The organism is Salipiger mucosus DSM 16094, assembly GCF_000442255.1.
Lineage (GTDB): Bacteria > Pseudomonadota > Alphaproteobacteria > Rhodobacterales > Rhodobacteraceae > Salipiger > Salipiger mucosus.
The window spans coordinates 908611-960208 of the sequence record NZ_KE557273.1; the positions used below are offsets into that span (position 1 = coordinate 908611).

Here is a 51598-nt window from a genome sequence, read left to right on the forward strand (position 1 = left end):
CCATGGCAGTGGCGCGCTGCGCGGCCGACGAGGGTGGCATGGTGACCGCTGCCGACTGGTTCACCGAAGACATGTGGACGGCATAGGAGGCCACGCGATGGATGAAGAACGGCTGATCGTGGCGCTTGAAGCGCGCATCCGCGACTTTGAAAAGAACATGCAGAAGGCAGAGCGGCGCGGGACGCAGTCCTATCAGCGGCTCCGCAGTGGCTCGCGCATGGCCACCAGCGCCATGGAACGCGACATGCTGCGCTCCACGAGCAGGATCAACCAGGCGCTCGCGACCACCTCCACGCGCATCGGGGCGGTCGGCAAGGCATTCGCAGTCGGCGCCATTACGGCGGGGTTCGCGGCCATCGCACGCGGGGCCACGGCTGCCGTTCGCAGCATGGCGGAGATCGACAGCCAGGCACGGCAGGCCGGGCTCAGCGTGACCGCCTTCCAGGAGCTGACCTTCGTCTCCGAGCAGAACCGCATCGGCGTGGATGCCATGGTGGACGGGCTCAAGGAACTGCAGCTGCGCGCCGACGAGTTCATCGTGACCGGCAAGGGCGCGGGGGCCGAAGCCTTCCAGCGGCTCGGGTACGGCGCGGAAGACCTCGCCCGCCGACTGGAAGAGCCCGAGCAACTGTTCCTCGATATCATCGGACGCATGGAGGACCTCGACCGCGCCGCGCAAATCCGCGTGGCCGACGAGGTGTTCGGCGGCACGGGCGGCGAGCGCTTCGTTGAACTGCTGCGGCAGGGGAAGTCGGGCATCCGCGAGATGATGGATCGCGCCCACGACCTCGGCGCCGTGATCGAGGAGGACACCGTCAGCAAGGCGGCCGAGCTCGACCGGAAGTTCGCCGAGATCACGCGGCGCGTTTCGACACTGGCCAAGACCGTCGTGGTCGATCTGGCCGGGGCCATCGAAGACGTGGTGACGATGGACGTTGACGAGATCTTCGGATCGGCCGAGCGCGCCATCGCCATGATGGGCGAGGAAAACTACCGCGCCATGAAAGACGGCGCGCAGGCCACCGAGGAGCAGCGCGAGACCGTCGAAGACCTGGCGAACACCTACGACGAGCTGTTCCGCGCGATCAACGCGGCGACCGGCCCGGACGGCATCCGCCTCATGGACGTGGCCGACCTTCCCGCAGCGCACGAGCTGGCAGGCATCCTGCAGGACATCGAACGCGAGATGCAGGCCTTCAAGACGGGCAGCAGCAACGCGGGCGAGTTCGAGGAGGCCGTCACTGACCTGGTGGGCGAGGCACAGGACCTGATCGCGGAACTGAGCGCGGTGGACGCGCAGCGCTTTGGCAACGTGGTCTCGGCAATCGGCGGCATCGCCGACGCCCTGGTGACCGCTGCAAACAACGCGGCCACGCTTCGACAGAACCTGCCCGCCGGGGATGATGGCGCGATCTCCTACGGGCCGCAGAACGGCCGGCGGCCGAGCGTGGATCTCCGCCCCGGCGAGAACGCCCCGGAGACCTCGGTACGCCCGAGGCTGCCCAGCGTGAACTTCGGCTTTGGAGGCTCCTCGGGATCGAGCGGTGGCAGCTCCGGCGGTGGCGGAGGCGGCGGAGGCCGCAGCGTTGACGACTACCGGCGCGAGGTGGAGCGCACCCGCGAGGCGGTGGCGCGGCTGGAAGCCGAGGCCGTTGCCCTGGCGGCCGTGGCCGAGACGGGCTTCGAATACGGCGATGCGGTGGACTACGCGCGGAAGAAGGCCGAGCTGCTCTACGAGGCGCAGGCGGCCGGGAAAGAGGTGACGCCCGAGCTACGGGCCGAAATCGATGAGCTGGCACAGGCCTACGCGCGGGCGGGGCAGGCGGCCGACGATGCCTCCGACAAGCTCGACAGGATCGAGGAGAACACCGAGCGCGGCGCGGATGCGATGACCGATCTCTTCACATCCATTCTCGACGGCTCCAAGACGGCGGGCGAGGCGCTCCGCGACCTCCTGATGCAGATCATCGAGATCCAGCTCCAGCAGCGCATGATGGGCCTCGCAACCAGCGGTGGGGGCGGCTTCTTCCAGGCTATTGGCGGCCTTCTCGGAGGTGCGCGCGCTGGCGGTGGGCCGGTTCGGGCAGGCGTGCCCTACCTGATCAACGAGCGGACGCCGCAGAGCGAGATGTTCGTGCCGTCCGAGTCGGGCGGGGTGCTCAACGTCCCCCAGGCGCAGGCGGCGCTATCTCAGCGCGCGACGAAGAGTGAAGGCTCGCTCGACCTCAACCTGAAAGGCGCCATTGACGTGGGCGTTGACGGCGAGGGCAACGTGAAGGCCATGGTGCGCGACATGGGTGTCACGGCGACACGGCAGGGCGCAACGCTGGCGGTCAATCAGATGAAGACGGAACTGCCCGGCTGGATGCAGAGACTGAAAACGCACGGAGCGCTGTGATGACCCGGAACGGTAGACTGTCCAACCGCCTGTGTGGGGCTCTGGAAGCGCACCTGCAGGGGGACCGACTCCGGGCGCCCGAGGGATCGGCGCCGGTCTGGAACGCCTTCCAGGCGCTTTCACGGGCGCGCTCCTGCGGGCCTGCGGGACCGAACCCGATCAGTTTCCCGGAAATCGAGGCGTGGTGCCGCCTGATGCGCGTGCCGCTTGAGCCGCACCACGTCGAAGCGATTACCGCCATGGATCGTGTCTGGATGGAGCAGGCCTACGCGAAAGGGGCGGGCGGCAAGCCGACCTCGCCGCTCACCGCCGCCGCCTTCGATGCGTTCATGAGGTAATGACGCTAGAATACACGTCAGAAGGGGCCGTCTGTCACGAACCGGAATTCCTTCGTAGACTCTGTCTGGCCACTGAAGGACATCACCGAACTACCTTTCGCGATATCGCTCATTGAGCGGTTTAGGTCCAGTTGGGCCTGGTCCGTCACATATTCTCCGGCGATCCGAATGACCTCGTCTTTGGTGTCCCAATTGTCGCAGTCAGCGCAGCCATATAAGGTTTCTCCGTCCGCACCTTCCTTCGATCCAACGGGAGCCTTGCAAAGACCACAAAGAATTGGGTGGCTCGTGGTGTTGTCTTGATCGTCGTCACTCATGAGATCTCCAGCGTACGTCTTCACTCAGGTTGTGTAACAGAAATGTTGAGTTTTGTATCGCGGATGGTCACTCAACATTTTTGTTACGTCTCTCAACATCCGCGATACTCTTTCGCGGTAGTAATGGGGAGAGGGCGGGAGAGGGTCGGTTTCGGCCCCCTGGGGGTGGCTACCCGGGAACTCAGTCGTTTTCTGCAGGAGGTAGCTCCCAGCTTGGAGGGCCTTGGCGCCGAAATTCCGAGGCGTTGATACCGCCGCCTTTGCCGTGCGTCATGAAGATCTCGCGATTGCCGTACTCGTCGCGAGCGGTTGAAAATCTCAGCATTATCTCGGCGCCCTCCATGTGAAGGATGACGTTCGCTTCCTTCAGCCTGGTGTCCTGCTCGCCATCACTTTCGGCACTCTGGATCCAATCCATCAGCCGATAGAGACGCTGAAAGGCAACCTTCATTGGCGTGGGGTCCGGAGGTGCGGGATATTTCTCTTCCAGCGTGGCCGTCAGCTCGCTGTTCACGGATCGATTGTTGTCCGATGCAGCATTCTTGATGCGGTCTCGCAGTTCCGGTGCGATCCGGAGAGCGATCTGTACGGTCGGGGCAGGTGTGCGGTCGGCGGGCATGTCGTTTCCTCTCTCTGCAATCATTCTGATTTCAGCGCTTGACAGTCAATGCAATCATAATGATTGTAAGCACATTAATTGCAAAACTGGAGGATCGCAGAGATGAACGCCATTCAACCCAGAGGCGGCGAGGGGGTCGCGCAGGTCTCAGTCCGCCTGCCCGTAGGGCTCCATGCGGCAGTCAAGGCCGAAGCTCAGGCTCGTGGACAGTCGGTGAATACGCTGATCGTCATGAACTTGCGCAAGGAGGTCGAAGCCACCGCACAAAAGTAAAGGCCGGCGGAGTTGCAGCTCCAGCCGACCTTCATTGAAACCCCACAAGGAAGGGGACTACCCATGACAGTACCCGAACGCGCGAACGAAATCCAGTCCCGCGACCACCTTCACGACAGCATCGCCTTGGCGCTCGACGCCATCAGCGTGCCCGGCTGCTCCCACAGGAACCTCGCAGAGGCCCGCACCTACCTGCGCGATGCCCTCCGGCAGATCGGGGGTGCGGCATGATGCGACGTGATTTCCTGAGTAGCGCTGCAGTCGCCGTTACCCCGGCAGCGGTCCTTCCTCACATTGAGGACGAAGCCGCGACATCTGACCCCCATCGGCAGTGGTTCGAGGAGTGGCGCTCGCTGCGCCGCCGCTGGGAGCACGAAAGCCTTGATGAGGACGGCGAGGAGACTGCCCACGGCGAAGCGCTCTGGGATGCCGCCGACGCGCTGGAAGGCAGGATCGTCTCGACGCCGCCTCGGACCATCGATGGCGCGGCCGCCCAGATCGAATGGATGCTCGCCGACAGCACGGACACAGACTTCCAGGTCGGCCATCGCGAGGCGCTCGAGCTGGCGGTTTCGACGCTGAAAGGAGGTGTCGCATGAGCGTTGAGAGCAAATGGATCGACAAGGTCAACGACCTCGACAACCAGGTCGCGGACCTCGGCAACCTCGTCGAGGCTCTGCAGTTGGTGTGCGAGCAGTGGTGCGGCACTCCGTTGGAGCGCGGTTCCGAGCAGGACCGGGTTCGTAGCGCCGTAGTCGGCCTGGCGAAGGCGATGGAGGAGCGCGCGTCACAATTGTAGCGAAATGCGGATCGAACCGGAGAGGATGTGAGCAGAATAGCTCACATCCATACCGACGCCCGAGCTTTAAACCTCAGCGAAATCGGCGGCGCATAAGTAACTTGGTGAACGGAACGGAAACAGGAAAATGCCAAGCCCCCAGACCATCGCCAAGCAAACAGTCGCCGCCCTCATTCGGGAGGCCCGCCAAGCCGGGTGGGTCCGCGCCAAGTTCGAGATCAGGCCGGACGGCAGCGTCACTGTCGACGCAGGTATGACCGAAACCGAAGGTGGAGACGACTTCCTCGAGGACGACCTGAGGATGGGTAAATGACCAAGAAGGATTTGCCCAAGTACGTCTACGAGGATCGGGGGTACGTCAGGTTCATACGCCGGTCCCGCGGTCAATCCGTGATGATGAAAGAGGAGCCGGGCTCCCCCGAGTTCTGGGACCACTACCGACGCCTGCTGAGGGGGCGGGAACCGATCCCGGCCAAGCGAACGTTCGAGGCGCTGATCCTCAGCTACTACGAGAGCGATGCGTTCAAGTCCCGGAAGCCGCGCACCAAGGCGGACTACCGGAAGTACATGGAGCACATCCGGAAGATCTGGGGGAACAAAGACCCCGCCAAGATCGAGACCCATCACATCTACGAGCTGCACCGGGCGAATGCGGACAGCTGGCGGAGGGCGAATTACCTCGTCCAGGTGATGGTGGTGCTCATGAACCATGCGCGCCTGATCGGCTTCCTGAAGAAGGAAGACGGCAACCCGGCCAGAGGTATTCCGCTGTTCAAGCAGCCCGGCGCCGGATGGGAGCCATGGCCCGAGGAAGTGCGCGAAGAGTTCGAGCGAGTCGCTCCAGCGCGAGCGCGGCTAGTCTATGAACTCTGCGTCGGCACCGGCCAGCGGATCGGCGACGTGCTCACCATGCGGTGGGACCACTTCGATGGCGGGTCTTGGGACATGACCCAGGGCAAGGGCGACAAGCCCATGTGGATCCCCCTGACGGATCGGCTGAAGGCCTACCTCCAGACGGTCCCGAAGAAGGGGCTCACCGTCATCACTGATTCTGCCGGCCGTCCGGTTCGCTACCGGACCGTCTCCGAGGAGATGCGGAAGGTGAAGGCCGAGATGCAGCACCCGGAAGCGCGCTCATACGTGACGCACGGGCTGCGCAAGAACGCCACCATCGAACTCTACCTGGCAGGCTGTGACGACGAGATGGTGAAGGCCGTGACCGGTCACTCGGGCGTCGAGATGCTCAAGAAGTACGGCGGACGGGTGAGGCAGAAGGTTCTCGCCACCCGCGCACAGGAGGCGCGCAACAGGATGGAACAGAACAAGCCCGGAACGTGAATGTTTCAAAGGATGTTTCAAAAAGCCGAAGGAAGGACGAGCAGTATGGCGCAAGTGCTTGAAAATAATGGAGGCGAGTACCGGAATCGAACCGGTGTACACGGATTTGCAATCCGCTGCGTAACCACTCCGCCAACTCGCCAGAGTGCGGCATCTCTTAGGTTTCCTGTGAAGGATCGTCAAGCGGCTATCGTCACCGCGTGTGCGCAAGAAAGGGATGCAGCCTTCGGCCTGCTTGCGTTCTCCGGCAGGGCTGCCGTGACGGCATTTTCTTCTCATGGGAACGCGGCACAAGGGAACCGGGGCGATGCGGTTGCGTTATTATGCTGAACGCGCCGATTCTCACGGAGGACATGTCATGGCCGAGACCGCTACCAAACCCCAATCGATCAACCCGGGCCCCGAAAATCCGGCGCCTGCTTCGTCGTCGGCGTCCCAGCATGACGTGGATGCGCTCAACGAGCAGATCGCGACCCTGCGCAAGGACATTTCCTCGCTGACCGAGCTTGTCGGCGACATCGGCATGCGTCGCGGTCGCGACGCCCGTGACCGCGTCGAGGCCAAGGCCCGCGAGGCGCGCGATATGGGCGAGGAAAGGCTGCGCGAGGCCGGAGAGCGCATCTCGGAGCTCGAAGGTGAGGCGCGTGGCAGCATCCGCGACAACCCGTTCCAGGCCATCGCCATCGCCGCCGCCGTCGGCTTTTTCGCCGGCTACATCGGCAGCCGGAGGTAATCACGGGTGCTTGCTGGACTTGAAGCGCGGCTGCGCGCGGGCCTGTCACGGGCCGCGCGCAACCTGCTGGGCGGCCTCTGCCTGATCGTGGCGGCCGTCTTTCTCAGTATGGCCGCATGGATGGCGATCGAGCCCGTCCACGGCACGATGGCTGCGGCCCTGTCCCTGGGCGGTGGGTACCTCGTCATGGGGCTTCTGTTCATTTTCATTCCGGTGCGCGCACGGCTTCCGGCCGTTCCCGTGTCCAACGGGTCCAGCGCCGCGAGCCTGATCGACGCCTTCCTCGCCGGACGCGCGGCGGGGCGAGCGATGCACCGCGAGGATTGACGGCGCTGGACGCGCGCTGATGAGGCGCCCCGTGGCATCCGGCCCCGGGGCGTTCCGATTATACGTTTGCGGACGTTGCCCCCCCGGAACAACTGTGGCACAACCTGTTCAGGATTATCTGAACGGACGAGTTTAGCGGATGACCGACTTCGCGCAGCGCCGCCGCATGATGGTCGACACTCAGGTGCGACCCTCGGATGTGACAAAATTCCCCATCATCGAAGCCATGCTGCGCATTCCGCGCGAGGTCTTCGTGCCCTCGGAAAAGGCCGAGGCCGCCTATGCCGGGCGCAACATCGATCTCGGCGACAACCGCGTGGTGCTCGACCCGCGGACCTTCGCCAAGATGCTCGATGCGCTCGGTGTCGACCATGACGATCTCGTGCTAGATGTCGGAACGGGCTACGGCTATTCCTCCGCCGTGATCGCCCGCATCGCACAGGCCGTCGTCGCCGTGGAAGAGGACGAGTCCTGGGCCTCCGACGCCGAGGCCTTGCTCTCGGAACATGCGGACAACGTCATCGTGCACCGCGGCCCGATCGCCGAGGGCGCGGCCGAGCACGGCCCCTACGACGCGATCATCGTCGAGGGCGGCGTCGAGGAGCTGCCCGACACCATCGGCGCGCAGGTGAAAGAGGGCGGGCGCATTGCCTGCCTCTTCGTCGAGGGCAACCTGGGCACGGTCCGCATCGGCTGGAAGAACGACGGACACATCACCTGGCGGTTCGCGTTCAACGCGTCTGCGCCGGTGCTGCCGGGATTCGAGACAACAGAAGAATTCGCGCTCTGAACCGGCCCGACAAGGGGCGCGGACAGGGGCACGAGGGGCACAAGGGGCAGAACAGGATGCGCAAGGCGATTGTCGGAATGGTGGCGGGCGTCGGCCTCGCCCTCGGAGCGGTGGCCCCGGCCAGCGCCGAAACACTGGCGAGCGCGCTCGAGGGCGCCTACCGGACCAGCGGGCTTCTGGACCAGAACCGCGCGGTGTTGCGCGCCGCGGACGAGGACCTCGCACAGGCCGTCGCGGCGCTGCGGCCGGTGCTGTCATGGTCGGGAAGCGTGACCCGCTCCTTCGGCAAGACCCGGAACCCGATCACCGAGGAATTCGTCGGCTCGGCGACCAACAGCGCCAACATTGGTTTGTCGGCGTCGATCCTTCTCTACTCCGGTGGCCGCCGCATCCTTCGCTTCAACGCCGCCAAGGAATCCATCCTCGCTGCGCGGGCATCGCTCGTGGCCGTCGAACAGCAGGTCCTGCTGCGCGCGGTCGAAGCCTTCATGGACGTCCGCGAGGCGGTCGAGACCGTCGCGCTTCGCCGCAACAACGTGCGTGTCATCCAGGAAGAACTGCGGGCCGCCCGCGACCGCTTCGAGGTCGGCGAAGTCACGCGTACCGACGTCGCCGCCGCCGAGGCCCGGCTCGCCGAAGCGCGCAGCCTGCTTGCCACCGCCGAAGGCACGCTCGAGGTGGCGCGCGCCGAGTACGAGGCCGCGATCGGCCGGGCGCCAGGCGACCTCGTGCCGCCGGCCTCGGATCCGCGTTTGCCGGGCACCGTGCAGGAGGCGCAGGTCATCGCACGTCGCAATCACCCCTCGCTGGAGCAGCTCCAGCACCAGGTGACCGTGGCCGAACTGGCGATCGAGATTGCCGAGGCGGCGATGAAGCCGTCGCTTTCGCTGAGCACCGGCTATTCCTTCAACGAGACCTTCGACAGCGCCGCCGGCGAGCGCGGCGGTTCGATCTCGCTCAATGCCGAGGGTCCGATCTACCAGGGCGGCGAGCTGAGCTCGCTCGTGCGGCAGGCAATGGCCAACCGGGACCAGGTCCGCGCGCAGCTCTACGAGGCAGTCCGCTCGATCGAGCAGAACGTGGCCAATGCCTACGCGCAGCTGCGCGTGTCGCGGGCCTCGCTCGCGGCGACCGACGAACAGGTCCGAGCGGCGACCGTCGCCTTCCGCGGCGTGCGCGAAGAGGCCACGCTGGGCGCGCGCACGACCCTCGATGTGCTCGACGCCGAGCAGGAGCTGCTCGACGCGCGTGCCACGCGCATCACCGCCCAGGTGAACGAGACCGTGGCGGCCTATGCCGTGCTCTCCTCGGTCGGCCGGCTGACGGCGGATGCGCTGCAGCTGAACGTGCCGCGCTACGACCCCGAGGAATATTACGACCTGGTCAAGACCGCGCCGACGCTGTCGCAGCAGGGCGAAGACCTCGACCGTGTCCTTCGTGCGCTTGGAAAAGAGTAGGGTTGTCGGCATCTGTTGTTTGACACGCCGCGTCGGGCTACACTTTTACCGAGGCAAGAGCGGTAGATAGATGTCCGACCCCGTCACCAATGTGGAAATTGAGGACGTCCTGTCGTCGATCAGGCGGCTGGTCTCCGATGATGCTCGTCCCCGGTCCGAGGACCCGGCGCCGAAGCCCGCTGCGCGGCCGGACCGCCCGGATCGCCCGGACCGCTTGGTGCTGACCCCGGCGCAGCGGGTCCCCGAGCCCGAAGTCGCGCCCTCGGAAGAGCCGGCAGATGATGGTCAAGGGCGCGCGTCGAAAGCATCCGATGCCGAGCCCCTCGTGCTAGGCGGCGCCGAAGCGGTTAATGAGACCGCCGAAGATGCTTCTCCCAAGCCCGACGCGGACCCCGACGGAGGTTCGGGTGCGGCTGCGCTCGAGTCCTCTTCGCTGAAGCGTCTGGTGGGCGATGAAGTAACCCGCGTGCTTGCTGAGGAGGTCGCCGAACGCGCCAACGAGGCATTGTCCGAGGATCCCGAGGCGCTGGACGTATCCGATGCGCATGACTGGTTCGACTTCGAGCCTGATAGTCAGACCGCTGCCCCGCAGACTCCGGAGAGAGCCGACAGCGCTTCCGAATCGTCCGGCGAGCCGAAGCAGGTTGGCCAGGACAGCGCAGAAGATCAGGAGATCACGTTCACCGATCCGGACCGCGACGCCCTCAATCGCAAGATCGCCGTGCTTGAGGCGCTCATTGCGCGCAAGGGCGACGACGTCGGGGATGACATCGAAGAGGTTGAGAAGGGGGCTCGTGCGGCTTTCGTGCACCGGGCGCCAGAGCCGCTCGGCGGTGACGCCTCTTCGGATGTTGCTGCCGATGGGGACGAGGAGACAGAGGCTTCAGGCATTGCCAAGGCGGCCGTGCCGCTCCGCCGCTCCCGCGACATCCAGCATCAGGATATGCCCGCCATCCACGAGGCCAAACTTCCGGCCGCCATGGACGAGGACATGCTGCGCGACCTGGTATCCGAGACCGTGCGCCAGGAACTGCACGGGGCGCTCGGAGAGCGCATCACGCGCAACGTGCGCAAGCTGGTGCGCCGAGAGATCCATCGCATCCTGATGAGCCAGGAATTCGACTGAACCCCGCTTCGGAAGATACGACCTGCAAAAACCTAAGGCGCGCCCCCGGAGGGGCGCGCCTTAGATGTCCGGATCGTACTGAAACAGATAGGCCGCTGCCGGGCCGAGATCAGGCTGCTTCGGCGTGACCTGCAGCAACGGCGGCGTTGCGACGCTCGCTCTCTTCGCGCGACAGCGCGACCGAGGTGCGCACGCCCTTCGACACGAATTCCATGAGGCCGGTCACCACACGTTCGTTCGGGTCGATTCCCGCGCAGGACAGGACCTCGCGCCCATCGCGCGAGCGGGCCCACCGGGCGATCTGTTCGGGGCCATTGCCGTATTTCTTGTCGTCGGCAATCGCGTCGTCGAGCGCAGCCAGCACCACGGCGGCAAACAGCTTGCGCGCGCGGTTCCCCTGTTCGGAGTTGAAGGCTGTGCTGTCCACGGTGTCTCTCATGTTTCGACCTTTGATTTTTGCTCTTGTCTTTCCCGTCGTGAGGCGCGTTATGGACTATTCAGTTCGATTCGGATACAGCCCAATCGCATGGCTAACTTGCGCCTGATGCATGGCTCGCGGTGCTGGCAACACGATATCCGCCGCCTTGCACCGGGAAGACCGACCAGATATAGGGTGCGCCGAACAAGCGTCAACCTGCCGTCAAGGTAACTCCTCATGCCCAAGATCAACGGGAACGAAATTCGCCCCGGCAACGTCCTCGAGCACAACGGCGGCCTCTGGGCCGCGGTGAAGGTCGAACACGTCAAGCCCGGCAAGGGCGGCGCCTTTGCCCAGGTCGAGCTGCGCAACCTGCGCAACGGCTCCAAGCTGAACGAGCGCTTCCGCTCCGCCGACAAGGTGGAACGCGTGCGGCTCGAGCAGCGCGACATGCAGTTCCTCTTCGAAAGCGATGGCCTGCTGACCTTCATGGACACCGAGACCTACGATCAGGTCACGCTGCCGGCCGAGATCCTCGGCGACCGGCGCCCGTTCCTCCAGGATGGCATGACCATCCAGGTCGAGTTCTACGAATCCGAGGCGCTGAACGCCACGCTGCCGCAGAAGGTGACCTGCCGCATCGCCGAGACCGAGCCGGTGGTGAAGGGGCAGACCGCCGCCAACAGCTTCAAGCCCGCCGTTCTGGATAACGGCGTGCGGATTTCGGTGCCGCCCTTCGTCGGGCAGGACGAGGACATCGTCGTGAACACCGAGACCATGGAGTATGCCGAGCGCGCCTGACACGGGGCTCGCGCGCATATCCCCCGCAATCGGCCGGGGGCGCGCCATGAACAGATCGAAAGGGCCTCCGGCAAACGCCTGGAGGCCTTTTCATGATCGTGACCTGTACCGAAGATGATCTTCCCGACCTTGCCCGGATGTTGCGGCCGGCCGCCGACAGGCTGCCGGGGCAGGTTTGCGGCATGACCGAGCCGGGCGCGCTGTGCGACGTGCTGTCGTGCGAGATGCGTGGTGGCGCCCGTGTGCTGGGCTACCGCGCCGGCGGGGCGCTGCGCGGCTGCCTCATCGCCTGGCCCCGGGAGGCGGTCGATGTCCTCGCGGGGCGCCACTACGTCTGGGTGGCACCGACCTGGCGCCATCGCGGCATCGCGCGCCGCCTGGTCGCGGCCTGCGAGCCTGTCCCGCGCGCCGGGCTCCCGAAAGAGCGGGCGCGCGGGTGAGGGCGCAAATTCTCTTCGAAGGAACCTGCGCCTAGACGCCGGCCGCGTCCAGCATCCGGGTGACCATGCCGCGATAGCCATCGCCGAAGAGCCGCAGGTGCACGAGTGCCGGGAACAGCTGGTACACCGGTCGCCTGTCTTCGCGCTGCGGGTCCGTTTCCCCGTAGCTCTGCCAGAAGGCGGCCGGCGGATTGCCGAAGAGCTCGAGCATCGCCAGGTCCACCTCGGCATGACCGTGGTAGCAGGCCGGGTCGATCATCCAGGCCTTGGCCCGTCCGAAGAGCGCGTTGCCGGTCCAGAGATCGCCGTGCAGCAGCGCGGCCTCGGGTTGTGCGGGCAGACGCTCGGTCAGCGTGTCGGCCAGCCTTTCGACGCGCGACGCGAGGTCTGCGGGCAGGTCCGGGAGGAAGGGGCGCAGCCGCGCCTCGGCCCAGAACTCGCACCAGTCGTCGCGCGGGGAATTGCGCAGGGGCAGGGGGCCGAAGGCATAGTCCTCGGGCCAGCCATAGTCTGCGCCGCCCGTGCCGTGCAGTCCCCGCAGACCCTCGCCCAGCTTGCGCCAGCCCTCCTCCGAGGGGCCGATGTCCTCGAGCCACTCGAGGCAGAGCAGGTCGTCGACCTGGTGCAGCACCTCGGGGACGGGCGCCCCGGCCAGCGCCATGGCCTTGAGCATGCGCGCCTCGACGTCAACCACCGGGCCGCGCTTCACGGCCATGATCCGGCCGTTCTCGAGCTCGACGCGGGCGACCTCGGACAGATCGCCGCCGTGAACCGGCTGAACCGAGGCCACCTTGACGCCGAACTGGTCTCCGACGCGCTCCAGCCTCATGGCACATACCGCACGGTGGCGTCCCCTGCGGTCATGTCGCCCTTGGCGCGGTCGAAGCGGAGGTAGGCGATGCCCTGGCCGCCCGCCTGCGTGTAGAGCCTGCCCGCGACCTTCTCGCCGGCCATGATCTCGGTGCCGACGGGCGCCTCGCCTGCGACCTCGACCCGGGCGAGCCCCTTGCGCAGTTCGGTCTTGTGTTTCATCCGCGCCGTCACCTCCTGGCCGACGTAGCAGCCCTTGCGGAAATCGACGCCGTTCAGCCGCTCGAAGCCGGCCTCGAGGATGAAGGTGTCGGGCGTCAGCTCTACGCCGGTCTGGGGCACGCAGGCCTCGACCCGCAGCGCGTCCCAGTCGGCGGGTTCGGACGGCCGTCCGTCGTAGGCGCGCCAGCCCATGCGCGGGTCGCGCGGATCGTCCCAGGCGCCCTCGGGCGCGGCGCCGGGGCCGCGTGCCACGACGATGTCCGTCTCCTCGATCTCGACCTGCGAGCGCAGCTTGTACATGGTCAGTGCGCGCAGCAGGTCGTCGGCGACGGGCTCTGCCACGTCGACCAGCACGGCCTCGCCCTCGGGCACCAGGAAGAAATCCGCGCGGTACTTGCCCTGCGCCGTGAGCAGCGCCGTGTAGACCGGCCCCTCGGGGAGGCGGGTCACGTCGTTGGTCACCAGTCCTTGCAGGAAGTGAATCGTTTCGGGCCCGCTCACGCGGAACACCCTGCGATCGTCTGTCATTCTGCCCTCCGTTCGCTTACCGGCGATATAGTCGTCACGGTCGCGGCATGACAGGGGGAATGCGCGGCGCGGCGAGGGATCGCCGCCCGCATCGCCGTCAGTCCCGCGCGCCGGGCGCCGCCGCGCCAGCGCTTTCGAACTGCATCGCGTGCAGCTCGGCATAGGCTCCGCCACGCGCCAGCAACTCGTCGTGCGTGCCGTCCTCGACGACGCGCCCGGCGTCCATCACCACGATCTTGTCGGCGTGCCGCACGGTCGAGAGCCGGTGCGCGATGACCAGCGTGGTGCGGCCCTCCGCGAGGCGGTCCAGTGCTTCCTGCACCACGGCTTCCGAGGCCACGTCGAGCGCCGAGGTTGCCTCGTCGAGCAGCAGGATCGGGGTGTCGCGCAGGATCGCGCGGGCGATGGCCACCCGCTGCCGCTGCCCGCCCGAAAGGTTCGAGCCGCGCGGTCCAACGGGGCTTTCGAGCCCGGCCTCGAGCCGGGGCAGGAAGTCGGCCACATGCGCGGCCTTAAGCACCTCCTGAAGGCGGTCCTCGCCGACGTCGGTGCGCCCTAGCAGGATATTTTCGCGCAGCGTCTCGTCGAAGAGCAACGCCTCCTGGCTCACCACCGAGAAGAGCGCGCGCAGCTCGGCGAGCCGCATCCGTTCCACGCGCTGCCCGCCGATCGTCACCGCGCCTGACTCGGCGTCGACGAGGCGTGTCAGCACATTGAAGACCGTCGACTTGCCCGCGCCCGAGGCGCCCACCAGGGCCGTGGTCTTGCCCGCCTCGGCGACAAAGGAGGCGCCGCGTAGCACCGGTGCGTCGCCGTAGGCCAGCTGCACGTCGCTCAGCACGATCTCCGGCACGCCTTCGGGCGCCGCGACCGGCGCCTCGGGGTCGCGCAGTCCGGGAACGCGGTCGAGCAGCTCCTTGATGCGCTCCAGCGAGGCCGCGGCGATCTGCCAGTTGCCGCTCACCGCGCCCAGCCGGCGCAGCGGCTCGAAGGCCAGGCCGATGGCGGTGAAGAAGGCCATGAAATCGCCGACGGTCTTTTCGCCGGACAGGATCTCGCCGCCGCCGTAGAGCAGCACGCCCATGAAGCCGACGCCCGACATGATGTCGATGAGACCGGGGATCGAGGCCTGTCCCATGGCCGCGCGCACCTCGGTATGGATGCGATCATCCGTCAGCCGGCGGTAGCGCTTCGACTGGTAGTCCTCGAGCCGGTTCAGCTTGACCGGCACGATGCCGTGAAAGACCTCGTTGAGCCGGGTCGAGAGCTGCGCCGCGATATCGCGCGCCGCCCGCGCGTTGCCGCGCACGAAACGCTGCAGCACGATGGCCGGGGCCACCAGCAGCGGGGCGCCCACAAGCGCCACCAGCGTCCAGCGCCAGTCGATCCCCATCGCGACCGCGAAGAGCGAGATCAGCGCGATCACGTCGCGCCCCGCGCCCGTGATGATGATGCGCCAGACCTTGTTGACGCTGTCCACGTCGCCCTCGACCCGCTGCATCAGGTAGCCCGGGCCGTGCGACTGGTGAAAGGCACCCTCGAGCGTCATCAGGTGCGACAGCAGGTCGTTGCGGATGTCGCCCACACTCATCTGCGACACGCGCGTGAGCAGCACCTTCTGCGCGATGCTGGCCAGTGCCCGGATCAGGAAGATGCTGAAGAAGGCCAGCCCGACCCAGACCAGGGCGTCGCCGCTGCCGCCCACGAAAACCTCGTCGAACATCGGCTTCATCATGTAGCTGAGAAAGCCGAACATCGCGCCCTCGATGGACATGAAGATCAGCGCGAGCGTCAGCAGCCCCCGGTAGGGCCAGAGGTAGGTCCACCAGAGCCAGGCAAAGAGCCCGCGGGCGTTATCGGGCGCGTCGCTCACGCGATCTCTTCCGGCGGGCGGCGTGCGTCGAACCCGGCCTGCACCGCCTTGGCGTCGTATTCCGTGCGGATCCAGTCCTCGAAGGAGATCGGCGAGCGCGCGTTGCGCGCCGCGTAGGTGTCGAGGATGTAGCCCTGCACGCCGGTCTTGGTGAATTCGAGATGGATGTACTTCAGGCCCATCTGCTTGCGCGCCTCGGCGACGGGCACGCCCTCGAAGACCATCAGGTAGACGGCCGAGGCGAAACCCGCCCGGTCGGCGCCCGACTTGCAGTGGAACATCATCGGTTTCTCGGCCTGCCGCATCGTGTCGATGAGATGCTCGATCCGCGAGCGCTTGGGCGCCATGCGGGCCCAGAGCTTGGCGTGCAGCAGCGTGAGGCCCAGCTTCTCGCAGCTTTCCTTCTCGAAGAGGTAGTGGGAGTACTTTTCCTCGCCGCGCAGCGTGATGACCGTGCGGATGCCCATGGCCGCGTATTTCTCGAACCGGCGGTGCGTCGGGTGGTTCGACCGCCAGACCCCCGGCGCGATCTGCCAGAAGTTGGTCCAGACCGTGCGCAGCCAGGCGTGGTCGAACAGGTTGTAGTGCAGCTGCGACAGCGCCCGCGTGCGCGGAGTCGAGATATCCTTGCCGAAGGAACGGCGAAAGCGCCGTTCGGCCTGCTCGATCCTCTGCCAGAGTGCGGCCAGCATGTGCCCTGTCCTTTCGCGTCGCGCGGTGTTTACGGGGCGGGCGGGCGCGTGGCAACCCGCCCGCCGGATTGACGCCGGCGCAGGGACGGATACTTTGGCCCCTGCCGCCCGGCTTTCAAGGGGCGGATCTTCCCGGAGGTTTTCATGTCGCTCGCCCACGGTCGCCAATACCTGGCCATTCCCGGTCCTTCCGTGATTCCGGACTCGGTGTTGCAGGCGATGCACCGCCCGTCGCCGAACATCTACGAGGGCGATCTCGTCGACATGGTCGCGGGGATGATCCCCGACCTGCGCTACGTCGCCCAGACGACGGCCAACGCGGCGATCTACATCGCGAACGGTCACGGCGCCTGGGAGGCCGCGCTGTCGAACGTCGCGGCCGAGGGCGATGCGGTGCTCGTGCCCGCCACCGGCCGGTTCGGCCACGGCTGGGCCGACATGGCGCAGGGTCTCGGGATCGAGACGCAGGTCATCGACTTCGGCCGTCAGTCGCCCATCGATCCCGCCCGCGTCTCCGAGGCGCTCGCGGCCGATCGCGACCACCGTATCAAGGCGGTGCTGGCGACGCATGTCGACACCGCAACCTCGGTGCGCAACGACATCGCGGCGGTGCGCCGCGCCATCGACGCCACCGGCCACCCGGCGCTGCTCATGGTCGACTGCATCGCCTCGCTCGCCTGCGACGAGTTCCGCATGGACGACTGGGGCGCCGACGTCATGGTCGCGGGCTCGCAGAAGGGGCTGATGGTGCCGCCGGGGCTGAGCTTCGTCTTCTTCAACGAACGCGCCGCGGCCCGGCGCGCCGAGATGCCCCGCGTCAGCCGCTACTGGGATTGGATCCCGCGGGCGAACCCGGAATTCTTCTACCAGAACTTCGGCGGCACGGCGCCCACGCATCACCTCTTCGGTCTGCGCCAGGCGCTGGACATGATCCGCGCCGAGGGCCTCGAGGCGATCTGGGAGCGGCACGCGCGCCTTGCGCAATCGATCTGGGCGGCGGCCGATGTCTGGGGGGCCGAGGGGCCGCTGACGCTCAACATCTCCGATCCCGCGCTGCGCAGCCACGCGGTGACTGCACTGCGGCTGGGCGCCCCGCTGGGCAAACAGCTGCGCGAGTGGACCGCGCGCGAGGCGGGCGTGACGCTGGGCCTGGGCCTTGGCATGTCGGAGCCCGACGATCCCGCCGGCACCGGCTTTTTCCGTTTCGGGCACATGGGCCACGTCAACGCCCACATGATCCTTGGCCTTCTGGGCGTGGTCGAGGCCGGGCTTCACGCGCTGGACATCCCGCACGGCCGCGGCGGCGTCGCGGCGGCGGCCGAGGTCATCGGCGCTGCACGCGCCGTCACCCCTGCTGTCGCAGACGGTATTCCAGCCGCGTGATGAGATGATTGAGCAGGGCGCCGAGGATCACCACGGCGCCCAGTCCGAACTGGACCCAGATGACGCCGAAGATCCACAGCATGTTCACGAAAATCAGCACGAGGTTCGCGGTCGTGTAGTCGGGCGCGGGCATGCGGCTGCGCGGCTCCATCCGCACCTCCATCGGCAGGAATGTCTCTGGCAAAAAGCCTAGCGCCCTTTGCCGGAAAGTCACGGCGGAGCCTGCCTGCGAAAGGTTGAGAAGCCGTTTCCGGCCGAGAGGTGCCTGCGTCGCGTTCAGTCGCCGCCTCGGGCGGCAGCCAGCGCCCGGGGCAGTTCCTCGGCCAGCACGTCGAGCTCCTCGGGCCGGCCCGCGCTGATGCGGATGCAGCGGTCCAGCGGGGCGACGCCGGGCATTCGGACGAAAACGCCGCGCTCGATCAGGCCCTTCAGGACCGCGCGGGCGAAATCGCCGTCGCGACCGCAATCCACGGTGACGAAGTTCGTGGCCGAGGGCAGGGCGGTCAGCCCGCTCGCGGCCGCGATCTCGGCGATGTGCGCCTTGGCGTCGTCCACCTGTGCGAGGACATGGGCCAGCCAGTCCTCGTCCTGCACGGCGGCCTGCGCGGCGGCCTGCGCGGGCCCGTTCATGGCGAAGTGGTTGCGGATCTTGTCGAAGGCCCGGATCAGCGGCTGCGCGCCGATGGCATAGCCCAGCCGGATGCCTGCCATGCCGTAGGCCTTGGAAAAGGTGCGGAAGCGGATCACGCGCGGATCCTCGACGCCGATGCGGGGCGCGGTGCCCTCGGGGGCGAACTCGACATAGGCCTCGTCCAGTGCCAGCACGCAGCCCTCGGGCAGGTCGGCCAGCGCGGCCTCGATCACCTCGCCCGCGTGCCAGCTGCCCATCGGGTTGTCGGGATTCGACAGGTAGACGACCTTGGCGTCGACTTCGGCCGCCTTGGCGAACAGCGCGGCGATGTCCTCGTGGTCGTCGCGGAAGGGTACCTTGTGCAGCACACCGCCCAGCCCGTCGACGTGGTAGTTGAACGTCGGGTAGGCCCCGGCCGAGGTCACCACCGCGTCGCCCGGCTCGACCAGCAGGCGCAGGAAGTCGCCCAGTGCGCCGTCGATGCCGACGCCGAAGACGATGTTTTCCGGCGCGCAGTCCAGCTTGTCGCAGAGCGCCGCCTTCAGGTCGCGGTGGCTGGGGTCGGCGTATTTCCAGACGTGCTCGCCCGAGGCGCAGATAGCCTCGACAGCCCGCGGTGAGGCGCCGAAGACGTTCTCGTTGGCGCCAAGACGCGCGCGGAAGGGGCGACCCATCTCGCGCTCCTGCAACTCCGGGCCCACGAAGGGCACGGTTTCTGGCAACTCGCGGATCAGGGCGGGGAATCTGGGACCGGTCATTCCGGCGCTTTACGGCCTGTCCGCGAGTCGCGTCAAGCCGCGTTGCAGCGCCCGCGCGACGCGGCGTTGCTGCCTGCCGCAGCGCGGTGCCTCAGCGCACCAGGACCGGCGCCGTGCCGATGCTGGTCTCGTCCTCAAGGGTCTGCATGACCGCGTCCGCGACGGCCCGGCGGCTGATGAGGCCCATGCGCCATTCGCCGGGCTCGCGCAGCACCTTGTAGCGCCCGACCGCGCCATTGGTCAGAATGCCGGGCCGGAGGAGCGTCCAGTCGAGGCCCGATGCACGGATCATCTCTTCCTGCCGGTCCTTGTCGGCATAGGGCCGGCCCAGCAGGGCCTTCTGCGTCATCCTCTCGGCCGTCGACAGCGCCGAGGCCGAGTCGCCCGCGCCGATGCCTGTCACCGCCACCAGTCGGCGCACGCCGGCCTGCTGCATCGCCGGCAGCAGCGCGCCGGTCGCCTCGGAGAAGAGCGTCACCTCGGTCCAGAGCATCGACAGCCCCTCGGGCACCCCAAGCGCCATCACCACGGCGTCCACGCCCTGCACCGCCTCGGCGACCGCCTCGGGGTCGGTGGCATCGCCGGGCAGGGGCTCGAGCCCGTCGCGCAGCGGCATGTCGGCGGCGCTCCGGGACAAGGCGCGCACCTCATGGCCGCGCGCAAGCGCTGCCTCGACGACACAGGCGCCGATCCCGCGGCTCGCTCCGATCACGAGAAGTTTCATGCACGTCCCCTTACCCTGCTTACCACCGGAACGCGGGCGCGCTTGACCCCGTTCCGGCAAAAGGCCAGTTTCGCGCCCGAGCAGCCCCGGGACAAGACCGAAACACATGGCCAGAACCCCACCCCCCTTTGCCGGCTTCGAATGGACGATCGCCTGGCGCTACCTGCGCGCCCGTCGCGCCGAGGGCGGCGTCAGCGTGATGACCTGGATCAGCCTCGTGGGCATCACGCTCGCGGTCTTCGCGCTGATCGCGACGCTTTCCGTGCGCTCGGGCTTCCGGGCCGAGTTCGTGGACACGATCCTGGGCTCCAACGCTCACGTCACGGTCTATGCGTCGCAGCGCGAGGACGAGTTCGGCCGCATGGTGCGGACCTTCCCCGACTTCGACGAGCGTGCCGCGCGGGTGGCCGAGGTGCCGGGCGTCACGCGGGTCGCGCCGCTGGTCAAGGGCCAGGTCATGGGCACGGCCAACGGTCGCAACGCGGGCGTCGAGGTCTTCGGCATCGCGCAGGATGACCTCGAGACCATCCCGCGCATCGCCGACCCCGACACTGCGCAGGGCGACATCGCGCGCTTTTCCGAGGGTGTCGCCATCGGCTCGGGCGTCGCGCGCGAGCTGGGGCTCGGCGTCGGCGACCAGATCAAGCTGATCTCGCCCGACGGGGCCAAGACGCCCTTCGGCACCAGCCCGCGGGTCAAGGCCTACGAGGTCACCTACATCTTCACCGCGGGGCGCTACGACATCGACCGCACACGCGCCTACATGCCCTTCGGCGAGGCGCAGCTCTATTTCAACCGCGAGGGCGTGGCCGACGAGCTCGAGGTCATGGTGGACGATCCCGAGAGTGTCGAGAACGTCGCCCTGCCGATCCAGAGGGCCGCAGGCGAGGGCGCGCTGATCTGGACCTGGCAGGACAGTTCCGGCGCCTTCCTGCGCGCGCTCGAGGTCGAGGACAACGTGATGTTCGTGATCCTCTCGGTGCTGGTGCTGATCGCCACGATGAACATCGTCTCGGGGCTCATCATGCTGGTCAAGAACAAGGGCCGCGACATCGGCATCCTGCGCACCATGGGCCTGACCGAGGGCTCGGTGCTGCGCGTCTTCTTCATCTGCGGTGCCTTCACCGGGGTGATCGGCACGGTGATGGGCGTGGTCCTCGGCTGCCTCTTCGCGATCTACATCGACCCGATCTTCTCCTTCGTGAACTACGTCGCCGGCGGCGGGGTCTGGGACCCGGCGGTGCGCGGGATCTACTCGCTGCCCGCCAAGCTGCAGTGGGCCGACGTCGCGAGCGCCATGGCGCTGTCGCTGGGGCTGTCCTTCGTGGTCACGATCCTGCCGGCCCGCCGTGCGGCCCGCATGAACCCGGTGGAGGCGCTGCGCTATGAGTGAGAGTGACGAGGTGCTGCGCCTTTCGGGCATCGAGAAGGGCTACAACCACGGCGAGCCGAACGAGATCCTCGTGCTGCGCGGCGCGGACCTCACGGTCGGGCGGGGCGAGGTCGTCGCACTGGTCGCACCCTCGGGGGCCGGCAAATCGACGCTGCTGCACATCGCCGGGCTGCTCGACACGCCCGACGCGGGCGAGGTCGCCATCGGCGGCGAGGTCATGGACCTGCGGTCGGACCGGCGCCGGACGGTGATCCGCCGCCGCGAGGTGGGATTCATCTACCAGTTCCACCACCTGCTGCCCGAGTTCACGGCGCTCGAGAACATCGTGCTGCCGCAGCTGGCCGACGGCGTGGCGAAGGATGCGGCCGAGGCGCGCGGGCGCGAGCTGCTGGACAGCGTGGGCATCGCGCCGCGCGCGGAACACCGCCCGGCGGCGCTCTCGGGGGGCGAGCAGCAGCGCGTGGCCTTCTGCCGCGCCATGGCCAACACGCCGCGGCTTCTGCTGGCGGACGAGCCCACGGGCAACCTCGATCCCACGACCTCGGACCGGGTCTTCGACGCGCTGATGCGGCTGGTGCGCGAGACCGGCCTCTCGGCGGTTATCGCCACGCACAACCACGAGCTGGCCGCGCGCATGGATCGGCGGGTGGAGCTGGACGAGGGGCGTCTCAGGCCCGTTGCGTGACCCAGACGCCGAGCGCCATGAGCGCGAGGCCGGTGCCGCGCTTCAGCGTGAAGGGTTCCATCCGCGCGCCGAACAGGCCGAAATGGTCGATCAGCGCGGCGCTCAGAAGCTGGCCGATCAGCACGAAGAAGATCGCGTTGCCCACCCCGAAGGTGGGGGCCACGTAGGTCACCGAGAGCACGTAGAAGGCCACGCAGAGCCCGCCCAGGAACAGGTGCTTCGGCGCCGTGGCCGCGCGCATGACCGGGCGCGGGTCCAGCACCAGCAGCACCGCGAGGGTCGCGGCGAGGGCGACACAGAACAGGATCGTCGCCGCGGCGGCCGGCGAGCCCAGGTGCGCGCCAAGCCGCGCGTTGAGTGCGGCCAGCAGGGGAACGCCGATACCGGCGGCCAGCATGACGAGGGCTTGAACGGGCATGGGATCTCCGGGCCTGGGGGACGTCGCGCGCAACATGGCCGGGCACGGCGGGAATGTCACCCCGCCGCGCAGAGGGCTTGCGTGCCCGCGTCGTGCGGGCGACAGATGGGGCAAGACCAAGGGGGTACGGGAGCACAGCATGAAATACCTTTTGACCGCAGGATGGGCGACGGCGGCACTTGCGCTGGCGGGGTGCCAGACCGACGAGATGCCGGAAGCCGGCGATGGCCGGGCGCTCTACATGCAGTATTGCGCGGCCTGCCACGGGGCCGACGCGACCGGAAACGGAGAGCTGGCAAGGGCGATGGACAAGCCGCCGGCGAATCTCACGCTGATCTCGGTGCGCAATGGCGACAGCTTCCCGCGGGCGCGGGTGCTCTCGACCATCGATGGTTACGCGCGGTCCGATCTCGACGGACCAGCGATGCCCGAGTTCGGCGAGTTGCTGGAAGGCGATCTCGTGCCGCTGGATACAGGCGACGGCACGCTCACGCCGACGCCGCGCAAGCTGGTGGCGCTGCTGGAATACCTCGAATCGATCCAGGTGTCCCGCTGACACCCACCCCCGGCCCTCCCCCTGGCAGGGGGAGGGAGCGCACCGCGCGTCACTTGCGGCGCGGGCGCGCCCGGAGCGTGGGATCGGCCTCGCGCGGGTCCTCGGGCCAGGGATGCTTGGGGTATTGCGCCTTCATGTCCTTGCGCACGTCGGCATAGGAGCCGTCCCAGAACCCCGGCAGGTCCATCGTGGTCTGCACCGGGCGCTGCGCCGGCGACAGCAGCGTGACCCGCACCGGCGTGCCGCCCACGGTCGGATGCGTGCGCTGGCCGAACATCTCCTGCAGGCGGAGCGAAATCTCGGGGTGCTCGCCCGAGTAGTCGATGGGGATCTCGCGGCCGAGGGGCGTGGTGAACTTGCCCGGAACCGCGGCATCAAGCGCCTGCATCTGGCCCCAGTCGAGCCTTGCACGCAGGGCGGGCAGCGGATCGAAGCCCTTCCAGTCGCCTGCGCTGCGGACGCCGTCGAGGAAGGGCAGGAGCCAGTCATCCAGCGTCTCCATCAACGCGGCCTCGGACATGTCGGGCAGATCGAGCCCGTCGTTGCGCGCCAGCGCCACGCGCGCGCAGAACCGCCGCGCCGGCGCCGGGAGGGCGAGGCCCAGCTCGCGCACGCCGCCGAGCATCGCTCGGGCGACCTGCGCGTCGGGAACGTCCTTCCAGATCCGGTCGTCGAGCACCAGGGCGCCGAAGCGCTCCTGCTGGCGCGCGACGACGCGGCGCTCGCGCCGGGACCATTCACAGACATCGTGCCAGGCGATCTGGTCGGAAAAGAGCGTGCGCAGTTCGGACTCCGAGATCGGCGCGGCCTGCCGGATGCGCGCCTCGCGCGGGTTGCCGTCGGTGTCGGTGACCACGATCAGCCGGCTGCCCGCCAGCGGGTCGGCCTGGTCCATGATGGCACCCTTGCCGCCCGAGAGCACGAAGCGCGGCGCCTCGCCCTTGCGGCGCAGGCCGACCCGGTCGGGATAGGCCAGCGCGGCCATGGCGGCGGGGGAGAGCGGCTCGTCGGGCGCGGGCCCGGCCTGGCGCGAAAGTCGCCGCGTCTCGGCGCGGATACGCTCGAGCGCGCCGCGGTTGATGCCGTGCGGGCGCGTCTCGGCAAAGCGGCGCGGATCGGCCAGCGCCTCGAGACGCAGCGCGAGGTCGCAGGGCGCGCCGGTCAGCGGGTCGCGATCCGACAGCAGGGCGGCGAGCGGCGCCGCATCGGGGCCCGCATGGCGCAGCATGTGGGCCAGACGGGGGTGCAGTGGCAGCCGGGACAGCGCGCGGCCATGCGTGGTGATGCGGTCCTCGGCGTCGAGCGCGCCCAGCATCCGCAGGAGCGCGTTGGCCTCGGCCAGCGCGCCCGGGTTGGGCGGCGTCAGGAAGGGCATGTCGGCAGCCTGCGCGCCCCAGAGCGCGAGCTCCAGCGCGAGCCCCGCGAGGTCCGCGACCTCGATCTCGGGCGGCGGATAGGCGGCGAGCGCACCGTCCTCGCCACTGGTCCAGAGCTTCCAGGCGGTGCCGGGGGCGACGCGGCCCGCGCGCCCGGCGCGCTGGGTCGCCTCGGCGCGGGTCACGCGCTCGGTCACCAGCCGCGACATGCCGCTGCCGGGATCGAAGCGCGCGCGCCGGGCGCGGCCGCCGTCGACCACGACGCGGATGTCCTCGATGGTGAGCGAGGTCTCGGCGATGGCGGTGGCGAGCACGACCTTGCGGCCCTCGGTCTCGGGGCGGATCGCGGCGCGCTGGGCGGCGAAGTCCATGGCGCCGAAGAGCGGGCGGATGCGGCAGTCGGCGGGCAGGCGCGATTTCAGCAGCGCCTCGGTGCGGCGGATCTCGCCCTCGCCGGGGAGGAAAGCGAGGATGCCGCCTTCGGTTTCGGCGGCGGCGCGGACGATGAGGTCTGCCATGCCCTCCTCGAACCGCTGGCGTTTCGGGCGCGGGGCGTCGAGCCAGCGCGGCTCGACCGGGAAGGCGCGGCCCTCGGAGGTCACCATGGGGGCCTGCATGAGCTCGGCCACGGGGCCGCCGTCGAGCGTGGCGGACATGGCGACGAGCTGCAGGTCCTCGCGCAGGGCGCCGGCGATCTCGAGGCAGAGCGCGAGGCCGAGATCGGCGTTGAGCGAGCGTTCGTGGAACTCGTCGAAGATCACCGCGCCGATGTCCGAGAGCTCGGGGTCGGACTGGATCATTCGGGTGAGGATGCCCTCGGTCACAACCTCGATGCGGGTCGCCTTGCCGCTTTTCGCCTCGCCCCGGATGCGGTAGCCGACGGTCTCGCCCGGGCTCTCGCCCAGCGTCTCGGCCATGCGCGCGGCGGCGGCGCGGGCGGCGAGGCGGCGCGGTTCGAGCATGACGATCTTCTGGCGGGTGAGACCGGCGTCGAGCATGGCGAGCGGGACGCGCGTGGTCTTGCCGGCCCCGGGCGGGGCCTGAAGAACGGCACGGCCGTGGGTGCGCAGGGCGCGGGTGAGGTCGGGCAGGGCGTCGTCGATGGGCAGGCGGTCCATGGCGCGGGTTATGACGCAAGGAGACGCGGGGGTCCATCTTCCGGGCGCGGTGCCGGGCCGCTGGCCGCTTGGCGTATTTGGAACAAGAAGAAGCCGGGGAGGGGTGGACATCCCCCGGCGGGGGCGGTCAGTTCGGGGCGCATCAGGAAGGGACGAGGGCATGGAGAACGTGGAGCTGGCGAAGCGCATCCTGGCGGGCGAGCGGCGCGCCCTGGCGCGGGCGATCACGCTGGTGGAGAGCAACCGGGCGGATCACCGCGCGCAGGCGGCGGAGCTGCTGGAAGAGCTGCGCGGGCACGGGCGGCAGGCGCTGCGCGTGGGGCTTTCCGGCACGCCCGGCGTGGGCAAGTCGACCTTCATCGAGGCCTTCGGCACGATGCTGACCGGGCAGGGGCTCAAGGTCGCGGTGCTGGCGGTGGATCCCTCGTCGGCGCGCTCGGGCGGCTCGATCCTTGGAGACAAGACCCGCATGGAGCGGCTGAGCCGCGATCCCAGGGCCTTCATCCGGCCCTCGCCCTCGCAGAGCCACCTGGGCGGCGTGGCGCGGCGCACGCGCGAGGCGATCGACCTTTGCCAGGCAGCCGATTTCGACGTGATTCTCATCGAGACCGTTGGCGTCGGCCAGTCCGAGACGGTGGTGGCCGAGATGTCGGATCTTTTCCTGCTGCTGCTGGCGCCGGCAGGGGGCGACGAGCTGCAGGGGGTGAAGCGCGGGATCATGGAGACTGCCGACATCATCCTGATCAACAAGGCCGACGGCGACCTGAAATCGACCGCGGTGCGCACCTGCGCCGACTACGCCGGGGCGCTGCGCCTGCTGCGCAAGCGGCCGCAGGACCCGGAGGGCTTCCCGAAGGCGCTGACCGTCTCGGCGGTCGAGGAGAACGGGCTGCAGGAGGCCTGGTCCGAGATGACGGCGCTGGCGGACTGGCGTCGCGAGACCGGGCATTTCGACGCCCGCCGTGCGCAGCAGGCGCGCTACTGGTTCGAGGCCGAGGTGCGCGAGGGCCTGCTGGCCCGGCTGCGCCGCGAGCCGGTGAAAGGCGCCATGGAGGCGCTCGCACGGCAGGTCGAGGCGGGCGATGTCACCGCCGCGGCGGCAGCCGAGGAGCTGCTGCGCGACTATCTCGGGATGTAGCCGCGAGCGGGCTTGACGCGCCGTGTGCTTGCGGCTAGGGAAACGCGACCAGATTCCGGGCGCCGCATGAAGGCGCCCTTTGATATTGGCGAAAGGCCCGTGCTTTCGCCCCGACACGATGAGGATGGACCCATGTCGCGCGTATGCGAACTGACCGGCAAAGGCCCGATGGTGGGCAACAACGTGAGCCACGCCAACAACAAGACCAAGCGTCGCTTCCTGCCGAACCTGAATGATGTGACCCTGCAGTCCGAGGTCCTGGGCCGCGGCGTCAAGCTGCGCATCTCGGCCTCGGCGCTGCGCTCGGTCGATCACCGCGGCGGCCTGGACAAGTTCCTGGCCAAGGCGAAGGACTCCGATCTCAGCGAGACCGCGCTGAAGATCAAGAAGGAGATCCTCAAGGCCCAGTCCGCGCAGGCGGCCACGATCGAAGCCTGAGGCTTCTGACCAAGGCAGGAATTTGCAGCCCCGCGCCAGTGGCGACGGGGCTGTTTCCTTTTGTCGCGAGACGTTTGTGCGGAAATGTTCTAGCAAGTCGGCCATGACGCGGCGTTTCCTTGCACCCTTGGCGGTTCTGCTGGCGCTCGTGCTGGCTCTGACCGGCTACGAGGCTGCCGTGGCGCGTGCCGCGCCGGCGCCGGCCGGCCAGATGGTCATCTGCACGGGCCAGGGGCTGGCCGTCATCGCGGTGGATGCCGAGGGCAATCCCGTCGGCCCCGCGCATATCTGCCCGGACGCCGCGTCCGGCTTTTTCGCCGCACTCGCGGAGTCGCCGGTCATCACGCCGCGCGTCTTTGCATGGCAGCCGGTGGCCGCCCGCTCGGGACAGCGGCATCGCGCAGGTCGCGTTCCGCCCGCCGGCACCGCGAGGGGACCTCCGCTCGACGTCTGAAATCATCGTAATTCCAGACTGTTGAGAAAGGACTTTCACAATGAAGATCAAGAGCGCAATCGCCGGCGCGCTGGGGCTGGCCCTGGCCACGCCCGCCGCGGCCGACATCGTCATCAGCGACGCCTATGCCCGCAGCGCCATGCCGGGCGCCAAGACCGGGGCGGCCTTCATGCAGATCGAGAACACAGGGGCGGAAGACGACCGCCTGGTCGCGGTCGACTCGGAGGCCGCGATGAAGGTCGAGCTCCACACGCATGTCGACATGGGCGACGGCGTGGTGAAGATGACCGAGGTGGAAGAGGGCTTTGCAATCCCCGCGGGCGGTCACCACATGCTGGCGCGCGGCGGCGACCATGTCATGTTCATGGGCGTCACGCAGCCCTTCGAGCACGGCGGAACGGTAACCGTGACGCTTACCTTCGAGAAGGCCGGGGAGCGCGTCGTCGACATCCCCGTGGATCTCGAGCGCCAGCCCGATCACGGGGCCATGTCGCACTGACGGCACGCCGTCAGGCCGAGGCCAGAAGCGTCTCGACCCAGGCGGGCACGGTCTCGGTGGCCGGGCCCGCCCGGCGCTCGTGGAAGATGCGGCTGACCTCGCTCGACTCGAGGTTCAGCTCGATGGTTGCGGCGCCAGCCAGCGTCGCCTCCTGCACGAACCCTGCGGCCGGGTGGACCTGGCCCGAGGTCCCGATGGCAGCGAATCGGTCGCACCGCTCGAGGTGCTCGAGGATCAGGTCCATGTGGTAGGGCATTTCGCCGAACCAGACGACGTCGGGCCGGGCGGCGGGCTTGCCGCAGGCGGGGCAGGGCTCTTGCGGCGCCATCTCGGGCGGCGCGTCCCAGCGGTGCTCGCAGGCGACGCAGAGGGCGCGGGACAACTCGCCATGCATGTGGATGACCTCGGCGCCGGCGCGTTCGTGCAGCGCATCGACGTTCTGCGTGACGATCGTCACCTCGCCGGGCCAGTCGCGCTGCAACCGCGCGAGCGCGACATGCGCGGGGTTCGGCGCGGCCCCGGCGGCCTGCAGGCGACGCGCGTTGTAGAAGCCCTGCACCAGCGCCGGGTCGCGCGCGAAACCCTCGGGCGTGGCCACGTCGCGGATGTCGTGCTGCGCCCAGAGGCCGCCCTCGTCGCGAAAGGTGCCCAGGCCGCTCTCGGCCGAGATGCCCGCACCTGTGAGCACCAGGATTCGCTCCGCTCTCGCCATGCTTTCCCCCTTGGTCGTCGCGCGTTAGAGAGAGGCCAAAGGAGGCCCCGCATGGCGCATCGTATCCTCTTCGTCTGTCTCGGCAACATCTGCCGCTCGCCTTCGGCCGAGGGCGTGCTGCGCGCCATGGCCGAGGCGCGCGGGATCGCTCTCGAAATCGACAGCGCCGGAACGGGCGACTGGCACCTCGGAGATCCGCCCTACAGGCCGATGCAGGCCGCGGCGCGGGCGCGCGGCTACGACCTGGCGGGGCTGCGGGCGCGGCAGGTCTCGGTGGCGGACTTCCATGACTTCGACCTCGTGCTGGCGATGGATTCGGCGAACCTCGACTCGCTCGAGCGTCTGCGGCCGGCCGATGCGCGGGCCCGCCTGCGCCGGTTCACCGACTACGCGCCGCAGCTCGGCACCGACGAGGTGCCCGATCCCTATTACACGCGCGACTTCGACGGCACGCTCGACATGGTCGAGGCGGCGGCGCAGGGGCTGCTGGACGATCTCGATTCCGCCAACCGGCCGGGCTGACGTCGGGGCCTCTGCCGCCGGGGTGGGCAGGTGGTGCGGCCATGCACCCGGGGACTTTCGGATCGCTTGATCGCATGGCGCCGCGACCGATAGGGTCTGTGCGAAATCTATTTCAGAAAACGGGATTCCCATCATGCATAGAGCCGTCATGGCCTGCGTTGCGCTCGTATCGCTCGCGGCCTGCACCCCCACTGCGCAGGACGCGCGCGATGTCGATGCGCTGTCCGAGATCACCTGCACCACGCGGCCCGGAGCCTGCGCCTATTTCACGCCGCCCGTGAGGGTGCGCAACGCGCCCGTGGACCTGCCGCGCCGGCCCTACCGCTTCTTTCCGCTGGCCGAGACGCTCACCTTTTCCGATGCGCGCCAGCGGCGGTGGGTGGCGCCGAGCGGCACGCTGACGGACGGCGCCTCGATCCCGCCCATCTTCGTGTCCATCGTGGGCTCGCCGGCGGCGCCGGAATACGTCAGCGCGGGCGCAATCCACGACGCCTATTGCGGCGTCGGCAACGAGGCAGGGGCGAACTACCATGCCGCCCGCTGGCAGGACGTGCACCGCATGTTCTATGATGCGCTGGTGGCGGGCGGCACGCCGGATGCGCGGGCCCAGCTGATGTTCTCGGCGGTCTGGTTGGGCGGGCCGCGCTGGAACACGCACCTGGATATCGACCAGATCCCGGATGGCGCCAAGCGGGCCGCGCTGGGCAAGGTCAGGGACTACATCGACGGGCAGGCGCCGTCGTTCAGCCAGCTGATGCGCAAGCTGCAGCAGGTCGAACGGACCATGTTGCGGCAGTACCCTGATCGGCACGCCCGGCCGGTGCCGGGCGATGACAACGACGATATCGTGACGGAAGAGGGCTACTACGAGGGCGAGGAAGAGAGCTACGAAGGCGTGGAATACGACGACACCGAAGCGCCTGACGTCACCCCCGAGGAAGAGGACACGCCGGTGCGGGAGCAGGCCCGCGTCGCGCGGGAGGACACCGCCCTCTGAGCGGTGTCTCCCGAAATTCAGTCGCCGGGGCCCGCGTCAGGTGGTGCGGGGCTCGGCCGAGCCGACGCCGGTCCGGGGCGCGGCACCGTTCCGCGCCAGCGGACGGTCGTGCAGCGCGCTGGCGTCCTTTTCCAGCACGAGCAGGGTCATCATGCCCAGCGGGGGCAGGCGCCGCCGCTCGATCTCGCGCAGGCCGGGGGTGTCGGTGACCACGCGGATGTCGAAATCGGAATGCCAGCCCAGCTGGTCGGCAAAGCGCGCGGTCCGGCGCGAGAGATAGCCCAGCACGCCGCGTTCGCGGGCAAAGTGATTGGTCATCACAAGCCGTCCGCCGGGCTTCAGCACGCGCACCATCTCGGCCATGACGCGATCCGGATCAGGCACGACCGAGATCACGTGCATCGCGACCACCGTGTCGAAGCGGTCGTCGTCAAAGTCTAGCTTGCGGGCGTCCATCTGCCGCAGGTCCTCGACGTTCGGCAGGCCCATGCGGCCGACGCGAGTTTCCGCCTTGGCCAGCATGTCGTGGGAATAGTCCACGCCGGTGATCTTGTGACCGCGGTCGAAGCGAGGAAGCGAGAGGCCGGTTCCGACACCGACCTCGAGAAGCTCGCCGGGCTCCTGCCGGTTGACGTATTCGGCGGCCTTGCGGCGCCCGACCTCGGTGATGGCCCCGAAGGTGCGGTCGTAGACGGGCGCCCAGCGGGCGTAAGATGATGTGACGGCGTCGATGTCCAAGCGGGGCCTCGCGATGTGGCGTCTGTCGGTTAACAAGATTGGTGCTACGCTGCGGAAGGCAAGGGTTCAAGGTGCAGGGGTGGCGGGAGCTTGCCGGTTGGCACTCAACCATCCCATTTCACGCATGAAGGCCCGCCGGCGTCCGCCGTTGAAACAACACAGACTGTGAAACGCCGACATCCGGCCCGCGGTTCCCACGAGTGGCAGGCGGTGTCAGCCGTCCATCTTGAGCGCGGAGATGAAGGCCTCCTGCGGAATCTCGACCTTGCCGAACTGGCGCATCTTCTTCTTGCCGGCCTTCTGCTTCTCGAGCAGCTTCTTCTTGCGCGAGGCGTCGCCGCCGTAGCACTTGGCCGTCACGTCCTTGCGCATGGCCGACAGCGTCTCGCGCGCGATGACCTTGCCGCCGATGGCCGCCTGGATCGGGATCTTGAACATGTGGCGCGGGATCAGCTCTTTCAGCTTCTCGCACATCGCACGCCCGCGCATCTCGGCCCGGTCGCGGTGCACCATCATGGCCAGCGCGTCCACGGGCTCGTCGTTCACGAGGATCTGCATCTTCACGAGGTTGTCCTCGCGGTAGCCGACCATCTCGTAGTCGAAGGAGGCATAGCCCTTGGTCACCGATTTAAGCCGGTCGTAGAAATCGAAGACCACCTCGTTGAGGGGCAGGTCGTAGACCGTCATCGCGCGCCCGCCCACGTAGGTCAGGTCGAGCTGCAGACCGCGCCGCTCCTGGCAGAGCTTGAGCACGTCGCCGAGGTATTCGTCCGGCACCATGATGGTGGCCTTGATCCGCGGCTCCTCGACATGGGCCACGAGGCTGGGATCGGGCATGTCGGCGGGATTGTGCAGGTCGCGCCGCTCGCCGTCCTTGGTGTAGAGATGGTAGATCACCGACGGCGCGGTGGTGATGAGCTCGATGTCGTACTCGCGCTCCAGCCGGTCGCGGATCACCTCGAGGTGCAGCAGGCCGAGGAACCCGCAGCGGAAGCCGAAGCCGAGCGCCGCCGAGGTCTCCATCTCGTAGGTGAAGGAGGCGTCGTTGAGGGCCAGCTTCTCGATGGCGTCGCGCATGTCCTCGAAATCGTTGGCGTCGACCGGGAAGAGGCCACAGAAGACCACCGGCACCGAAGGCTTGAAGCCCGGCAGCGGCTCGGCGCAGGGCTTCTTCTCGTGGGTGATGGTGTCGCCGACGCGAGTGTCGCGCACCTGCTTGATCGAGGCGTTCAGGTAGCCGATCTCGCCCGGACCCAGTTCTTTCACGTTGGTCATGGCGGGGCGGTAGACGCCCACGTCGTCCACGTCGTAGGTGCCGCCCGTCTTCATCATGCGGATGCGGTCGCCCTTCTTGAGCGTGCCGTCGATGATGCGCACGATGACGATCACGCCCAGGTACTGGTCGTACTTGGAATCCACCAGCATCGCCTTAAGCGGCTTGTCGCGGTCGCCCTCGTCCGGCGGGGGCAGGCGGTTCACGATGGCCTCGAGCACGTCGGGGATGCCGACGCCGGTCTTGGCCGAGATTAGGCAGGCGTCCGAGGCATCGATGCCGATGACGTCCTCGATCTGCTCCTTGACGCGGTCGGGGTCCGACGCGGGCAGGTCGACCTTGTTCAGCACCGGCACGATCTCGTGGTCGGCGTCGATGGCCGTGTAGACGTTGGCCAGCGTCTGCGCCTCGACGCCCTGCGTGGCGTCGACCACCAGCAGCGATCCCTCGACCGCCTGCATCGAGCGCGCCACCTCGTAGGCGAAGTCGACGTGGCCCGGCGTGTCGATGAGGTTCAGCACGTAGGTCTGGCCGTCCTGCGCCGGATACTCGATGCGCACGGTGTTGGCCTTGATCGTGATGCCCCGTTCGCGTTCGATGTCCATCGAGTCGAGAAGCTGCTCCTGCATGTCGCGTTCGGCGACGGTGCCGGTGAGCTGGATCAGCCGGTCGGCCAGGGTGGACTTGCCGTGGTCGATGTGGGCGACGATGGAGAAGTTGCGGATGCGCGAAAGCTCGGTCATGCGCAGCGATATGCTTTTGTTTCATGGGCCGGTCAAGGTGGATCGTCGCGCACGAGGGCCCATATTGCACCAAGGGAAGCCGCCGGGCGCCCATGTCCGCCCCGGTGCGAGAGAGGGAGGCAGCCATGAGATGCGAAAGGGTTGTTGTGACGGGCCGGGTGCAGGGCGTGTGGTTCCGCGCCTGGACCGAGGAACAGGCGCTTGGCCTCGGCCTGACGGGCTGGGTGCGCAATCGCGCGGACGGCGCGGTCGAGGCGATGATCGCCGGCAGCGACGAGGCGGTCGCGACCATGCTGGCGCGATTCCACCAGGGCTCGCCCGCGTCGAGTGTCTCGGAGGTCCGGCACGACCCCTGCGAGGCGCCGGAGGATACCGACGGTTTCGAGGTCCGCTCCTGACGCGCGGCCGTACGGACAAGAAAAAGCCGTCCCGGGGTACGGGACGGCTCTAGGCGACGGGAATTCTGTCTGACGGGATTAGCCGTCGTTCTCGGTGTTCTGCGCCTGCTGGCGTTCCTGCGCCATGGCGACGAGGCGCTCGTTGAGCTCGGCGTTCTGCTGTGCGGCCTGGCCGATCTCGTTGTAGGTCTCGACGGTCATGCCCTCGGTGGCTTCGATGGCGGCCATCATCTCGCTCTGTGCCTCTTCCATCAGGCTCTGCTGCTCTTCCTGGCTCTCGGTCGCCTGGATGCGGGGCATGTAGGACGCGCGCAGCTCCATCACTTCCATCGCCGCGTCGACGAAGGATTCCAGCTCTGCCTCGCTGTAGCTCATCGCCGGGGCTTCCTGGGTCTCTGCCGGGGCCTCGGTCTCGGCGCTCTGGGCCAGAACCGGCGCAACCGGTGCGGCGACGAGGGCGGCGATCACGGTCGATTTCAGCAGGGTGCCGTTCAGTTTCATGACGTCTCCTTTCAGGTCCGATGGGGCCGGGGGCTCCCGGCGCCTGACCCCCACCTAAGCAGGGCGGTTTGGCGATGAAAGGGGCGGCGGGAAAACGGCGGGGATCCGCCCTTGCGGGCTGTCGGGCCCGGCGGCGCGGCGCCGGTTCCACCAACGCTTTGGTGAATTGAATTCGGCGTGAACTTCGGGCACCCTGCCGTGAACGGCGTCGGCCAAGGAGGGTGCAAAGCCCCGCGCGGCGCCATCGGGCAGACGAGAGAGCGGTCAGATGCGGGCGATGATCACGGTAGCGCTCCTTGCGGGGCTTGGACTTGCAGGGTGCGGCGGAGGAGGCTCACGCACGAGCGGAGATGTCTACGCGTCTCGGTTCGCGAGCGGACCGATCTCGCGGGCCTGCCTCGCCTCGGACCGCCGGGCGCGCAGCCCGGAGCTCTGCGGCTGCGTGCAGGCGGCGGCGAACCTCGAGCTCACCAACTCCGACCAGCGTCTCGCGGTCTCCTTCTACGACGACCCCCACCGCGGGCAGGAGGTCCGCCAGTCAGACCGCCGCCGCGACCGCGATTTCTGGGACCGCTACAACGACTACATCGACCGCGCCGAGCGGCTCTGCCGCGGGCTCTGAGCGGCGGCCACGAGCCGCAGGCGGCTCATTCCGCGAGACGTTGCGCGCGCGGCGCCAGCCGCATGTCCGCGGTCCGGGCATGCCCCTCCATCCCCTCGGCCCGGCTGATGGTGGCGGTCGCGCGGGCCAGATCCGGCAGGGCGTGCGGCGCCACGCGCTGCCAGGTCACGGTCTTGAGGAACTTGTGCACCGACAGCCCGCCCGTGTGGCGCGCCGCCCCCGAGGTGGGCAGCACGTGGTTCGGCCCGGCCGCCTTGTCGCCGAAGGCCACGGTGGTCTCGGCCCCCAGGAAAAGCGAGCCGTAGGCGCACAACCGCGCGCGCCACCAGTCGAGATCCGCCGCCTGCACGTGCAGGTGCTCGGGCGCGTAGCGGTCCGCGGTCGCGGCCATCTCCTCGCGGCTGTCCGCCAGCATGACCTCGCCAAGCGCCGCCCAGGCCTCTCGCGCCGCGCTGCGATTGGGCTCGGGCAATGCGTCGATCAGCTGCGGGACGCGCCGGAGCACCGCCTCGGCCAGCGGCCGGTGGTCGGTCACCAGCCAGACCGGCGATGTGGCCCCGTGCTCGGCCTGCCCGGCAAGATCGGCCGCCACGGTCTCGGCACTGGCACTGGCATCGGCGATCACCAGGGAATCGGTCGGCCCCGCCACCATGTCGATGCCCACCGGGCCGAACAGCTGCCGCTTGGCCTCGGCGACAAAGGCGTTGCCGGGCCCTACGAGGATGTCGGCCTCCGGCAGGCCGAATAGCCCCAGCGCCATGGCCGCGATCCCCTGCACGCCGCCCAGCACCAGCACCCGGTCGGCGCCGGCGACGTGCAGCGCGTGCAGCACCGCCGGATGCGGCCCGTCGCGGCCGGGCGGCGTGCAGGCCACCACCTCCGGCACGCCCGCCGCGCGGGCCGTGGTCACCGTCATCAGCGCCGAGGCGACATGCGCATAGCGCCCGCCCGGCACATAGGCCCCGGCGCAGCCGACCGGGATCAGCCGCTGGCCGGCCACCAGCCCTGGGCGCAGCTCGGTCTCGAACTCCGTGACCGAGGCGCGCTGTGCTTCCGCGAAGGCGCGGATGTTGGCATGGGCATAGCCAATGGCTTCGACCAGCTCCGCGTCGAGCTGGCGGTGCGCCGCGGCAAGCGTCTCGGGCGCGATCTCGAACGGGCCGTCCCAGCCGTCCAGCCGCGCCGCGTAGTCGCGCGCGGCGCTCTCGCGCTCGCGGCGCAGGCGGGCGAGCATGATCTGCACCGTATCGGCGCAATCGGCGACGCCCTGTGCAGGCAGGCCGGGGGCGGACTTCAGGGATGTGACGGACATGGGGCTCCAGCTTGACGCAGTGAGGGGATGAATTCAGAAAAGGCAAAGGTCGCGCGGCGCGTCAGGGGGTGATCATGTTGATGAAAGGGGTGACGCTGCGCGGGCTCGAGGTCTTCGAGGCGCTCGCCGCCACAGGCTCGGTGGCTCAGGCGGCCGAGATGACGGGCCTCAGCCAGCCCGCCGTCAGCCAGCAGATGCGCAACCTCGAGACGGCGCTGGGCGCCGACCTCGTGGACCACGCCCGGCGCCCGATGCAGCTGACCCAGGCGGGGCGCTCGTTCCTGACCCGCACGCAGTCCGTGCTGAGCCAGCTGCGGCTCGCGCAGAACGAACTCACGGTCATGGACCTCACGCATCTCAGCACGCTCAGCCTTGGCGTGATCGACGACTTCGACAACGACCTGACGCCGCAGCTGGTCACGATCCTGGCCGAGAACATGACGCGCTGCCGTTTCAAGCTGACAACCGCGCCCAGCCACGAGATCACCCGCGCGATGCAGGACCGCAAGCTCAACATCGCCATCGCGGCCAGCCCGGGGGCGGTCATGGACGGGGTCATCGAGTATCCGCTGGTCCACGATCCCTTCATCCTCGTCTGCCGGCGCGGCGCCGTGGCCGAGGCCGGCGGGATCGAGGCGCTGATGACCGGTCTGCCGTTCCTGCGCTATGACCGCGAGCAGCTCATCGGCCGCCAGGTCGAGGCGCAGCTCAAGCGCCAGAAGCTGAGCTTTCCCGAGCGCTTCGAGATCGGCGCGCACCTGTCGCTGATGACGCTTGTGGCGCGCGGCATGGGCTGGGGCATCACCACGCCGCTGGGCTACATGCGCGCCGGACGCTTCCACGACCGGCTCGAGGCGCACCGCCTGCCGTTCCCCGCCTTCGCGCGCACGATCTCGCTCTTCTCGGCCTCGGACTGGGCCGACCGCGTGCCGCGCGACGTCGCGCGCACCATGCGCAAACTGGTCTCGGAACTGGTCATCGACCCGGCGCTGCGCCAGCTGCCCTGGCTCGAGGGCGAGCTGCGGCTGCTGGAGGGCGGCTAGGCCGGGAGAGCGGGCAGGGCACATGCCGCGGAGATAGCCCCCGCGCCCCGGGGACGATCAAGCGGCCTGCGCGGCTTTTCGGGAAGAGGGATCGCCTGTTTCGGGTTTTCCGAAACTGTCAGGCGGTCATGTCCAGGAAGGCGCGCACGGCCGCCTCGAAATCGCGCGGTTTCTCGGCATGCAGCCAATGCCCGGCGCCCGGCAGCTTGGCAAAGCGCGCCTCAGGAAAGAGCGCGCGGATTCGCTCGCGGTGCTCGGGCTGCACGTAGTCCGACTCGGCCCCCGACAGGAACAGTGTCTCGCCGTCGAACTGTCCGGATACCTCGGGGAAGCCCATGATCTTGTCCATGCTCTCGGCCAGCACGTCGAGGTTCAGCACCCAGCGCTTTTCGCGCAGGTCCAGCGATTGCGTGAAGAAACTGCGCAGCGCCGGCATCTCGACCGTGTCGGCCAGCTGGTCGTTGGCGTCCGAGCGCTTTTCGACCTTCGACAGGTCCACGGCGCGCATCGCCTCGATGAACTGCATCTGCGAATGGGTGTAGGCGACCGGCGCGATGTCGGCCACCACCAGCCGCGACACCTTGTCGGGATGCGCCAGCGCCAGGCACATGGCCGCCTTTCCGCCCATCGAATGGCCCAGCACGTCCGCCCGGCCGCCGTGTTCGGCGATGACCTCGGCCAGGTCCTCGGCCATCTCGGGATAGGTGTGAGTCTCGGTCCAGGCCGACTCGCCGTGGTTGCGCATGTCGACGGCGATGACCTGCCGCGTGTCCGACAGGCGCTTGGCGATGACGCCCCAGTTGCGGGCCGAGCCGTAAAGACCGTGGGCAATCAGCAGCGGCGGCTGATCGGTGGGCGAGCCATGGAGGATCGTGTTCAGCATGGCACCTGTCTAGGCAGAACGCCGGCAAAGGAAAAGCGTGATCTGGCCGCGGCGAGGGGTCCGATGCGTCCTTGGGCACGGCCGGGCCGAAAGCCCGCCGCCCGGGCGCAAAGACCGTGGCCGCGCCGCCCGCGCCGTGCTAGCGGTGACGAGGCTCACAGGCTGGAGGCCCTCATGACCCGTCTCACTTCCCAGGGCGACGCGCTGGTCGCCGATATTGCGGCCCGCCACGGGCTTTCCACCGGCGCGGTCGAGACGCTGCTCTTCGCCGTCGCGCAGGGTGGGGGACGGCAAGCGCAGTTCAACCACCCCGAGCTGGGCGGGATGGGCCAATGGTCCGCCGGTGGCATGACCATGGTGGGCGACATGTTCAACAACGCGCTCAAGGCCAAGGTCGATGCCGTCTGCGCCGAGATATCCAATGCGCTGGGCGCAGGTGGGGTCTTCGCAGCGCCCGCAACACAAACGCAGTCCGAGTCGCAGGGGCAGGGGACGGGCGGCATGACCAGCCTCTTCGTGCCGGGCTCGGGCACGGCGCCCTGGCCGGCCGAGCTGGGCAGCCCCAGCTCCAGCGGGGCGCAGAACGACATGCGCTACGCGGTCTTCCCCGCGACGCGGCGGCTCGCCATCGCCGTGGGTGACCGGGTCGAGGTCTACGACACCGGCGACCACATGATCTCGGGCGTGTCGCAGCAGCAGAGCGGCGATCGCACGCTGACCTTTACCAGCCAGCACGGTCTCGTGCGGCTCTCGGATCTCGACCGGGTCGACACCCAGCCCGCCGGGCCCGACCCCGCGCAGCCGGCCGAGGCCGAGCCCCGCAGCCCCGCCGAACCGCAGGCGCCGGCGGAACCGCAGAGGCCCGCCACGCCCCGGGCGCCCGCTGAACCGCAGACACCGGCAGAACCGCAGGCGCCCGCCACGCCGCAGGCGGCCGAGGTGCCGGCCGCACCCGCCGGGCTGCCCTCGCAGGACAGCGCCGACGAGATCCTGGGCCTGCTCGAGAAGCTCGCAGCGCTGCGCGACAAGGGCATCCTCAGCGATGCCGAGTTCGAGGCCAAGAAAACCGACCTTTTGTCGAGACTCTGAGCGGGGCCCGGTGGCGCCCCTTGCATCGGGGCGCGATTTGCGGCTGATGGGGGCATGGCACCGGTGATCGATCCCCGACTCTCGCAGCACGTCACGCGGCTGGAAAAGCTCTTCGAGACGCGCCTTGGCCTCGGCCGTGGCGGCTTCGAGAAACGCGCGGCACGCGCCCGCCGGATGATGCCGCGCCAGCTGCGCGCCGATCTGGCGCGCGTCACAGAGGCGCGGCACATGTCCGGCCACCCCCGGCTCGCACGGCAGATCGACATGGGCGCCGTCGAGGATGCCGCCGGCCGCGTCGAGAGCCACCTCAAGACCGTCGATGCCGCGGAACGGCGGCGTCACATCCTGCTGAAGCGGCTGGGCACGGTGATGTTCAACCTGCTCGTGGTGGGCACGCTGCTGCTGGTCGTGCTGGCCTGGCGCGGCTTTCTCTGAACAGGCCGAGCCGCGACCGACCTCACTCGGACGCGGGCTGACCGTTCAGCCGCAGGAAGAGGCTTTCCTCGTCGTCGTTGCGGAAGAACGGCACCGAGGCGGGCGGCGCGCCGCTCTGCGCGGGGGCGGCGATCTCGGCCATGACGACCCCCGTGATGAAGGGCAGGTCGAACTCGCGCACCCGGTCCAGCGCGATCCATTGCAGCGCGCTCAGCTCGTCCGAGGCGGCCGAGAAATCGTCCGGATCGGTCGCCAGCGCATCGGCATCCACGAGGAAGAAGCGCGCGTCGAACCGCCGTGTGCGGCCGGGCGGCGTTATGGCGCGGAAGACGAACTGCAGCGCGCCGGCATCCGGAACATGTCCGGTCGCCGCGAAGCTGCGCCAGTCGGTGGGCGGGGCGGCCCAGTCGCCGGGACGGCCCAGGATCAGCCCGGTCTCTTCCCAGAGCTCGCGGATCGCCGCGACCGCCAGCGGATGCGCGAGGCCGGGGCGCGCGTCCTCGGCCAGGCGCGCGGCGCAGAGCGGCGTCAGGGGTGCGGCCAGCGGAACCGCCCCGTCCTGCGCATCCACGGCACCGCCCGGGAAGACGAACTTGCTGGGCATGAAGGCCGCCGTCGCGCCGCGCTGGCCCATGAGCACGCGGGGGCTCGTGTGGCGGTCGCGCAAGACGATCACCGTCGCAGCGTCGCGGATGGCCGTCTTGTCGATTGTCATGCTCTCTCCTGCCCTGCCGGCCGCGCCGCCGGAGACGCCGCTCAGGGCGTGCGGGCGAAGCCGTGCATGTATCGCGCCCACTGGAAGCCGACGATCGCCCCCTTGAGCCTGGGAAGGAGATACAGCGAGAGGCCCACGCAGCCAATGAGGAAAATGGTGACCAGCGTCAGCGGTTCGGGCCGCCAGGTGACGAAACTGATGTGCAGCGCGGGCGCCATGATGTGCCCGACGATCAGGATCGTCAGGTAGGCCGGCCCGTCGTCGGCGCGGTGATGGAACAGCTCCTGCCGGCAGACCGGGCAATGATCGCGGACCTTGAGGTAGCTGCGCAGCAGCGGCCCCTTGCCGCAGTTCGGGCAGCGGCGGCGAAAGCCCTTCCAGACGGCGGGCCAGGTCGGGCGCTCCTCCTCGGCCGACGCGGCGGGTGCCACGGCGGGGGCGCCGTCGAGCGGCGCGTCGGCGGGGTCGGGCGAACGTGGCTGCGCCGGCTCGGCGTGGCTGTGTTGATCGATCTGCGGCATGCTGGTCATGTAGGTCCCCGTCGCGTGTCGGCGAAAGGTGATGCAGCCGTGAACGCATTTGAAGGGCGCAGAATGTCCTTGCGTCCCGATGTCGCAAATCACGCAGCGGTGATGCAGCTTTCCGGAATCTCCGACGGAAACCCCGCGGCCCCGCGTGAAAGGATCAGACCGGCGGCCAAGGGGGCGCCGGCACAAAGCCAAGACAGGAGATTGCAGGCATGACACGCAAGACGACTTTGCTCGCAGGTGCGGCCATTCTGGTGATGGGGGGCGCGAGCCTCGCCGCGGCCTTTCCGGCCGGTCAGCAGGGCCAGGGCGCCGGTGCGCGCCCGCAGATGATGCAGGCCATGTTCTTCGCCGCGGATGCCGACGGAGACGGGCAGGTGACGCGCGAGGAATTCGACGCCATGGGCCCGGCCGGTGCCTTCTCGACAGCCGATGCGGATGGCGACGGCGCGCTCTCGGGTGACGAGATCGCCGCCTACATGGACGCGCGCGAGGCCGCTCGGAAGGAAATGCGCCAGCGCATGATGCTGCAGCGGCTGGATGCCGACGAGAACGGCAGCCTGAGCCTCGAGGAGCTGCAGTCGGGCCGTCGCGGCCCCGAGCGGGCGGCGATGTTCGACCGGCTCGACCTCGATGGCGACGGCACCGTGACCGAAGCCGAGGCCGAGCGGCTGCAGGCGATGCGCGCCGAGATCCGCGACGAGCTCCGCGGCCAGATGCGCGGAGAGATGCGCGGCGACAAGCAGGGGCGGATGCACGACGGCATGCGCCGCGGCGGCGGCTACCACGACGGCGAGCATCATCGCGGCGAGCACGGCGGCCGTGGCGACGGCGACGGCTGGCACCGCAACAACTGACCTGCGGCCCGCGGTCCGGGTCCTTCGGGGCCCGGACCTCTGCGCGGGCGCGGCCTTGGGGGTTGCGCCCGGGGACGAACCGGATGCCCTATGACGCGATGAGCGAGCGAACGGAAGAGGAGCTGCTGGCCGCCTATGCCGCCGGCGAGCCCGCGGCGGCGCGCGCGCTGACCGCGCGGCTCGGGCCGCGGCTCTTCGGCACCGCGATGCGGATGCTGGGCGACCGTGCCGAGGCCGAGGACGTCGCGCAGGAGGCGCTGCTGCGGCTCTGGCGCGCGGCACCGGGCTGGCGCGAGGGCGAGGCGAAGGTCTCGACCTGGTGCTACCGCGTGGTCACGAACCTCTGCATCGACCGGATCCGCCGGCGTCGCGGACGGCAGGTGGGCCTCGACGACGTGCCCGAGCCGCCCGACCCGGCGCCCTCTGCGGCGCAGGCGATGCAGAGCCGGGCGCGCGACGCGGCCCTGCAGGCGGCGCTCGACGCGCTGCCCGAGCGGCAGAAACAGGCAGTGGTGCTGCGGCATCTCGAGGGGCTCTCGAACCCCGAGATCGCCGGGATCATGGACATTGGCGTGCGCGCGGTCGAAAGTCTGACCGCGCGTGGCCGCAAGGCGCTGGAGGGGCTTCTGCTCGGCCGGCGCGCGGAGTTGGGATATGACGATGACTGACAGGCGCAGGGATGACGAGGGCCCTCTGGCCCCCTGGTTCGAGGCCGGCCGCGAGGCAGCGCCGCGCCCCGATGGCGACTGGATGGCCCGGATGGAGGCCCTGGCGCTCGAAGAGCAGCCGGCGGCTGTTTCGGCCGCCGTGACGCCGCCGGCCCGGCGCGGCCGCCTGCGCGACCTGCTGGGGCAGATCGGCGGCTGGCCCGCCATGGCGGGCCTCGCGGCGGCCTGCGCGGCCGGCCTCTGGATCGGGGTCGCCTCGCCCGACGGCGTGGCGCAATGGTGGCCGGGCGACACCGCCAACGCGGGCTATACCACCTTCGACCCGGCAAGCGGGTTCGACTTCGCGATGCTGGAGCTCTGAGCATGTCCGATCCCTCCGTCGACACCTCGCGCCGTGCGCCCCTCTGGATGCGCCTGCTGCTGCTCGGCTCGCTGGCCGTGAACCTCGCCGTGCTGGGGGTGGTCGCGGGCTTTGCCTTCTTCGGCCCGGATCACCCGCCGCCGCCGCGTGGGCGCGACTTCGTCACGCCCTATGCGCGCGCTCTGACCGAGGACCAGCGCCACGCGCTGGGCGCGCGCATGCGCGAGACGGTGCAGCGCGACCGCTCCGAACGCGGCGGTTTCCTCGATGCCTACCGCGAGGGCGTGGACCTTCTGCGGCAGGAGCCCTTCGACGCCGAGGCCTTTGCCGCCATGCTCGACCGCCAGTCGCAGTCGGCGGAGCGCCGGCAGCGGACCGGCCAGCGCGTGCTGGTCGAGACGCTCGAGGCCATGCCGGCCGAGGCGCGCGCGGCCTATGCCGACCGCATGGAGGCCGAGCTCGAGCGCATCGCGGAAAAGATCCGGCACCACCGTCGCGACCGCGACTGAGCCGGCGCGGACCGGGCGGCGCTCAGGCCGCGCCGAACCCTGCCGCGCCGAAGCGCGGCGGCGGGACATCGTGGCCCGCGTCCAGGTCCTCGGCCACCGCCACGCGGTTTCGTCCCGCGTTCTTGGCGGCATAGAGTGCCCGGTCCGCCCGGTCGGCCAGTCCTTCCGGCGTGTCGCAGGCGCCGCCTCCGGCCAGCGCGACCCCGATGCTGAGGGTCACCGGGATCGCGCCGCCCTGCGCGCCCGGCAGCCGCACAGGGTCGGCTGCCATCACGCGGCAGAGCCGCTCGGCGGTCCGCACGGCGGCCTCGCGGTCCGCGTCGGGCATGGCCACCAGGAATTCCTCGCCCCCGATCCTCGCCACCAGGTCGGCGGCGCGCAGGTTGGTCGAGAGCCGCTCGGCCAGGTCGACCAGCACCGCGTCCCCGGCGGTGTGGCCGTGGCGGTCGTTCACTCGCTTGAAGTGGTCGATGTCGAGCACCATCACGGCAAAGCCCCGGCCGGTGCGCTTGCAGCGCTCGACCAGCCGTCCGAGGTGGGGCAGGGCGTAGCGGCGGTTGAACAGCCCGGTGAGCGGATCGGTCAGCGCGGCGCGCAGGCCCTGTCGCATGTTGGCGCGCAGCCGGTCGGCGGTGCGCTTGCGCCGGACCTGCCGCGGCACGCGGATGGCCAGTTCCTCGACATCCATCCCGCCCGCCAGCACGTCGTTGGCCCCGAGGTCGAGCGCACGCGCCGCGTCGTCGGGGCGATCGGCGCTTGCGGCATAGACGATCGCCGACCGGCGCAGCGCCGAGCTGCCGCGCATCAGGGTCAGCAGCGCCAGCCCCTCGGCCTTGGCGCTGCCGGTATCGACGATCACGAAGACCTCGGGCGCCGGGCTCTCGGAGCGCAGCGCCTTGTCGGCGGAGAGAACCTCGATCCGGTCCGGCAGCCAGCCGCGCAGCGCCGAGGCCGCCGAGAAGATCGACCGGTCGGGCCGCGTCGGCACCAGCGCCATGCGCGATGGCGCCTCGAAGCCCGCCGGCGGATCGGCCAGCCCCAGCGCGCGGCGCGTGTCGTCGCGAAGGCGCAATTCCTCCTCGGCATGGCGGGCGCGCAGCAGGCTGCGCAGTCGCGCAAGCAGCATGTGTTCGTCCAGCGGACGGCTCAGGACGTCGTCCGCCCCGGCCGCCAGCATCCGCAGCCGCCGTTCGGCGTCGCGCGTGCCGCGGGTGAGGATCACCGGCGTCTCGGCGCCGCGTGGCAGGTTGCGCAGCCGATGGCAGAAATCGCTTCCCTCCATGTCCGGCAGGTCGGCCGCGGCGATCACGAGGTCGGGCCGCTCCTTGGTCACGCAGGTCAGCGCCTCGGCCCCGGTGCCGGCCTGCAGCACGTCGTAGTAGGCCGCCTTGAGCTTGACCCGCAGCACGATCCGGTTGGTCGATACACCGTCGGCGATGAGAATCCTGGCGGTCATGGCCCCCGCGTCCCTGGGCGAATCGTCTCTCCCCGTTGCACGAGGGCTTGCATCCGCGTTCGTTGCCAGTTTTCATTCCGACTGGTTAACAAACTCTTTCGGAAATGGGACGAAATGGCGATATCGCGGGAGGCCGCCGAGATGATCGGACTGCAGGCGGTGGCCTGGCTTGCGGGCGAGGATGAGCTTCTGCCGGTCTTCCTCGGCGCGACCGGTGCCTCCGAGGCCGAGTTCCGCACGGGCCTGTCCGACCCGGGATTCCAGGGCGCGGTGCTGGATTTCATCCTCATGGACGATGCCTGGGTGCGCGGCTTCTGCGAGTCGCACGACCTGGGCTACGAGGCGCCGCGCGAAGCGCGCGCGCTGCTGCCGGGCGGCGGCGAGGTGCACTGGACATGAGCCTGCGCGCCGAGGCGGTGCTCTTCGACAAGGACGGCACGCTCTTCGATTTCCACGCGACCTGGAGCGTCTGGGCGCTGGACGCCATGCGCACGCTCTCGGGCGGCGTCGCCGACCGGCTCGAGGCGATGGCGGACTCCGCGCGTTTCGACCTCGTCGCCGGTCGGTTCCTTCCCGACAGCCCGATCATCGCCGGCACCAACCGCGAGGCGGCGGCCTGCCTCGCGCGCGTGCTGCCCGACCGGTCCGTCGAGGAGGTCGAGCATTTTCTTATGGTTTCCGCGGCCGAGGCGCCGCTGGCCGAGGCGGTGCCGCTGGCCCCGCTTCTGGCGCGGCTCGGGCAGATGGGGCTCGTGCTGGGGGTCATGACGAACGACACCGAATACGCCGCGCGGGCGCATCTCGAAACGGCCGGGATCACGCAGGCCTTCGATTTCGTCGCGGGCTTCGACAGCGGCCACGGGGCCGAAGCCCGACCCGGCGCCGCTTCTGGCCTTCGCCCGCAGCATTGGCCTGGATCCGGCACGCTGCGTCATGGTGGGCGACAGCACGCATGACCTGATCGCCGGCCGCGCGGCGGGGATGCAATGCGTGGGCGTGCTGACGGGGCCCGCCGCGGCCGAGGACCTTGCCTCGCAGGCCGACGTCGTGCTGCCCGACATCGGCCATCTGCCCGGCTGGCTGGGGGATCGCGCCGCCTAGGCGCCCGGCGCCTGGATTTTTGAGGAAAATTCGAGTCTTTGCGGTTCGGTTAAGACCTCCTGCGATAGCCTGCATCAACACCGGATCACCAGAAACGGGTCGCCATGCACGGGCTGATCGCGAGGACGCTGCAATGCTTCCTGCAGGATACATACGGGCAAGCCGCCTGGCAGGACATCGCCGGCCGGTCCGGGCTCGATCTGCCCGGGTTCGAGGCCATGCTCGACTACGAGACGGGCCTCGTCGTGCGCGTGCTTTCCGAGGCGACGGCGCTGCTGGCCAAGCCTGCGGATACGATTCTCGAGGATATCGGCACCTACCTCATCACCCATGCCAACAACGAGGGGCTGCGCCGCCTGATGCGCTATGGCGGCGTCGATTTCATCGACTTCCTGCACTCGCTCGAGGAGCTGCCGGGCCGCGCCCGGCTCGCGGTGCCAGACCTGCGCCTTCCCGACCTCGAGCTCGAGGGGCATTCGGGCAGGGCCTTCTGCCTGCGGTGTACCGCGCCCACGGGCGAACCCACGGGGTTCGGGCACGTCCTGGTGGGCGTGCTGCGCGCCATGGCCGACGACTACGGCGCGCTCGTGATCCTCGATCATCGCGGCGCCGAGGCCGGCTGCGAAACCGTCGACATCGTGGTGATCCAGACCGATTTCGCGAGCGGTCGCGCCTTCGAGCTGGGCGCGCCCCTGCCGGTCCCGCGGGCCAGTTCCATCCCATGAGCCTGCCGCCCGAGACGCTGGATGCCCTCTGCCCGATGCACCTGCACCTCGACTCCGAGGGGATCGTTCGTGGGGCCGGGCCGACCTTCGCCAAGCTCATGGGCGATGGCCCGCTTGCCGGCGCGCATTTCACCACGCTCTTCCACATCTACCGCCCGGGCGCCGTGCGCGACTCGGGCGGGCTGCTGTCGCTTGCGGGGCGCAGGTTGCAGCTGCGCCTGCACGACGGGCGGTCGACGGCGCTCAAGGGGCTGGCCATGCCTGACGGGGCAGGGGGCGTCATCATGAACCTTTCCTTCGGCATCGGCGTGGTCGACGCGGTGCGCGACCACGCCCTGACCAGCACCGATTTCGCGGTGACCGACCTCGCCATCGACATGCTCTACTTGGTCGAGGCAAAATCCGCCGCGATGGAGGCATCGCGCACGCTGAACCGGCGGCTTCAGGGCGCGATGCTGGCGGCGGAACGGCGCGCCTACACGGATCCGCTCACAGGACTGGCGAACCGCCGTGCCCTGACCCGGGTGCTGGCGCGTCTCCAGCGCGACGCGACCGCCTTCGCGCTGATGCATATCGACCTCGATTTCTTCAAGCAGGCGAACGACACCCACGGACATCCCGCCGGCGATCGCGTGCTGCAGGCGGTCGCGGACATCATGCTCGAGGCGACGCGCAAGAACGACACCGTGGCCCGCGTCGGCGGCGACGAATTCGTCATCCTGCTCGAGGATCTCACCGAGCCGCAGGTCCTGTGCGACCTGGCCGGCCGCATGATCCGCCAGATCGAACGGCCGATCCCGCTGGACGACGCCTTCGCGAGAATCTCCGCCAGCATCGGAATCGCGCTGAGCGACGGCATGCCGCCGGCATCGGCCGTTCTCGACCGGGCGGATGCGGCGCTTTACGAGGCCAAACGCAGGGGGCGCGCACAATATGCCATGCAGGCCGAGACGGCGCCGCCGGCAGGTTCGTGACCCCCCGCCAAATCGATGGCATTTTTTCGATTTCCGGGTCTTGATCCCCCTGATCGGGTATCGTAAGACCCGCGCCACGGTTGGGGTGTAGCCAAGTGGTAAGGCAACGGTTTTTGGTACCGCGTACCGCAGGTTCGAATCCTGCCACCCCAGCCAGTAATCTCCGAAAATGAACCGCCGCCCAAAGGGATAGCCGCCGTTACGGTGGCCGGCCATCCGCCGTCTCTTGCCCTGCGCCCAGTCATGTGGTGCGCCCGAGGGCTGTCCCGTCCCCCGGCGCCGATTGCTCGCAAAAGGTGCCGCATCCGGGATCATCCGGCGCCCGCCCGGTTCCCGTTTCCACCCCGCAAGATTGCCACTCCGCAGAGCCCGGCCTAGACTGGCCTGCGTCCGATCACGGGCCGCGGCGGGACTGATCCCGCCGGACATCCGACCTTGGCCGCGCGATATCGACGGCCAAACCCCTGCACAGACGGGGGAATAACACCCGGACACCTGATCCGCCCGGGGCAGAGTGGGAGACTTGCATGCAGGAGAATTTCAGCGCCCTCGACAGGGCCGCCGCCAACTACGTTCCGCTGTCGCCGGTGTCGTTCCTCGAGCGCGCGGCCGAGGTTCACGCCGATGTCGTGGCCGTGGTGCACGGCGACACCCGGCGCAGCTGGGCCAACACCGCCGACCGCGTGGCGCGCGTGGCGCAGGGCCTCGCGGACCGGGGTATCGCCAAGGGCGACACGGTCAGCGCGCTGGCCCCCAACATGCCCGAGCTCTTCGAGCTGCACTTCGCGGTGCCGGTCTCGGGCGGCGTGCTCTCGACGATCAACACCCGGCTCGAAGCCGAGACCATCGCGCATATCCTCGACCACTCCGACAGCCGCGTCGTGCTGGTGAGCGAGGATCTCCGCCCGCTGCTGGAAGAGGCGCTGGCGCTGGCCGAAAACGCGCCCCGCGTGCTGCAGATCGGCGGGGCGGCCGACGACTATGCCGCGCTCCTGCAGGCCGACCCCTGGCAGGGCAGCTGGCTGCCCGACGACGAGTGGGACGCGATCACGCTCAACTACACCTCCGGCACGTCCGGCCGGCCCAAGGGCGTGGTCTACCACCATCGCGGCGCCTACCTGATGGCGCTGGGCACCGTCGCGGCCTGGCAGGTCGCGCATCACCCGGTCTACATGTCCGTCGTGCCGATGTTCCACTGCAACGCCTGGGGCCACCTCTGGAAGGCGCCCATCGTCGGCGGCACGCTGGTCTTTCCGGCCTCCAACAGCCCCGAGGACCTCTTCGAGACCATCAGGCGTGAGAAGGTCACCCATTTCGGCGCGGCCCCGGTCGTGCTGCAGATGATGGCCGAAAGCGATGCCGCGCCCGACGAACCGCTCGAGCCGCGCCTGCAGGTCACCACCGCCGGCGCCCCCCCGCCGCCCTCGGTGCTGGAGAAGACCGACGCGATGGGCATGGACGTCATGCATGTCTACGGCCTGACGGAAACCTACGGCCACATCCTGCAATGCCTGCCGCAGCCCGTCTGGGACCATCTCGAGCCCGAGGAGACCGCCGAGCGCCGCGCGCGCCAGGGCGTCCGCTTCCCGATGGTCGAGGCCGTCGACGTGGTCGACCGCGAGACCGGGCAGAAGGTGCCGAAGGACGGCGAGACCCAGGGCGAGATCTCGATCCGGGGCAACACGGTGATGAAGGGCTACTACAAGGACCAGGCGGCGACCGACGAGGCCTTCGAGGGCGGCATGTTCCGCTCGGGCGATGCCGCCGTGGTGCAGCCCGACGGCTACGTGCAGATCCGCGACCGGCTCAAGGACGTGATCATTTCCGGCGGCGAGAACATCTCCTCGGTCGAGGTCGAGGCGGTGCTTTACCGCCATCCCGCCGTCGCGGCCGCCGCCGTGGTGGCGCGGTCCGATCCGAAGTGGGGCGAGGTGCCCTGCGCCGTCGTCGAACTCCGCGACGGCGAAGAGGCCGGCGAAGACGAGATCATCGCCTTCTGCCGCGAGCGGCTGGCGGGCTTCAAGACGCCGAAAAGCGTGCTCTTCCGCGAGATTCCGAAGACCGCGGTCGGCAAGATCCAGAAGTTCCAGCTTCGCAACATGGTGCGCAGCCTCGACGCGTGAGGCCCACGCGCCGCGTGCGTGCAGACCCGTCCCGTGCCCCCGGCCCGGGACGGGCAGGCGCCTGTCTCAGGCGCTGACCTGCTGCGCGTCGTAGCCCGCGTCCTTGATCGCCGCGCTCACCTGCTCCGGCGCGAGGACGCTGTCGATGCTGACCCGGTGCGTGTCCAGGTCGCAGGCGACATCGGCGCCGGGGTCGGCGGCCTTGACCGATTTCTCGATGGCGGCCGTGCAATGGCCGCAGCTCATGTCGGGCACGTTGAATTGCATCGCGACGTCTCCTTGCGTTTGCTTCGCCGCAGATATGAGGATTCCAGCGGGTGGAAGGTCAAGAGGGCCGGTCACCGCGAAGAAAATTCATCCGCATGCTTGACCTTCCAGTGACTGGAGGCCCCACATGAGGGGCAGCCAAGAGGAATCAAGGAGGCCGTCATGCCCGAACCAACGCCCGTCACTCTCTCCGTCGAGGGTATGTCCTGCGCCTCCTGCGTGGGGCGCGTGGATCGTGGTCTGGCGGCGCTGGAGGGGGTCCATGACGTCTCGGTCAACCTCGCCTCGGAAACCGCCCGCATGACCGTCGACGATCCCGCGCGTGTCGGCGCGGCGGTCGAAGCGCTCGACGACCTCGGCTACCCGGCGCGCCGGGCGACGGTGACGCTGAACGTCGAGTCGATGTCCTGTGCCTCCTGCGTGGGCCGCGTCGACAAGGCGCTCGAGGCCGTGCCGGGCGTGCTCGAGGTGAACGTGAACCTCGCCTCGGAAACCGCGTCGGTGACCTACGCCGAAGGCACGGTCACGCCCTCTGATCTGACCGCCGCCAGCGCAGGGGCCGGCTACCCCGCCACGGTGGCCGAGGCCTCCGGCGGCGAGGATCGGGGTGCCCGCAAGGAAGAGGAGGCGCGCGGCCTGCTGCGCCAGACGGCGCTGGCCGCCGCGCTCGCCCTGCCGGTCTTCCTGGTCGAGATGGGCGGCCACGTCCTTCCCGCCGTGCACCACTGGATCGACGCCACCATCGGCCAGCAGACCAGCTGGGTGCTGCAGTTCGTGCTGACCACGCTGGTGCTCGCGGGCCCCGGGCGCATGTTCTACCGCAAGGGCATCCCGGCGCTGCTCAAGGGCGCGCCCGACATGAACAGCCTCGTCGCCGTGGGCACCGGGGCGGCCTACGTCTACTCGGTCGTGGCGACCTTCCTTCCGGCGCTGCTCCCCGAGGCGGTGCGTGCCGTCTACTTCGAGGCCGCCGCCGTCATCGTCGTGCTGATCCTGCTCGGCCGCTTTCTCGAGGCGCGCGCCAAGGGCCGCACCGGCGCGGCGATCCGCAAGCTGCTGGGCCTGCAGGTCCGCACCGCCCGCGTCATGCGGGGCGGCGAAAGCGTCGAGGTCTCGGTCGACGACCTCTCGGCCGGCGACATGGTCCTCGTGCGGCCGGGCGAGCGCATCGCCGTGGACGGCGAGGTCACCGAGGGCTCCAGCCACGTCGACGAAAGCATGCTCACCGGCGAGCCGGTCCCGGCCGAGAAGGGCCCCGGCGACGCGATCACCGGCGGCACCGTGAACGGCGCGGGCAGCCTGACCTTCCGCGCCACCCGCGTCGGCGCCGACACCACGCTCTCGCAGATCATCCGCATGGTCGAGGAGGCGCAGGGCGCCAAGCTGCCGATCCAGGGGCTGGTCGACCGCATCACCCTGTGGTTCGTGCCCGCCGTCATGTCGGCGGCGCTGCTGACCGTGCTGGTCTGGCTGGTCTTCGGCCCGTCGCCCGTGGTGACGCTGGCGCTGGTGGCGGGGGTCTCGGTCCTCATCATCGCATGCCCCTGCGCCATGGGCCTCGCGACGCCGACCTCGATCATGGTCGGGACCGGACGCGCGGCCGAGATGGGCGTGCTCTTCCGCAAGGGTGACGCGCTGCAGCAGCTCGCCTCCGTGGGCGTCGTGGCGCTCGACAAGACCGGCACCGTGACCGAGGGACGGCCCGAGATGACCGACCTCGTGCTGGCCGAGGGGGTCGAGCGCGCCGACGTCCTGTCGAAGATCGCGGCGGTCGAGGCGCGCTCCGAGCACCCCATCGCCGAGGCCGTCGTCCGCGCCGCCCGCGCCGAGGGCGCCCCTCGCGCCGAGGCCACGGATTTCGCCTCCGTCACCGGCCACGGCGTGCGCGCCACGGTGGACGGCGTCGAGGTGCTCGTCGGTGCCGACCGCCTGATGGCCCGCGAGGGCATCGAGACCGGCGCGCTGGCGGCGCGCGAGACCGAGCTTGCCAGCCGCGGCCGCACCGCGCTCTTTGCCGCCATCGACGGCCGCATCGCCGCGGTCATCGGCGTGGCCGACCCGGTGAAGCCCGCCAGCCGCGAGGCCATCGCCGCGCTGCACGACAAGGGCCTGACCGTCGCGATGATCACCGGCGACAAGCGCGAGACGGCAGAGGCCATCGCGCGCGAGACCGGCAT

62 protein-coding genes, 2 tRNA genes and 1 pseudogene (2 of these 65 running past the window's edge) are annotated in these 51598 nt (G+C 69.1%); 42 read left to right on the forward strand and 23 right to left on the reverse strand.

Annotated elements, in window-relative coordinates:
* The 3 genes in view from SALMUC_RS04505 to SALMUC_RS04515 are tightly spaced (at most 11 nt apart) and all read left to right on the forward strand, a layout consistent with a single transcriptional unit that may run on beyond the window.
* On the forward strand, positions 1–86 hold the end of the coding sequence (locus SALMUC_RS04505) for a terminase large subunit (protein ID WP_020041317.1). The gene continues 1513 nt to the left of window position 1, outside the view; the window shows 86 of its 1599 coding nt (coding positions 1514–1599); its start codon lies beyond the left edge, outside the window; the stop codon is at positions 84–86.
* Positions 87–97: 11 nt separating this feature from the next.
* A complete protein-coding gene (locus tag SALMUC_RS04510) occupies positions 98–2398 on the forward strand; it encodes a hypothetical protein (protein ID WP_020041318.1) in 2301 nt (766 codons plus the stop codon).
* Positions 2398–2736: a phage tail assembly chaperone gene (locus SALMUC_RS04515; protein ID WP_020041319.1), complete on the forward strand. Its 339-nt coding sequence runs from the start codon at positions 2398–2400 to the stop codon at positions 2734–2736. The genes SALMUC_RS04510 and SALMUC_RS04515 overlap by 1 nt, the downstream gene beginning before the upstream one ends.
* A gap of 17 nt (positions 2737–2753) precedes the next feature.
* On the opposite strand, the gene SALMUC_RS04520 is transcribed toward SALMUC_RS04515, so the two are convergent.
* On the reverse strand, positions 2754–3053 hold the full coding sequence (locus tag SALMUC_RS04520) for a hypothetical protein (RefSeq protein WP_020041320.1): 300 nt from the start codon (positions 3051–3053) through the stop codon (positions 2754–2756).
* A gap of 181 nt (positions 3054–3234) precedes the next feature.
* The gene (locus SALMUC_RS04525; RefSeq protein WP_020041321.1) at positions 3235–3672 is read right to left on the reverse strand and encodes an Arc family DNA-binding protein; all 438 of its coding nucleotides are present in this window, start codon (positions 3670–3672) and stop codon (positions 3235–3237) included.
* Positions 3673–3774: 102 nt separating this feature from the next.
* Here SALMUC_RS04525 and SALMUC_RS29500 point away from each other — a divergent pair, with 102 nt between their 5' ends.
* The 6 genes from SALMUC_RS29500 to SALMUC_RS04545 all read left to right on the forward strand — a co-directional run bounded on the left by SALMUC_RS29500 (position 3775) and on the right by SALMUC_RS04545 (position 6082).
* The gene (locus tag SALMUC_RS29500; protein WP_020041322.1) at positions 3775–3945 is read left to right on the forward strand and encodes a toxin-antitoxin system HicB family antitoxin; all 171 of its coding nucleotides are present in this window, start codon (positions 3775–3777) and stop codon (positions 3943–3945) included.
* 63 nt (positions 3946–4008) lie between these two features.
* Positions 4009–4176 carry a hypothetical protein gene (locus SALMUC_RS29505; protein ID WP_020041323.1) on the forward strand — a complete coding sequence of 56 codons (168 nt, stop codon included), beginning with the start codon at positions 4009–4011 and terminating at the stop codon, positions 4174–4176.
* Positions 4173–4544 (forward strand): hypothetical protein, encoded by a 372-nt coding sequence (locus tag SALMUC_RS04530; RefSeq protein ID WP_020041324.1) that lies wholly within the window; start codon positions 4173–4175, stop codon positions 4542–4544. The genes SALMUC_RS29505 and SALMUC_RS04530 overlap by 4 nt, the downstream gene beginning before the upstream one ends.
* Entirely contained in the window at positions 4541–4744 is a 204-nt protein-coding gene (locus SALMUC_RS04535; protein ID WP_020041325.1) for a hypothetical protein, read from the forward strand. Before SALMUC_RS04530 ends, SALMUC_RS04535 begins: the two co-directional genes overlap by 4 nt.
* Positions 4745–4871: 127 nt before the next feature.
* Positions 4872–5057: a hypothetical protein gene (locus tag SALMUC_RS04540; protein ID WP_020041326.1), complete on the forward strand. Its 186-nt coding sequence runs from the start codon at positions 4872–4874 to the stop codon at positions 5055–5057.
* Positions 5054–6082 (forward strand): site-specific integrase, encoded by a 1029-nt coding sequence (locus SALMUC_RS04545; protein WP_020041327.1) that lies wholly within the window; start codon positions 5054–5056, stop codon positions 6080–6082. The genes SALMUC_RS04540 and SALMUC_RS04545 overlap by 4 nt, the downstream gene beginning before the upstream one ends.
* Before the next feature lie 68 nt (positions 6083–6150).
* On the opposite strand, the gene SALMUC_RS04550 is transcribed toward SALMUC_RS04545, so the two are convergent.
* Positions 6151–6224, reverse strand: a tRNA-Cys gene (locus tag SALMUC_RS04550).
* Positions 6225–6440: 216 nt separating this feature from the next.
* Between SALMUC_RS04550 and SALMUC_RS04555 the strand changes: the two genes are divergently transcribed.
* The 5 genes from SALMUC_RS04555 to SALMUC_RS27990 all read left to right on the forward strand — a co-directional run bounded on the left by SALMUC_RS04555 (position 6441) and on the right by SALMUC_RS27990 (position 10515).
* Positions 6441–6815 (forward strand): ElaB/YgaM/YqjD family protein, encoded by a 375-nt coding sequence (locus SALMUC_RS04555; protein WP_020041328.1) that lies wholly within the window; start codon positions 6441–6443, stop codon positions 6813–6815.
* Positions 6816–6821: 6 nt separating this feature from the next.
* On the forward strand, positions 6822–7142 hold the full coding sequence (locus tag SALMUC_RS04560) for a hypothetical protein (RefSeq protein WP_020041329.1): 321 nt from the start codon (positions 6822–6824) through the stop codon (positions 7140–7142).
* Between the two features lie 139 nt (positions 7143–7281).
* Positions 7282–7932: a protein-L-isoaspartate O-methyltransferase family protein gene (locus SALMUC_RS04565; RefSeq protein ID WP_020041330.1), complete on the forward strand. Its 651-nt coding sequence runs from the start codon at positions 7282–7284 to the stop codon at positions 7930–7932.
* A gap of 56 nt (positions 7933–7988) precedes the next feature.
* Entirely contained in the window at positions 7989–9389 is a 1401-nt protein-coding gene (locus SALMUC_RS04570) for a TolC family outer membrane protein (RefSeq protein WP_021119836.1), read from the forward strand.
* Positions 9390–9459: 70 nt separating this feature from the next.
* Positions 9460–10515, forward strand: a complete 1056-nt coding sequence (locus SALMUC_RS27990) for a hypothetical protein (RefSeq protein WP_020041332.1) — start codon at positions 9460–9462, stop codon at positions 10513–10515.
* A gap of 109 nt (positions 10516–10624) precedes the next feature.
* Here the strand turns inward: SALMUC_RS27990 and SALMUC_RS04580 are convergent, their stop codons facing one another.
* Positions 10625–10954 carry a DUF6280 family protein gene (locus SALMUC_RS04580; RefSeq protein WP_020041333.1) on the reverse strand — a complete coding sequence of 110 codons (330 nt, stop codon included), beginning with the start codon at positions 10952–10954 and terminating at the stop codon, positions 10625–10627.
* 216 nt (positions 10955–11170) lie between these two features.
* On the opposite strand from SALMUC_RS04580, the gene efp reads away from it, so the two are divergent.
* Both efp and SALMUC_RS04590 read left to right on the forward strand, forming a co-directional pair.
* Entirely contained in the window at positions 11171–11734 is a 564-nt protein-coding gene (efp, locus tag SALMUC_RS04585) for an elongation factor P (protein ID WP_020041334.1), read from the forward strand.
* A 92-nt stretch (positions 11735–11826) separates the two neighbouring features.
* Positions 11827–12174 (forward strand): GNAT family N-acetyltransferase, encoded by a 348-nt coding sequence (locus SALMUC_RS04590; RefSeq protein WP_020041335.1) that lies wholly within the window; start codon positions 11827–11829, stop codon positions 12172–12174.
* Between the two features lie 31 nt (positions 12175–12205).
* Here SALMUC_RS04590 and SALMUC_RS04595 read toward each other — a convergent pair whose 3' ends face one another.
* From SALMUC_RS04595 to SALMUC_RS04610, 4 genes are all read right to left on the reverse strand, one after another.
* Entirely contained in the window at positions 12206–13003 is a 798-nt protein-coding gene (locus SALMUC_RS04595) for a fructosamine kinase family protein (protein ID WP_020041336.1), read from the reverse strand.
* Entirely contained in the window at positions 13000–13734 is a 735-nt protein-coding gene (gene ygfZ, locus SALMUC_RS04600; protein ID WP_020041337.1) for a CAF17-like 4Fe-4S cluster assembly/insertion protein YgfZ, read from the reverse strand. Before ygfZ ends, SALMUC_RS04595 begins: the two co-directional genes overlap by 4 nt.
* A 97-nt stretch (positions 13735–13831) precedes the next feature.
* A complete protein-coding gene (locus SALMUC_RS04605) occupies positions 13832–15607 on the reverse strand; it encodes an ABC transporter ATP-binding protein (RefSeq protein WP_020041338.1) in 1776 nt (591 codons plus the stop codon).
* Positions 15604–16299, reverse strand: coding sequence for a phosphatase domain-containing protein (locus SALMUC_RS04610; protein ID WP_020041339.1), 696 nt, complete (start codon positions 16297–16299; stop codon positions 15604–15606). The genes SALMUC_RS04605 and SALMUC_RS04610 overlap by 4 nt, the downstream gene beginning before the upstream one ends.
* A gap of 144 nt (positions 16300–16443) precedes the next feature.
* Between SALMUC_RS04610 and SALMUC_RS04615 the strand changes: the two genes are divergently transcribed.
* A complete protein-coding gene (locus SALMUC_RS04615) occupies positions 16444–17682 on the forward strand; it encodes a pyridoxal-phosphate-dependent aminotransferase family protein (RefSeq protein ID WP_020041340.1) in 1239 nt (412 codons plus the stop codon).
* Here SALMUC_RS04615 and SALMUC_RS04620 read toward each other — a convergent pair.
* The 3 genes from SALMUC_RS04620 to SALMUC_RS04630 form a co-directional block, all read right to left on the reverse strand.
* Complete coding sequence (locus tag SALMUC_RS04620) at positions 17645–17866, reverse strand: histidinol phosphate aminotransferase (protein ID WP_245584660.1); 222 nt, start codon at positions 17864–17866, stop codon at positions 17645–17647. The genes SALMUC_RS04615 and SALMUC_RS04620 overlap by 38 nt on opposite strands.
* 92 nt (positions 17867–17958) lie before the next feature.
* Positions 17959–19071: a pyridoxal phosphate-dependent aminotransferase gene (locus SALMUC_RS04625; protein ID WP_020041342.1), complete on the reverse strand. Its 1113-nt coding sequence runs from the start codon at positions 19069–19071 to the stop codon at positions 17959–17961.
* Positions 19072–19162: 91 nt separating this feature from the next.
* On the reverse strand, positions 19163–19795 hold the full coding sequence (locus tag SALMUC_RS04630; protein ID WP_020041343.1) for an NAD(P)-dependent oxidoreductase: 633 nt from the start codon (positions 19793–19795) through the stop codon (positions 19163–19165).
* 106 nt (positions 19796–19901) lie between these two features.
* Between SALMUC_RS04630 and SALMUC_RS04635 the strand changes: the two genes are divergently transcribed.
* Entirely contained in the window at positions 19902–21188 is a 1287-nt protein-coding gene (locus tag SALMUC_RS04635) for a lipoprotein-releasing ABC transporter permease subunit (protein WP_020041344.1), read from the forward strand.
* Positions 21181–21873, forward strand: coding sequence for an ABC transporter ATP-binding protein (locus tag SALMUC_RS04640; RefSeq protein WP_020041345.1), 693 nt, complete (start codon positions 21181–21183; stop codon positions 21871–21873). The genes SALMUC_RS04635 and SALMUC_RS04640 overlap by 8 nt, the downstream gene beginning before the upstream one ends.
* Here the strand turns inward: SALMUC_RS04640 and SALMUC_RS04645 are convergent.
* The gene (locus SALMUC_RS04645) at positions 21857–22291 is read right to left on the reverse strand and encodes a DMT family transporter (RefSeq protein WP_020041346.1); all 435 of its coding nucleotides are present in this window, start codon (positions 22289–22291) and stop codon (positions 21857–21859) included. The two genes, SALMUC_RS04640 and SALMUC_RS04645, sit on opposite strands and share 17 nt — an antisense overlap.
* A 139-nt stretch (positions 22292–22430) precedes the next feature.
* On the opposite strand from SALMUC_RS04645, the gene SALMUC_RS04650 reads away from it, so the two are divergent.
* The gene (locus SALMUC_RS04650; protein WP_020041347.1) at positions 22431–22847 is read left to right on the forward strand and encodes a c-type cytochrome; all 417 of its coding nucleotides are present in this window, start codon (positions 22431–22433) and stop codon (positions 22845–22847) included.
* 49 nt (positions 22848–22896) lie between these two features.
* On the opposite strand, the gene hrpB is transcribed toward SALMUC_RS04650, so the two are convergent.
* Positions 22897–25341 carry an ATP-dependent helicase HrpB gene (gene hrpB, locus SALMUC_RS04655; protein ID WP_020041348.1) on the reverse strand — a complete coding sequence of 815 codons (2445 nt, stop codon included), beginning with the start codon at positions 25339–25341 and terminating at the stop codon, positions 22897–22899.
* Between the two features lie 160 nt (positions 25342–25501).
* On the opposite strand from hrpB, the gene meaB reads away from it, so the two are divergent.
* From meaB to SALMUC_RS04675, 4 genes are all read left to right on the forward strand, one after another.
* Entirely contained in the window at positions 25502–26479 is a 978-nt protein-coding gene (meaB, locus tag SALMUC_RS04660) for a methylmalonyl Co-A mutase-associated GTPase MeaB (RefSeq protein WP_020041349.1), read from the forward strand.
* Positions 26480–26611: 132 nt separating this feature from the next.
* Entirely contained in the window at positions 26612–26917 is a 306-nt protein-coding gene (gene rpmB / locus SALMUC_RS04665) for a 50S ribosomal protein L28 (RefSeq protein ID WP_020041350.1), read from the forward strand.
* Between the two features lie 103 nt (positions 26918–27020).
* A complete protein-coding gene (locus SALMUC_RS27995) occupies positions 27021–27371 on the forward strand; it encodes a hypothetical protein (protein ID WP_020041351.1) in 351 nt (116 codons plus the stop codon).
* Between the two features lie 40 nt (positions 27372–27411).
* Positions 27412–27870, forward strand: coding sequence for a copper chaperone PCu(A)C (locus SALMUC_RS04675; protein ID WP_020041352.1), 459 nt, complete (start codon positions 27412–27414; stop codon positions 27868–27870).
* Positions 27871–27880: 10 nt separating this feature from the next.
* Here the strand turns inward: SALMUC_RS04675 and SALMUC_RS04680 are convergent, their stop codons facing one another.
* Positions 27881–28582 carry an NAD-dependent deacylase gene (locus tag SALMUC_RS04680; protein ID WP_020041353.1) on the reverse strand — a complete coding sequence of 234 codons (702 nt, stop codon included), beginning with the start codon at positions 28580–28582 and terminating at the stop codon, positions 27881–27883.
* 51 nt (positions 28583–28633) lie between these two features.
* Here SALMUC_RS04680 and SALMUC_RS04685 point away from each other — a divergent pair, with 51 nt between their 5' ends.
* On the forward strand, positions 28634–29104 hold the full coding sequence (locus SALMUC_RS04685; protein ID WP_020041354.1) for a low molecular weight protein-tyrosine-phosphatase: 471 nt from the start codon (positions 28634–28636) through the stop codon (positions 29102–29104).
* A gap of 133 nt (positions 29105–29237) precedes the next feature.
* Entirely contained in the window at positions 29238–30101 is an 864-nt protein-coding gene (locus SALMUC_RS04690) for a DUF1353 domain-containing protein (RefSeq protein WP_156883365.1), read from the forward strand.
* Positions 30102–30137: 36 nt separating this feature from the next.
* Here SALMUC_RS04690 and SALMUC_RS04695 read toward each other — a convergent pair whose 3' ends face one another.
* Positions 30138–30839 carry a class I SAM-dependent methyltransferase gene (locus SALMUC_RS04695; RefSeq protein ID WP_020041356.1) on the reverse strand — a complete coding sequence of 234 codons (702 nt, stop codon included), beginning with the start codon at positions 30837–30839 and terminating at the stop codon, positions 30138–30140.
* Between the two features lie 213 nt (positions 30840–31052).
* Positions 31053–32855 carry a translation elongation factor 4 gene (lepA, locus tag SALMUC_RS04700; protein ID WP_020041357.1) on the reverse strand — a complete coding sequence of 601 codons (1803 nt, stop codon included), beginning with the start codon at positions 32853–32855 and terminating at the stop codon, positions 31053–31055.
* Between the two features lie 125 nt (positions 32856–32980).
* Between lepA and SALMUC_RS04705 the strand changes: the two genes are divergently transcribed.
* Positions 32981–33253, forward strand: coding sequence for an acylphosphatase (locus SALMUC_RS04705; RefSeq protein ID WP_037371004.1), 273 nt, complete (start codon positions 32981–32983; stop codon positions 33251–33253).
* Between the two features lie 78 nt (positions 33254–33331).
* Here the strand turns inward: SALMUC_RS04705 and SALMUC_RS04710 are convergent, their stop codons facing one another.
* Positions 33332–33754 carry a DUF4168 domain-containing protein gene (locus SALMUC_RS04710; protein WP_020041359.1) on the reverse strand — a complete coding sequence of 141 codons (423 nt, stop codon included), beginning with the start codon at positions 33752–33754 and terminating at the stop codon, positions 33332–33334.
* Between the two features lie 268 nt (positions 33755–34022).
* On the opposite strand from SALMUC_RS04710, the gene SALMUC_RS04715 reads away from it, so the two are divergent.
* Entirely contained in the window at positions 34023–34376 is a 354-nt protein-coding gene (locus SALMUC_RS04715) for a hypothetical protein (RefSeq protein WP_037371005.1), read from the forward strand.
* Between the two features lie 25 nt (positions 34377–34401).
* On the opposite strand, the gene hisD is transcribed toward SALMUC_RS04715, so the two are convergent.
* Positions 34402–35688 (reverse strand): histidinol dehydrogenase, encoded by a 1287-nt coding sequence (hisD, locus tag SALMUC_RS04720; protein ID WP_020041361.1) that lies wholly within the window; start codon positions 35686–35688, stop codon positions 34402–34404.
* Between the two features lie 74 nt (positions 35689–35762).
* Between hisD and SALMUC_RS04725 the strand changes: the two genes are divergently transcribed.
* Positions 35763–36731 carry a LysR family transcriptional regulator gene (locus SALMUC_RS04725; RefSeq protein WP_021119838.1) on the forward strand — a complete coding sequence of 323 codons (969 nt, stop codon included), beginning with the start codon at positions 35763–35765 and terminating at the stop codon, positions 36729–36731.
* Between the two features lie 118 nt (positions 36732–36849).
* Here the strand turns inward: SALMUC_RS04725 and SALMUC_RS04730 are convergent, their stop codons facing one another.
* Positions 36850–37614, reverse strand: coding sequence for an alpha/beta fold hydrolase (locus tag SALMUC_RS04730; protein WP_020041363.1), 765 nt, complete (start codon positions 37612–37614; stop codon positions 36850–36852).
* Positions 37615–37788: 174 nt separating this feature from the next.
* On the opposite strand from SALMUC_RS04730, the gene SALMUC_RS04735 reads away from it, so the two are divergent.
* Both SALMUC_RS04735 and SALMUC_RS04740 read left to right on the forward strand, forming a co-directional pair.
* Complete coding sequence (locus SALMUC_RS04735) at positions 37789–38703, forward strand: SHOCT domain-containing protein (protein WP_020041364.1); 915 nt, start codon at positions 37789–37791, stop codon at positions 38701–38703.
* Positions 38704–38757: 54 nt separating this feature from the next.
* Positions 38758–39138 carry a hypothetical protein gene (locus SALMUC_RS04740; RefSeq protein WP_020041365.1) on the forward strand — a complete coding sequence of 127 codons (381 nt, stop codon included), beginning with the start codon at positions 38758–38760 and terminating at the stop codon, positions 39136–39138.
* 22 nt (positions 39139–39160) lie between these two features.
* On the opposite strand, the gene SALMUC_RS04745 is transcribed toward SALMUC_RS04740, so the two are convergent.
* Together SALMUC_RS04745 and SALMUC_RS04750 are read right to left on the reverse strand one after the other, a co-directional pair.
* Complete coding sequence (locus tag SALMUC_RS04745) at positions 39161–39853, reverse strand: NUDIX hydrolase (RefSeq protein ID WP_020041366.1); 693 nt, start codon at positions 39851–39853, stop codon at positions 39161–39163.
* Between the two features lie 41 nt (positions 39854–39894).
* The gene (locus SALMUC_RS04750) at positions 39895–40374 is read right to left on the reverse strand and encodes a DUF983 domain-containing protein (protein WP_084513909.1); all 480 of its coding nucleotides are present in this window, start codon (positions 40372–40374) and stop codon (positions 39895–39897) included.
* A 218-nt stretch (positions 40375–40592) separates the two neighbouring features.
* On the opposite strand from SALMUC_RS04750, the gene SALMUC_RS28000 reads away from it, so the two are divergent.
* From SALMUC_RS28000 to SALMUC_RS04770, 4 genes are all read left to right on the forward strand, one after another.
* On the forward strand, positions 40593–41237 hold the full coding sequence (locus SALMUC_RS28000; protein ID WP_020041368.1) for an EF-hand domain-containing protein: 645 nt from the start codon (positions 40593–40595) through the stop codon (positions 41235–41237).
* Between the two features lie 83 nt (positions 41238–41320).
* Positions 41321–41905 carry an RNA polymerase sigma factor gene (locus SALMUC_RS04760; RefSeq protein ID WP_020041369.1) on the forward strand — a complete coding sequence of 195 codons (585 nt, stop codon included), beginning with the start codon at positions 41321–41323 and terminating at the stop codon, positions 41903–41905.
* Entirely contained in the window at positions 41898–42266 is a 369-nt protein-coding gene (locus SALMUC_RS04765; RefSeq protein WP_245584661.1) for a hypothetical protein, read from the forward strand. The genes SALMUC_RS04760 and SALMUC_RS04765 overlap by 8 nt, the downstream gene beginning before the upstream one ends.
* A gap of 2 nt (positions 42267–42268) precedes the next feature.
* Complete coding sequence (locus tag SALMUC_RS04770) at positions 42269–42775, forward strand: periplasmic heavy metal sensor (protein ID WP_020041371.1); 507 nt, start codon at positions 42269–42271, stop codon at positions 42773–42775.
* A 22-nt stretch (positions 42776–42797) separates the two neighbouring features.
* Here SALMUC_RS04770 and SALMUC_RS04775 read toward each other — a convergent pair whose 3' ends face one another.
* Entirely contained in the window at positions 42798–44231 is a 1434-nt protein-coding gene (locus SALMUC_RS04775; protein ID WP_020041372.1) for a diguanylate cyclase, read from the reverse strand.
* A 114-nt stretch (positions 44232–44345) separates the two neighbouring features.
* On the opposite strand from SALMUC_RS04775, the gene SALMUC_RS04780 reads away from it, so the two are divergent.
* The 6 genes and pseudogenes from SALMUC_RS04780 to SALMUC_RS04805 all read left to right on the forward strand — a co-directional run bounded on the left by SALMUC_RS04780 (position 44346) and on the right by SALMUC_RS04805 (position 49154).
* A complete protein-coding gene (locus tag SALMUC_RS04780) occupies positions 44346–44630 on the forward strand; it encodes a DUF3572 domain-containing protein (RefSeq protein WP_020041373.1) in 285 nt (94 codons plus the stop codon).
* A pseudogene (locus tag SALMUC_RS04785) lies at positions 44627–45332 on the forward strand (HAD family hydrolase). The gene SALMUC_RS04780 and the pseudogene SALMUC_RS04785 overlap by 4 nt, the downstream one beginning before the upstream one ends.
* A gap of 104 nt (positions 45333–45436) precedes the next feature.
* The gene (locus tag SALMUC_RS04790) at positions 45437–46057 is read left to right on the forward strand and encodes a heme NO-binding domain-containing protein (RefSeq protein ID WP_020041375.1); all 621 of its coding nucleotides are present in this window, start codon (positions 45437–45439) and stop codon (positions 46055–46057) included.
* Positions 46054–47031: a GGDEF domain-containing protein gene (locus SALMUC_RS04795; RefSeq protein ID WP_020041376.1), complete on the forward strand. Its 978-nt coding sequence runs from the start codon at positions 46054–46056 to the stop codon at positions 47029–47031. Before SALMUC_RS04790 ends, SALMUC_RS04795 begins: the two co-directional genes overlap by 4 nt.
* Before the next feature lie 81 nt (positions 47032–47112).
* A tRNA-Gln gene (locus tag SALMUC_RS04800) sits at positions 47113–47187 on the forward strand.
* Between the two features lie 371 nt (positions 47188–47558).
* Positions 47559–49154, forward strand: coding sequence for an AMP-binding protein (locus SALMUC_RS04805; protein ID WP_020041377.1), 1596 nt, complete (start codon positions 47559–47561; stop codon positions 49152–49154).
* A 66-nt stretch (positions 49155–49220) separates the two neighbouring features.
* On the opposite strand, the gene SALMUC_RS04810 is transcribed toward SALMUC_RS04805, so the two are convergent.
* Positions 49221–49421: a heavy-metal-associated domain-containing protein gene (locus SALMUC_RS04810; protein WP_020041378.1), complete on the reverse strand. Its 201-nt coding sequence runs from the start codon at positions 49419–49421 to the stop codon at positions 49221–49223.
* A gap of 162 nt (positions 49422–49583) precedes the next feature.
* Between SALMUC_RS04810 and SALMUC_RS04815 the strand changes: the two genes are divergently transcribed.
* Positions 49584–51598: the 5' portion of a heavy metal translocating P-type ATPase gene (locus SALMUC_RS04815; protein WP_020041379.1), read on the forward strand. The gene runs 493 nt beyond the window's last position; 2015 of the gene's 2508 nt are visible here — the first part of the coding sequence; its start codon is at positions 49584–49586; the stop codon falls past the right edge of the window.

What these genes read in the sequence shown, in the direction of transcription:
- SALMUC_RS04510 (WP_020041318.1), top strand. Translation starts at nt 98, where the DNA reads ATGGATGAAGAACGGCTGATCGTGGCGCTTGAAGCGCGCATCCGCGAC.
- SALMUC_RS04515 (WP_020041319.1), top strand. Translation starts at nt 2,398, where the DNA reads ATGACCCGGAACGGTAGACTGTCCAACCGCCTGTGTGGGGCTCTGGAA.
- SALMUC_RS04520 (WP_020041320.1), bottom strand. Translation starts at nt 3,053, where the DNA reads ATGAGTGACGACGATCAAGACAACACCACGAGCCACCCAATTCTTTGT.
- SALMUC_RS04525 (WP_020041321.1), bottom strand. Translation starts at nt 3,672, where the DNA reads ATGCCCGCCGACCGCACACCTGCCCCGACCGTACAGATCGCTCTCCGG.
- SALMUC_RS29500 (WP_020041322.1), top strand. Translation starts at nt 3,775, where the DNA reads ATGAACGCCATTCAACCCAGAGGCGGCGAGGGGGTCGCGCAGGTCTCA.
- SALMUC_RS29505 (WP_020041323.1), top strand. Translation starts at nt 4,009, where the DNA reads ATGACAGTACCCGAACGCGCGAACGAAATCCAGTCCCGCGACCACCTT.
- SALMUC_RS04530 (WP_020041324.1), top strand. Translation starts at nt 4,173, where the DNA reads ATGATGCGACGTGATTTCCTGAGTAGCGCTGCAGTCGCCGTTACCCCG.
- SALMUC_RS04535 (WP_020041325.1), top strand. Translation starts at nt 4,541, where the DNA reads ATGAGCGTTGAGAGCAAATGGATCGACAAGGTCAACGACCTCGACAAC.
- SALMUC_RS04540 (WP_020041326.1), top strand. Translation starts at nt 4,872, where the DNA reads ATGCCAAGCCCCCAGACCATCGCCAAGCAAACAGTCGCCGCCCTCATT.
- SALMUC_RS04545 (WP_020041327.1), top strand. Translation starts at nt 5,054, where the DNA reads ATGACCAAGAAGGATTTGCCCAAGTACGTCTACGAGGATCGGGGGTAC.
- SALMUC_RS04555 (WP_020041328.1), top strand. Translation starts at nt 6,441, where the DNA reads ATGGCCGAGACCGCTACCAAACCCCAATCGATCAACCCGGGCCCCGAA.
- SALMUC_RS04565 (WP_020041330.1), top strand. Translation starts at nt 7,282, where the DNA reads ATGACCGACTTCGCGCAGCGCCGCCGCATGATGGTCGACACTCAGGTG.
- SALMUC_RS04570 (WP_021119836.1), top strand. Translation starts at nt 7,989, where the DNA reads ATGCGCAAGGCGATTGTCGGAATGGTGGCGGGCGTCGGCCTCGCCCTC.
- SALMUC_RS27990 (WP_020041332.1), top strand. Translation starts at nt 9,460, where the DNA reads ATGTCCGACCCCGTCACCAATGTGGAAATTGAGGACGTCCTGTCGTCG.
- SALMUC_RS04580 (WP_020041333.1), bottom strand. Translation starts at nt 10,954, where the DNA reads ATGAGAGACACCGTGGACAGCACAGCCTTCAACTCCGAACAGGGGAAC.
- efp (WP_020041334.1), top strand. Translation starts at nt 11,171, where the DNA reads ATGCCCAAGATCAACGGGAACGAAATTCGCCCCGGCAACGTCCTCGAG.
- SALMUC_RS04590 (WP_020041335.1), top strand. Translation starts at nt 11,827, where the DNA reads ATGATCGTGACCTGTACCGAAGATGATCTTCCCGACCTTGCCCGGATG.
- SALMUC_RS04595 (WP_020041336.1), bottom strand. Translation starts at nt 13,003, where the DNA reads ATGAGGCTGGAGCGCGTCGGAGACCAGTTCGGCGTCAAGGTGGCCTCG.
- ygfZ (WP_020041337.1), bottom strand. Translation starts at nt 13,734, where the DNA reads ATGACAGACGATCGCAGGGTGTTCCGCGTGAGCGGGCCCGAAACGATT.
- SALMUC_RS04610 (WP_020041339.1), bottom strand. Translation starts at nt 16,299, where the DNA reads ATGCTGGCCGCACTCTGGCAGAGGATCGAGCAGGCCGAACGGCGCTTT.
- SALMUC_RS04615 (WP_020041340.1), top strand. Translation starts at nt 16,444, where the DNA reads ATGTCGCTCGCCCACGGTCGCCAATACCTGGCCATTCCCGGTCCTTCC.
- SALMUC_RS04625 (WP_020041342.1), bottom strand. Translation starts at nt 19,071, where the DNA reads ATGACCGGTCCCAGATTCCCCGCCCTGATCCGCGAGTTGCCAGAAACC.
- SALMUC_RS04630 (WP_020041343.1), bottom strand. Translation starts at nt 19,795, where the DNA reads ATGAAACTTCTCGTGATCGGAGCGAGCCGCGGGATCGGCGCCTGTGTC.
- SALMUC_RS04635 (WP_020041344.1), top strand. Translation starts at nt 19,902, where the DNA reads ATGGCCAGAACCCCACCCCCCTTTGCCGGCTTCGAATGGACGATCGCC.
- SALMUC_RS04640 (WP_020041345.1), top strand. Translation starts at nt 21,181, where the DNA reads ATGAGTGAGAGTGACGAGGTGCTGCGCCTTTCGGGCATCGAGAAGGGC.
- SALMUC_RS04645 (WP_020041346.1), bottom strand. Translation starts at nt 22,291, where the DNA reads ATGCCCGTTCAAGCCCTCGTCATGCTGGCCGCCGGTATCGGCGTTCCC.
- SALMUC_RS04650 (WP_020041347.1), top strand. Translation starts at nt 22,431, where the DNA reads ATGAAATACCTTTTGACCGCAGGATGGGCGACGGCGGCACTTGCGCTG.
- hrpB (WP_020041348.1), bottom strand. Translation starts at nt 25,341, where the DNA reads ATGGACCGCCTGCCCATCGACGACGCCCTGCCCGACCTCACCCGCGCC.
- meaB (WP_020041349.1), top strand. Translation starts at nt 25,502, where the DNA reads ATGGAGAACGTGGAGCTGGCGAAGCGCATCCTGGCGGGCGAGCGGCGC.
- rpmB (WP_020041350.1), top strand. Translation starts at nt 26,612, where the DNA reads ATGTCGCGCGTATGCGAACTGACCGGCAAAGGCCCGATGGTGGGCAAC.
- SALMUC_RS27995 (WP_020041351.1), top strand. Translation starts at nt 27,021, where the DNA reads ATGACGCGGCGTTTCCTTGCACCCTTGGCGGTTCTGCTGGCGCTCGTG.
- SALMUC_RS04675 (WP_020041352.1), top strand. Translation starts at nt 27,412, where the DNA reads ATGAAGATCAAGAGCGCAATCGCCGGCGCGCTGGGGCTGGCCCTGGCC.
- SALMUC_RS04680 (WP_020041353.1), bottom strand. Translation starts at nt 28,582, where the DNA reads ATGGCGAGAGCGGAGCGAATCCTGGTGCTCACAGGTGCGGGCATCTCG.
- SALMUC_RS04685 (WP_020041354.1), top strand. Translation starts at nt 28,634, where the DNA reads ATGGCGCATCGTATCCTCTTCGTCTGTCTCGGCAACATCTGCCGCTCG.
- SALMUC_RS04690 (WP_156883365.1), top strand. Translation starts at nt 29,238, where the DNA reads ATGCATAGAGCCGTCATGGCCTGCGTTGCGCTCGTATCGCTCGCGGCC.
- lepA (WP_020041357.1), bottom strand. Translation starts at nt 32,855, where the DNA reads ATGACCGAGCTTTCGCGCATCCGCAACTTCTCCATCGTCGCCCACATC.
- SALMUC_RS04705 (WP_037371004.1), top strand. Translation starts at nt 32,981, where the DNA reads ATGAGATGCGAAAGGGTTGTTGTGACGGGCCGGGTGCAGGGCGTGTGG.
- SALMUC_RS04710 (WP_020041359.1), bottom strand. Translation starts at nt 33,754, where the DNA reads ATGAAACTGAACGGCACCCTGCTGAAATCGACCGTGATCGCCGCCCTC.
- SALMUC_RS04715 (WP_037371005.1), top strand. Translation starts at nt 34,023, where the DNA reads ATGCGGGCGATGATCACGGTAGCGCTCCTTGCGGGGCTTGGACTTGCA.
- hisD (WP_020041361.1), bottom strand. Translation starts at nt 35,688, where the DNA reads ATGTCCGTCACATCCCTGAAGTCCGCCCCCGGCCTGCCTGCACAGGGC.
- SALMUC_RS04725 (WP_021119838.1), top strand. Translation starts at nt 35,763, where the DNA reads ATGTTGATGAAAGGGGTGACGCTGCGCGGGCTCGAGGTCTTCGAGGCG.
- SALMUC_RS04730 (WP_020041363.1), bottom strand. Translation starts at nt 37,614, where the DNA reads ATGCTGAACACGATCCTCCATGGCTCGCCCACCGATCAGCCGCCGCTG.
- SALMUC_RS04735 (WP_020041364.1), top strand. Translation starts at nt 37,789, where the DNA reads ATGACCCGTCTCACTTCCCAGGGCGACGCGCTGGTCGCCGATATTGCG.
- SALMUC_RS04740 (WP_020041365.1), top strand. Translation starts at nt 38,758, where the DNA reads ATGGCACCGGTGATCGATCCCCGACTCTCGCAGCACGTCACGCGGCTG.
- SALMUC_RS04745 (WP_020041366.1), bottom strand. Translation starts at nt 39,853, where the DNA reads ATGACAATCGACAAGACGGCCATCCGCGACGCTGCGACGGTGATCGTC.
- SALMUC_RS04750 (WP_084513909.1), bottom strand. Translation starts at nt 40,374, where the DNA reads ATGCCGCAGATCGATCAACACAGCCACGCCGAGCCGGCGCAGCCACGT.
- SALMUC_RS28000 (WP_020041368.1), top strand. Translation starts at nt 40,593, where the DNA reads ATGACACGCAAGACGACTTTGCTCGCAGGTGCGGCCATTCTGGTGATG.
- SALMUC_RS04760 (WP_020041369.1), top strand. Translation starts at nt 41,321, where the DNA reads ATGCCCTATGACGCGATGAGCGAGCGAACGGAAGAGGAGCTGCTGGCC.
- SALMUC_RS04765 (WP_245584661.1), top strand. Translation starts at nt 41,898, where the DNA reads ATGACTGACAGGCGCAGGGATGACGAGGGCCCTCTGGCCCCCTGGTTC.
- SALMUC_RS04770 (WP_020041371.1), top strand. Translation starts at nt 42,269, where the DNA reads ATGTCCGATCCCTCCGTCGACACCTCGCGCCGTGCGCCCCTCTGGATG.
- SALMUC_RS04775 (WP_020041372.1), bottom strand. Translation starts at nt 44,231, where the DNA reads ATGACCGCCAGGATTCTCATCGCCGACGGTGTATCGACCAACCGGATC.
- SALMUC_RS04780 (WP_020041373.1), top strand. Translation starts at nt 44,346, where the DNA reads ATGGCGATATCGCGGGAGGCCGCCGAGATGATCGGACTGCAGGCGGTG.
- SALMUC_RS04790 (WP_020041375.1), top strand. Translation starts at nt 45,437, where the DNA reads ATGCACGGGCTGATCGCGAGGACGCTGCAATGCTTCCTGCAGGATACA.
- SALMUC_RS04795 (WP_020041376.1), top strand. Translation starts at nt 46,054, where the DNA reads ATGAGCCTGCCGCCCGAGACGCTGGATGCCCTCTGCCCGATGCACCTG.
- SALMUC_RS04805 (WP_020041377.1), top strand. Translation starts at nt 47,559, where the DNA reads ATGCAGGAGAATTTCAGCGCCCTCGACAGGGCCGCCGCCAACTACGTT.
- SALMUC_RS04810 (WP_020041378.1), bottom strand. Translation starts at nt 49,421, where the DNA reads ATGCAATTCAACGTGCCCGACATGAGCTGCGGCCATTGCACGGCCGCC.